The 56,819-nt window shown below is 66.0% G+C and carries 52 protein-coding genes, 3 tRNA genes and 1 pseudogene (1 of these 56 running past the window's edge); 28 read left to right on the plus strand and 28 right to left on the minus strand.

Features of this window, described 5'->3' with window-relative positions:
- Together E3O46_RS01430 and E3O46_RS01435 are read left to right on the plus strand one after the other, a co-directional pair.
- Window positions 1-206: pseudogene (locus E3O46_RS01430) on the plus strand (L-rhamnose isomerase); the annotation flags it as partial.
- Between the two features lie 115 nt (window positions 207-321).
- Window positions 322-1,782 (plus strand): rhamnulokinase, encoded by a 1,461-nt coding sequence (locus E3O46_RS01435; RefSeq protein ID WP_134560971.1) that lies wholly within the window; start codon window positions 322-324, stop codon window positions 1,780-1,782.
- Window positions 1,783-1,932: 150 nt separating this feature from the next.
- Here the strand turns inward: E3O46_RS01435 and fucO are convergent, their stop codons facing one another.
- Window positions 1,933-3,072, minus strand: coding sequence for a lactaldehyde reductase (gene fucO / locus E3O46_RS01440; protein WP_241975203.1), 1,140 nt, complete (start codon window positions 3,070-3,072; stop codon window positions 1,933-1,935).
- A 256-nt stretch (window positions 3,073-3,328) separates the two neighbouring features.
- On the opposite strand from fucO, the gene E3O46_RS01445 reads away from it, so the two are divergent.
- Window positions 3,329-4,138, plus strand: a complete 810-nt coding sequence (locus E3O46_RS01445; protein WP_134448622.1) for an HAD family hydrolase — start codon at window positions 3,329-3,331, stop codon at window positions 4,136-4,138.
- Window positions 4,135-6,654: a glycoside hydrolase family 65 protein gene (locus E3O46_RS01450; protein ID WP_134560972.1), complete on the plus strand. Its 2,520-nt coding sequence runs from the start codon at window positions 4,135-4,137 to the stop codon at window positions 6,652-6,654. Before E3O46_RS01445 ends, E3O46_RS01450 begins: the two co-directional genes overlap by 4 nt.
- 23 nt (window positions 6,655-6,677) lie before the next feature.
- Here E3O46_RS01450 and E3O46_RS01455 read toward each other — a convergent pair whose 3' ends face one another.
- The gene (locus E3O46_RS01455) at window positions 6,678-7,703 is read right to left on the minus strand and encodes an SDR family oxidoreductase (protein ID WP_134560973.1); all 1,026 of its coding nucleotides are present in this window, start codon (window positions 7,701-7,703) and stop codon (window positions 6,678-6,680) included.
- 60 nt (window positions 7,704-7,763) lie between these two features.
- Between E3O46_RS01455 and E3O46_RS01460 the strand changes: the two genes are divergently transcribed.
- Window positions 7,764-8,174 carry a nitroreductase/quinone reductase family protein gene (locus E3O46_RS01460; protein ID WP_134448616.1) on the plus strand — a complete coding sequence of 137 codons (411 nt, stop codon included), beginning with the start codon at window positions 7,764-7,766 and terminating at the stop codon, window positions 8,172-8,174.
- Window positions 8,175-8,181: 7 nt separating this feature from the next.
- Here the strand turns inward: E3O46_RS01460 and E3O46_RS01465 are convergent, their stop codons facing one another.
- From E3O46_RS01465 to E3O46_RS01485, 5 genes are all read right to left on the minus strand, one after another.
- Window positions 8,182-10,584 (minus strand): ATP-binding cassette domain-containing protein, encoded by a 2,403-nt coding sequence (locus E3O46_RS01465; protein WP_134560974.1) that lies wholly within the window; start codon window positions 10,582-10,584, stop codon window positions 8,182-8,184.
- A 72-nt stretch (window positions 10,585-10,656) separates the two neighbouring features.
- A complete protein-coding gene (locus E3O46_RS01470) occupies window positions 10,657-11,712 on the minus strand; it encodes a D-2-hydroxyacid dehydrogenase (protein WP_134560975.1) in 1,056 nt (351 codons plus the stop codon).
- A 17-nt stretch (window positions 11,713-11,729) separates the two neighbouring features.
- Window positions 11,730-12,707 carry a sugar kinase gene (locus E3O46_RS01475; RefSeq protein WP_134558170.1) on the minus strand — a complete coding sequence of 326 codons (978 nt, stop codon included), beginning with the start codon at window positions 12,705-12,707 and terminating at the stop codon, window positions 11,730-11,732.
- 10 nt (window positions 12,708-12,717) lie between these two features.
- Entirely contained in the window at window positions 12,718-13,494 is a 777-nt protein-coding gene (locus E3O46_RS01480; protein ID WP_134560976.1) for a sugar phosphate isomerase/epimerase family protein, read from the minus strand.
- Window positions 13,491-14,795 (minus strand): MFS transporter, encoded by a 1,305-nt coding sequence (locus E3O46_RS01485; protein WP_134448606.1) that lies wholly within the window; start codon window positions 14,793-14,795, stop codon window positions 13,491-13,493. The genes E3O46_RS01480 and E3O46_RS01485 overlap by 4 nt, the downstream gene beginning before the upstream one ends.
- 223 nt (window positions 14,796-15,018) lie before the next feature.
- Here E3O46_RS01485 and E3O46_RS01490 point away from each other — a divergent pair, with 223 nt between their 5' ends.
- On the plus strand, window positions 15,019-15,588 hold the full coding sequence (locus E3O46_RS01490) for a PadR family transcriptional regulator (RefSeq protein ID WP_134448604.1): 570 nt from the start codon (window positions 15,019-15,021) through the stop codon (window positions 15,586-15,588).
- Window positions 15,589-15,625: 37 nt separating this feature from the next.
- Window positions 15,626-17,341, plus strand: a complete 1,716-nt coding sequence (locus tag E3O46_RS01495; protein ID WP_134558172.1) for an ABC1 kinase family protein — start codon at window positions 15,626-15,628, stop codon at window positions 17,339-17,341.
- A 25-nt stretch (window positions 17,342-17,366) separates the two neighbouring features.
- On the opposite strand, the gene E3O46_RS01500 is transcribed toward E3O46_RS01495, so the two are convergent.
- Window positions 17,367-17,900 (minus strand): DUF6611 family protein, encoded by a 534-nt coding sequence (locus tag E3O46_RS01500; protein ID WP_134448600.1) that lies wholly within the window; start codon window positions 17,898-17,900, stop codon window positions 17,367-17,369.
- A 324-nt stretch (window positions 17,901-18,224) separates the two neighbouring features.
- Between E3O46_RS01500 and E3O46_RS01505 the strand changes: the two genes are divergently transcribed.
- From E3O46_RS01505 to E3O46_RS01515, 3 genes are all read left to right on the plus strand, one after another.
- Window positions 18,225-18,683 (plus strand): hypothetical protein, encoded by a 459-nt coding sequence (locus E3O46_RS01505; protein WP_134558173.1) that lies wholly within the window; start codon window positions 18,225-18,227, stop codon window positions 18,681-18,683.
- 193 nt (window positions 18,684-18,876) lie between these two features.
- Entirely contained in the window at window positions 18,877-19,095 is a 219-nt protein-coding gene (locus tag E3O46_RS01510) for a hypothetical protein (RefSeq protein WP_134448596.1), read from the plus strand.
- Window positions 19,092-20,417, plus strand: a complete 1,326-nt coding sequence (locus E3O46_RS01515; RefSeq protein WP_198413674.1) for a ferredoxin reductase family protein — start codon at window positions 19,092-19,094, stop codon at window positions 20,415-20,417. The genes E3O46_RS01510 and E3O46_RS01515 overlap by 4 nt, the downstream gene beginning before the upstream one ends.
- A 97-nt stretch (window positions 20,418-20,514) precedes the next feature.
- Here E3O46_RS01515 and E3O46_RS01520 read toward each other — a convergent pair.
- Window positions 20,515-20,598: transfer RNA gene (locus E3O46_RS01520), tRNA-Leu, on the minus strand.
- Window positions 20,599-20,879: 281 nt separating this feature from the next.
- On the opposite strand from E3O46_RS01520, the gene E3O46_RS01525 reads away from it, so the two are divergent.
- From E3O46_RS01525 to E3O46_RS01560, 8 genes are all read left to right on the plus strand, one after another.
- Window positions 20,880-21,638, plus strand: coding sequence for an FhaA domain-containing protein (locus tag E3O46_RS01525; RefSeq protein ID WP_134560835.1), 759 nt, complete (start codon window positions 20,880-20,882; stop codon window positions 21,636-21,638).
- Entirely contained in the window at window positions 21,635-22,252 is a 618-nt protein-coding gene (locus tag E3O46_RS01530) for an FHA domain-containing protein FhaB/FipA (RefSeq protein WP_134448592.1), read from the plus strand. Before E3O46_RS01525 ends, E3O46_RS01530 begins: the two co-directional genes overlap by 4 nt.
- Window positions 22,253-22,256: 4 nt before the next feature.
- Window positions 22,257-23,486, plus strand: coding sequence for a PP2C family protein-serine/threonine phosphatase (locus tag E3O46_RS01535; protein WP_134560978.1), 1,230 nt, complete (start codon window positions 22,257-22,259; stop codon window positions 23,484-23,486).
- Window positions 23,479-24,879: an FtsW/RodA/SpoVE family cell cycle protein gene (locus E3O46_RS01540; RefSeq protein ID WP_134448588.1), complete on the plus strand. Its 1,401-nt coding sequence runs from the start codon at window positions 23,479-23,481 to the stop codon at window positions 24,877-24,879. Before E3O46_RS01535 ends, E3O46_RS01540 begins: the two co-directional genes overlap by 8 nt.
- Entirely contained in the window at window positions 24,879-26,330 is a 1,452-nt protein-coding gene (locus tag E3O46_RS01545; RefSeq protein ID WP_134560834.1) for a peptidoglycan D,D-transpeptidase FtsI family protein, read from the plus strand. Before E3O46_RS01540 ends, E3O46_RS01545 begins: the two co-directional genes overlap by 1 nt.
- Window positions 26,327-28,054, plus strand: coding sequence for a serine/threonine protein kinase (locus tag E3O46_RS01550; protein WP_134448584.1), 1,728 nt, complete (start codon window positions 26,327-26,329; stop codon window positions 28,052-28,054). The genes E3O46_RS01545 and E3O46_RS01550 overlap by 4 nt, the downstream gene beginning before the upstream one ends.
- 81 nt (window positions 28,055-28,135) lie before the next feature.
- On the plus strand, window positions 28,136-29,860 hold the full coding sequence (gene pknB / locus E3O46_RS01555) for a Stk1 family PASTA domain-containing Ser/Thr kinase (protein ID WP_134448582.1): 1,725 nt from the start codon (window positions 28,136-28,138) through the stop codon (window positions 29,858-29,860).
- Window positions 29,861-30,199: 339 nt separating this feature from the next.
- Complete coding sequence (locus E3O46_RS01560) at window positions 30,200-31,861, plus strand: HNH endonuclease signature motif containing protein (RefSeq protein WP_134560979.1); 1,662 nt, start codon at window positions 30,200-30,202, stop codon at window positions 31,859-31,861.
- Window positions 31,862-31,964: 103 nt separating this feature from the next.
- Here E3O46_RS01560 and E3O46_RS01565 read toward each other — a convergent pair whose 3' ends face one another.
- From E3O46_RS01565 to E3O46_RS01570, 3 genes are read right to left on the minus strand one after another with little or no spacing between them, the layout of a single operon-like run.
- The gene (locus E3O46_RS01565; RefSeq protein WP_134448578.1) at window positions 31,965-32,603 is read right to left on the minus strand and encodes an anthranilate synthase component II; all 639 of its coding nucleotides are present in this window, start codon (window positions 32,601-32,603) and stop codon (window positions 31,965-31,967) included.
- On the minus strand, window positions 32,600-32,761 hold the full coding sequence (locus E3O46_RS18150) for a hypothetical protein (protein ID WP_166787341.1): 162 nt from the start codon (window positions 32,759-32,761) through the stop codon (window positions 32,600-32,602). The genes E3O46_RS01565 and E3O46_RS18150 overlap by 4 nt, the downstream gene beginning before the upstream one ends.
- 9 nt (window positions 32,762-32,770) lie before the next feature.
- Window positions 32,771-33,604 (minus strand): class E sortase, encoded by an 834-nt coding sequence (locus E3O46_RS01570; protein WP_241975187.1) that lies wholly within the window; start codon window positions 33,602-33,604, stop codon window positions 32,771-32,773.
- A gap of 80 nt (window positions 33,605-33,684) precedes the next feature.
- Here E3O46_RS01570 and E3O46_RS01575 point away from each other — a divergent pair, with 80 nt between their 5' ends.
- Entirely contained in the window at window positions 33,685-33,930 is a 246-nt protein-coding gene (locus E3O46_RS01575) for a cell division protein CrgA (protein ID WP_134448576.1), read from the plus strand.
- 79 nt (window positions 33,931-34,009) lie between these two features.
- Here E3O46_RS01575 and E3O46_RS01580 read toward each other — a convergent pair whose 3' ends face one another.
- Both E3O46_RS01580 and E3O46_RS01585 read right to left on the minus strand, forming a co-directional pair.
- Window positions 34,010-34,849, minus strand: coding sequence for a rhomboid family intramembrane serine protease (locus tag E3O46_RS01580; RefSeq protein ID WP_134448574.1), 840 nt, complete (start codon window positions 34,847-34,849; stop codon window positions 34,010-34,012).
- 11 nt (window positions 34,850-34,860) lie between these two features.
- A complete protein-coding gene (locus E3O46_RS01585; RefSeq protein WP_134448572.1) occupies window positions 34,861-35,400 on the minus strand; it encodes a peptidylprolyl isomerase in 540 nt (179 codons plus the stop codon).
- A 122-nt stretch (window positions 35,401-35,522) separates the two neighbouring features.
- On the opposite strand from E3O46_RS01585, the gene E3O46_RS01590 reads away from it, so the two are divergent.
- Window positions 35,523-36,050 (plus strand): hypothetical protein, encoded by a 528-nt coding sequence (locus E3O46_RS01590; RefSeq protein ID WP_134448570.1) that lies wholly within the window; start codon window positions 35,523-35,525, stop codon window positions 36,048-36,050.
- A gap of 88 nt (window positions 36,051-36,138) precedes the next feature.
- Here the strand turns inward: E3O46_RS01590 and E3O46_RS01595 are convergent.
- The 9 genes from E3O46_RS01595 to dnaA all read right to left on the minus strand — a co-directional run bounded on the left by E3O46_RS01595 (window position 36,139) and on the right by dnaA (window position 46,190).
- Window positions 36,139-36,211 (minus strand) — tRNA-Ala (locus tag E3O46_RS01595).
- Between the two features lie 73 nt (window positions 36,212-36,284).
- Window positions 36,285-36,358: transfer RNA gene (locus tag E3O46_RS01600), tRNA-Ile, on the minus strand.
- 141 nt (window positions 36,359-36,499) lie between these two features.
- Window positions 36,500-36,910 carry a DUF3566 domain-containing protein gene (locus tag E3O46_RS01605; RefSeq protein WP_134448568.1) on the minus strand — a complete coding sequence of 137 codons (411 nt, stop codon included), beginning with the start codon at window positions 36,908-36,910 and terminating at the stop codon, window positions 36,500-36,502.
- Window positions 36,903-39,395, minus strand: a complete 2,493-nt coding sequence (gene gyrA / locus E3O46_RS01610; RefSeq protein WP_241975201.1) for a DNA gyrase subunit A — start codon at window positions 39,393-39,395, stop codon at window positions 36,903-36,905. The genes E3O46_RS01605 and gyrA overlap by 8 nt, the downstream gene beginning before the upstream one ends.
- 82 nt (window positions 39,396-39,477) lie before the next feature.
- A complete protein-coding gene (gene gyrB / locus E3O46_RS01615) occupies window positions 39,478-41,454 on the minus strand; it encodes a DNA topoisomerase (ATP-hydrolyzing) subunit B (protein WP_134448566.1) in 1,977 nt (658 codons plus the stop codon).
- 122 nt (window positions 41,455-41,576) lie between these two features.
- Complete coding sequence (locus E3O46_RS01620) at window positions 41,577-42,065, minus strand: DciA family protein (RefSeq protein ID WP_134558118.1); 489 nt, start codon at window positions 42,063-42,065, stop codon at window positions 41,577-41,579.
- Window positions 42,058-43,239 (minus strand): DNA replication/repair protein RecF, encoded by a 1,182-nt coding sequence (gene recF, locus E3O46_RS01625; RefSeq protein ID WP_134448562.1) that lies wholly within the window; start codon window positions 43,237-43,239, stop codon window positions 42,058-42,060. The genes E3O46_RS01620 and recF overlap by 8 nt, the downstream gene beginning before the upstream one ends.
- Before the next feature lie 8 nt (window positions 43,240-43,247).
- Entirely contained in the window at window positions 43,248-44,396 is a 1,149-nt protein-coding gene (gene dnaN / locus E3O46_RS01630; protein ID WP_134560980.1) for a DNA polymerase III subunit beta, read from the minus strand.
- Between the two features lie 372 nt (window positions 44,397-44,768).
- Window positions 44,769-46,190, minus strand: coding sequence for a chromosomal replication initiator protein DnaA (gene dnaA / locus E3O46_RS01635; protein ID WP_134448558.1), 1,422 nt, complete (start codon window positions 46,188-46,190; stop codon window positions 44,769-44,771).
- Window positions 46,191-46,647: 457 nt separating this feature from the next.
- Here dnaA and rpmH point away from each other — a divergent pair, with 457 nt between their 5' ends.
- The 8 genes from rpmH to E3O46_RS01675 all read left to right on the plus strand — a co-directional run bounded on the left by rpmH (window position 46,648) and on the right by E3O46_RS01675 (window position 51,860).
- Window positions 46,648-46,785 (plus strand): 50S ribosomal protein L34, encoded by a 138-nt coding sequence (gene rpmH / locus E3O46_RS01640; RefSeq protein WP_010204566.1) that lies wholly within the window; start codon window positions 46,648-46,650, stop codon window positions 46,783-46,785.
- An 8-nt stretch (window positions 46,786-46,793) separates the two neighbouring features.
- Complete coding sequence (gene rnpA / locus E3O46_RS01645; RefSeq protein WP_134560981.1) at window positions 46,794-47,189, plus strand: ribonuclease P protein component; 396 nt, start codon at window positions 46,794-46,796, stop codon at window positions 47,187-47,189.
- A 22-nt stretch (window positions 47,190-47,211) separates the two neighbouring features.
- Complete coding sequence (yidD, locus tag E3O46_RS01650) at window positions 47,212-47,523, plus strand: membrane protein insertion efficiency factor YidD (RefSeq protein WP_134448656.1); 312 nt, start codon at window positions 47,212-47,214, stop codon at window positions 47,521-47,523.
- A gap of 8 nt (window positions 47,524-47,531) precedes the next feature.
- Window positions 47,532-48,509, plus strand: coding sequence for a membrane protein insertase YidC (gene yidC, locus E3O46_RS01655; RefSeq protein WP_134448555.1), 978 nt, complete (start codon window positions 47,532-47,534; stop codon window positions 48,507-48,509).
- Between the two features lie 75 nt (window positions 48,510-48,584).
- Window positions 48,585-49,103, plus strand: coding sequence for a Jag family protein (locus tag E3O46_RS01660; RefSeq protein ID WP_134558121.1), 519 nt, complete (start codon window positions 48,585-48,587; stop codon window positions 49,101-49,103).
- 6 nt (window positions 49,104-49,109) lie between these two features.
- Window positions 49,110-49,748, plus strand: a complete 639-nt coding sequence (rsmG, locus tag E3O46_RS01665; RefSeq protein WP_241975188.1) for a 16S rRNA (guanine(527)-N(7))-methyltransferase RsmG — start codon at window positions 49,110-49,112, stop codon at window positions 49,746-49,748.
- Window positions 49,749-49,833: 85 nt separating this feature from the next.
- Complete coding sequence (locus E3O46_RS01670; RefSeq protein ID WP_134560982.1) at window positions 49,834-50,772, plus strand: ParA family protein; 939 nt, start codon at window positions 49,834-49,836, stop codon at window positions 50,770-50,772.
- Window positions 50,772-51,860, plus strand: a complete 1,089-nt coding sequence (locus tag E3O46_RS01675) for a ParB/RepB/Spo0J family partition protein (protein WP_134448551.1) — start codon at window positions 50,772-50,774, stop codon at window positions 51,858-51,860. Before E3O46_RS01670 ends, E3O46_RS01675 begins: the two co-directional genes overlap by 1 nt.
- Window positions 51,861-52,413: 553 nt before the next feature.
- On the opposite strand, the gene E3O46_RS01680 is transcribed toward E3O46_RS01675, so the two are convergent.
- From E3O46_RS01680 to murJ, 5 genes are all read right to left on the minus strand, one after another.
- Entirely contained in the window at window positions 52,414-53,373 is a 960-nt protein-coding gene (locus E3O46_RS01680; RefSeq protein WP_134448549.1) for a D-alanine--D-alanine ligase family protein, read from the minus strand.
- Between the two features lie 41 nt (window positions 53,374-53,414).
- A complete protein-coding gene (locus tag E3O46_RS01685) occupies window positions 53,415-54,734 on the minus strand; it encodes an aminotransferase-like domain-containing protein (RefSeq protein ID WP_134560983.1) in 1,320 nt (439 codons plus the stop codon).
- A 137-nt stretch (window positions 54,735-54,871) separates the two neighbouring features.
- Window positions 54,872-55,195, minus strand: coding sequence for a thioredoxin (gene trxA / locus E3O46_RS01690; protein WP_134448545.1), 324 nt, complete (start codon window positions 55,193-55,195; stop codon window positions 54,872-54,874).
- A gap of 9 nt (window positions 55,196-55,204) precedes the next feature.
- Entirely contained in the window at window positions 55,205-56,179 is a 975-nt protein-coding gene (gene trxB / locus E3O46_RS01695) for a thioredoxin-disulfide reductase (RefSeq protein ID WP_134558124.1), read from the minus strand.
- Between the two features lie 166 nt (window positions 56,180-56,345).
- Window positions 56,346-56,819, minus strand: the final stretch of a protein-coding gene (murJ, locus tag E3O46_RS01700) for a murein biosynthesis integral membrane protein MurJ (RefSeq protein ID WP_134448541.1). Its footprint extends 1,146 nt past the window's final position; 474 of the gene's 1,620 nt are visible here — the last part of the coding sequence; its start codon lies beyond the right edge, outside the window; the stop codon is at window positions 56,346-56,348.

Below are 56,819 nucleotides of genomic sequence, written 5' to 3' on the forward strand. Positions count from 1 at the left end.
CAGCGGCGCAGGAGGCCGGCGACGTCCTCGGCGCCAACGGCATCATGATGGACGCCTTCTACTCCGACGTCCGCACCGACCTCGCCGCGTGGCGCGAGTCCCGCGGACTTCCGGCCGACCCCATGAAGGCGTTCGCGGCATCCGGTTACCAGGAGAAGATCTGCGCAGACCGCGTCGGTGGCACCCAGGCCGGCTGGGGCGCCTGACCCCACCCGCATTCGGCACCACCCGTTGCCGTTTCGGACGACTGTGGCCGGCACACCGGCCGCAGTCGTCCGAAACGGCAACTCCTTTAAGTTCTGACGAGCAGAGAGTACGAAGATGACCACCAGCACGGATGCCGCAGTCGTCGCGGCCGTCGACCTCGGCGCCACGAGCGGCCGGGTCATGCTCGGCCACGTCGGGCCGAACGAGCTGCGCCTCCGCCCGGTGGCCCGCTTCGCGAACGGGCCGATCCGCCTGAATGAGGACGGGCATCCCTCGCTGCACTGGAACATCGTCGAGCTCTACCGCAATGTGCTCGCCGGTCTCAGGACCGCCGCCGCGGAAGAGCCCGCCCTCGTGAGCATCGGCGTCGACTCCTGGGCCGTCGACTACGCGCTGCTGCGGCAGGGGCGGATGCTGCAACTCCCGTACCACTATCGCGATGCGCGCACCCAGCCCGCTGTCGATCTCGTCCACCGGATCGCCGCCCCCGCCGAACTCTATGCGGCCAACGGACTCCAGTTCCTGCCGTTCAACACGCTCTACCAGCTGACCGCAGACCTGACCGCCGGCTCGCTCGACCAGGCCGACCAGGTGCTGCTCGTGCCCGATCTTCTGAACTACTGGCTCACCGGCGTCGCCGTCGCCGAACGCACCAACGCATCAACGACCGGCCTCCTCGGCGTCGGCAGCCGAGAGTGGGACGAACCGCTCATCGACCGGCTCGGCTTCGACCGCCGGATCTTCCCGCGCCTCGTCGATGCCGGGACCCGGATCGGTTCCCTGCTCCCTGACGTCGCCGGCGAGATCGGCGCCCGCGCCCCGATCGACGTGACGGCCATCGGCTCGCACGACACGGCATCCGCCGTCGTCGCGGTGCCTGCCCTCAGCGACGACTTCGCCTACATCTCGTGCGGCACCTGGGGGCTCGTCGGCGTCGAGCTCGAGGCCCCGGTGCTCAGCGCGGCAGGCCGCGCGGCCAACTTCACGAACGAGGGCGGCGTCGACGGCCGCGTGCGCTACCTGCACAATGTGATGGGCCTCTGGCTGCTCAGCGAGTCGATCCGCACCTGGGAGCACGCCGGCGAGACGATCGTTCTCGCCGACCTGCTGCGTGCGGCCGGCGAGGTCACCGGGCCCGTCGCCGTGTTCGACGCCGACGACCAGCGCTTCCTCGCCCCCGGGGACATGCCGGGCCGCATCCGCGACTACTGCCTCGAGCACGACCTGCGCGTTCCGCGCTCGAACGCCGAACTCGTGCGCAGCATCCTCGAGAGCCTCGCGGATGCCTTCGCCCGCGGCGTCGAGACCGCCGCCGCGCTTTCCGGCACCGACGTACGGGTCGTGCACATCGTCGGCGGCGGCTCGCAGAACCGCCTGCTCTGCCAGCTCACGGCCGACCGGCTCGGCCTGCCCGTGCTCGCCGGCCCCGTCGAGGCGACCGCGATCGGCAATGTGCTCGTGCAGGCGCGGGCCCAGGGCCTCGTCACCGGTTCGCTCGAAGGGCTGCGCGCCCTCGTCGCCCGCAGCTTCGTACCCGAGCGGTATACGCCGGTCCGGACTCTCGTCAGCCGATAGCCGGCACGGGGAAACAGGGGAAACAGAAAGGAGCGGCCGGCGCACACGCGCCGGCCGCTCCTGTTCTCAATCGACCAACCCGAGGTCTACCTTTCCGGTCGAGAGCGCCCGGTATACGGGTCACTCTCGACCGGAAAGGTGACTCTGGGATCAGTAGATCGAGGTGTACAGCGCGAGGATCTGCTCGACGGTCACGTCGCGCGGGTTACCGCCGGTGCAGACGTCGTCGAAGGCGGCCTGGGCGAGTGCCGGGAGGTCCTCCTCCTTCGCACCGATCTCGCGCAGTGTCGTCGGGTTGCCGAGGTCGCGGGCGAATGCCGTGACGGCAGTGACGGCCGCGGTGCGGGCATCCTCGACCGACAGGTCTGCGGCACCGGCGACCGCGAAGGCCACCGCGATGTCGCGGAAGCGGTCGCCGGTCGCGTCGGCGTTGAACGCCATCACGGGGGCGAGCAGGATGCCGTTGGCCACGCCATGCGGGGCGTTGTAGAAGGCGCCGAGCGGGTGGGCCATCCCGTGCACGAGGCCGAGGCCGACGTTGGAGTAGCCCATTCCCGCGATGTACTGGGCGAGGGCCATCCGGTCCGCGGCAACCGGGTCGCCGTCGGCGGCGGCGGCGAGGGACTCGGCGATCATCGTGATCGCCTTGAGGTGGAAGAGGTCGGAGAGTTCCCAGGCGCCCTTGGTCGTGTAGCCCTCGATCGCGTGGGTGAGCGCGTCCAGTCCTGTGGCGACCTTGAGCGAACGTGGCGCGGATGACATCATCTCGGAATCGACGACGGCGACGATCGGAATCGCGTGCGGGTCGACGCAGACGAACTTGCGGGAGCGTTCGACGTCGGTGATCACGTAGTTGATCGTGGTCTCCGATGCGGTTCCCGCCGTCGTCGGAACGGCGATGATCGGAACGGAGGCCCGCTTCGTGGCCGCGACGCCCTCGAGCGAGCGCACGTCCGCGAACTCGGGGTTGTTCGTGATGATGCCGATGGCCTTGCAGGTGTCCTGCGGCGAGCCGCCGCCGATGCCGATCAATACGTCTGCGCCCGAGGCCGCGAAGGCCGCGACGCCGCGCTTGACCGCTTCGATCGGCGGGTTCGGGGTGACGTCCGAATAAACCTCATAAGGGATTCCGGCATCGTCGAGGAGTGACGTGACCTTGCCGGTGACGCCGGTCGTGACGAGCACCTTGTCCGAGACCACAAAGGCCTTGGTGAAGCCGCGGGAGGCTATTTCACCGGGGATGACGCTAATGGCCCCTGCGCCGAAGTGTGCCGTTTGGTTCCAGATCATGCGAGTGATCATTGTCTGACTTCTCTCTGTGTGCGTTCAACGTTGAATCGTTTCACTTAGAGAAAGTCTACTCGCCGGAGGCACAGGGCATAGGCTTGTTTTGTACTCAGGCGCAGGCCCACCCCGGACCCGGTGGACCCGCGTCGCTCGCGATCCTCGTCACCGCCGCCGAGATGTCGACACCCGGGCGAATACATCCCCCCACCATTCCCCGGCGCCTCCATTTTCAGGCATCTATCGAGAAGAGCTCCCGTCTATGACTTCTCCGACATTTCCCCTTTCGCCAGCCCAGGCCCGCGACCGCATCCTCGGTTTGCGTGGCGTGCTCTTCGACCTCGACGGCGTGCTGACTCCCACCGCCGACGTGCACATGGTCGCGTGGTCCCGGCTCTTCACCCCCTTCCTCGAAGACCAGGGGGTGAGTCCCTCCTATAGCGATGCCGACTACTTCAGGTATATCGACGGCAAGCCCCGCTACGACGGCGTGCGCAGCCTCCTCGCCTCGCGCGGGATCACGCTGCCAGACGGCGACCCCACGGATGCCCCGACGCAGGACACCGTGTGCGGCCTCGGCAACCGCAAGAACGCGGCCTTCAACGAGACCCTCGCGGAAGACGGCGTGACTCCGTACCAGGGTTCCCTCGACTTCCTCGACTACGTGGTCAACGCCGGGCTGCAGGTCGCCGTCGTCACGAGTTCCCGCAACGGCGAACTCACCCTCGGGGCAGCGGGCATCCGTGATCGCTTCGGTATCGTCGTCGACGGCAACCTCGCCGCCGAGCGTCGGCTCGCCGGGAAGCCCGCGCCGGACACCTATGAACTCGGCGCCGAGCTGCTCGGTCTCACTCCAGCAGAGTGCGTCGTGGTCGAAGACGCCGAGTCGGGAGTGCAGGCCGGCCGCGCCGGTGATTTCGGGCTGGTCCTCGGCGTCGACCGCGGCGTCGGACCGCAGACCCTTCTGGACGCCGGAGCCGATATTGTCGTCTCAGACCTCGATGAACTGGTGCCCCGCCCGTCCGAGCCCAGCACGTCACCCGAAACCGCAACGCAGGAGGCCACCGCATGAACCTGACCGAAGAGGTCATCCAGGACCCTCTCGACCGCAATCGCTTCCCGGTCGACGAATGGGCCCTCGTCGAGACGGCGTTCACCGGAGCCGACATCGGACGCACCGAGACCCTCTTCGCGGTCGGCAACGGCTACCTCGGCCTGCGCGGCAACGTCGACGAGGGCAGGGACGGCCACGTCCAGGGCACATACATCAACGGTTTCCACGAGACCTGGCCGATCCGGCACGCGGAAGAGGCCTTCGGTTTCGCCCGCGTCGGCCAGACGATCGTCAACGCTCCCGACGCCAAGATGATCCGCGTCTACGTCGACGACGAACCGCTCGTGCTGACCCTCGCCGAGTTGCTCAGCTACGAGCGCCGGCTCGACTTCACCACCGGCATCCTCTCTCGCTCACTCGTCTGGCGCACGCCATCGGGCAAGCGCGTCCTGATCCGGTCCCGCCGGATGGTGTCGTTCACCGACCGGCACCTCGCGATCATCGACTACGAGGTCACCATGCTCGACGCGGATGCGTCCGTCGTGATCTCGAGCCAGATCCTGAACCGCCAGGACGGCATCAGCGAGTACGACCGGCCCAAGGGCTCGATGACGACAGACTGGGACCCGCGCAAGGCGGAGTCCTTCACCGACCGGGTGCTGCAGCCACGCTTCAAGCGCGCTTCCGGCGGCCGGTACATCCTCGGCTTCCGCTGCACGAACTCGGCGATGACGATCGCCTGCGCCGCCGACCACCAGATCGAGACAGCCAACGAGTTCGTCGAGTCCTCCGCTATCGGCGACGACCTCGCCAAGCACGTGTACACGATCAAGGCCAAGCAGGGCAATTCGATCCACATCACGAAGACGCTCAGCTACCACACCTCCGCGGGCGTGCCCACTCACGAACTCGCCGACCGGTGCGACCGCACCCTGGACCGCGCGCGGGACGAGGGCATCGAATCGTTCATCGCCCGCCAGCAGGAATGGCTCACCGACTTCTGGGCGCGCACCGACGTGCAGCTTCCCGGGCAGCCCGTGCTGCAGCAGGCCGTGCGCTGGAACCTGTTCCAGCTCGCCCAGGCCTCGATGCGCGCCGACGGCCAGGGCGTCTCCGCAAAGGGCGTGTCCGGCTCCGGCTACGGCGGCCACTATTTCTGGGACACGGAGGTCTACGTCCTGCCGTTCCTGACCTATACCTCTCCGAACGCGGCCCGCAACGCGCTGCGCTTCCGGCACGGCATGCTCGACCAGGCCAGGGACCGCGCGACGGAGCTCAACCAGCTCGGCGCCCTGTTCCCGTGGCGCACGATCAACGGGCTCGAGTCCTCCGCGTATTACGCGGCGGGCACGGCCCAGTACCACATCGACGCCGACATCGCCTATGCGCTCAGCCAGTACGTCGCCGCAACCGGCGACGAGGACTTCCTCGCCCGCGAGGCCATCGACATCCTCGTCGAGACGAGCCGGATGTGGGCGGACCTCGGCTTCTGGCGCGGCAACGGGCACGGCAACGACGTGTTCCACATCCACGGTGTCACCGGGCCGGACGAGTACACGACCGTCGTCAACGACAACCTGTACACGAACATCATGGCGCGCTCGAACCTGCGGAACGCCGTGACCGCGGTCCGCCGGCTGCGGTACATCGACCGCGACGCCTACGACGCCATGGTCGCCCGGCTGAACCTCCAGGACACCGAGATCGCCGAGTGGGCCTTCGCCGCCGAGGCGATGCACATTCCCTTCGACAAGGGCCTGGCCATCCACCCGCAGGACGCGCAGTTCCTCGAGAAGGAACGCTGGGACCTGTCCCAGACGCCTTCGCAGAACCGGCCGTTGCTGCTGCACTACCACCCGCTCGTGATCTACCGCTTCCAGGTCCTCAAGCAAGCGGATGTGGTCCTCGCGCTGCTCCTGCAGGGGGACCAGTTCACTCCGGAGGAGAAGCTCGCCGACTTCGACTACTACGACCCGCTCACGACCGGCGACTCGACCCTGTCCGACGTGGTCCAGTCGATCATCGCGGCCGAAGTCGGGTACCACGAGCTCGCGCTCCGGTACTTCACCTCCGGCCTGTTTGTCGACCTCGCAGACCTGCACCACAACGCGGCGGACGGCGTCCACGTCGCATCCGCCGGTGGAGTCTGGAGCGCCCTCGTCTACGGATTCGGCGGCATGCGCGACCACAACGGCCGGGTCACCCTCGACCCGCGGCTGCCGGAAGGCTGGGAGGGGCTCACCTTCCGGATCACGCTCAAGGGCACCCGGCTCCGGATCGACCTCAGGCAGGACGAGGTCGAGGTGACCGTCGAGGCCGGCGTCGAGGCGAAGCTCGCCGTGCGCGGGGCGCCCGCTTTCACGGTGCGTCTCGGCCAGCCCGTCATCGTCCCGCTCGAGCACCAGGGCGCCCGCACTCCCGGGGCTCCGTCGCCGGCTGCGATCGAGGGCGGACGTCGCGACGACGGCACCGTGATCACCTCGTCGATCCCGACGATCGCGCACCTGACCGACTTCATGGACCAGGTCGACTGATCCCGCCTCTCGTGCGCCGCCGGTCAGAGAAGCCGGAGGCGCACGAGGCTCTCCGCGGTGGCGAGGATGGCCTCCTCGTTGGACAGAGGTTCCCAGCCGAGCATCCGCCTGGCCTTGTCATGGGAGGCGTTCCGCGTCGTGCCGAGTTGCGGGGCGACCTGCCGGAGCGGGGCGCTGAACGGGGCGAGGACCCGGACGAGCCAGGTCGGCATCACCCGGCGGGGCACCCGACTCGCGACATCGCCGAGGTTCGACCTCAGCAGGGCTGCGATCTCCGGAAAGGTCATCGGGGGTCCGGCGACGGCGAGGAACCGTTCGCCGGGCGCGAGCGGGCTCGTCATGGCGCGCACGTGCAGGTCGGCGACATCGCGCACGTCGACGATGTTGGTCTCGATCCGCGGCACCGCGGGCACAGCACCCTTCAGGAGCCCGCGGAGGAGTTCGACGGAACTGGAGAGGTCTGTCCCGAGCACGGGTCCGAAGATTCCGACCGGGTTGATCACCGTGAGCTCGAGGGTGCCTCCCTCGCGATCGACGAAGTCCCAGGCCGCACGTTCGGCGATGGTCTTCGACCTGACGTATGCGCTCACTGAGGCGGTCGGGTCCGTCCAGTCGTCCTCGGTGAACGGGCGGTCCGGATGCTGGGCGCCATACCCGACGGCGGCGAACGAAGAGGTCAGCACGACCCGCCGCACGCCGGCGTCCCGCGCGGCCCGGAGCACCCGCAGTGCGCCGTCGCGGGCGGGGACGATGAGCTCGTCCTCGTCCGCCGGCTCACGTGCGGGGAAGGGTGAGGCGACGTGCAGGACGAAGGCGCAGCCGTTCACCGCTTCCGCCCAACCGGCGTCGGAGAGCAGGTCGGCGACGGTGAACGAGAGGGCGCTGCCGGCATCCGCCCCGCCCGCGGCGACCATCGCGCGCACCTCGGGCTCCCGGGTGAGGGAGCGCACCGTCGTGCGCACCCGGTAGCCGTCGGCGAGGAGCCGCACGATGCAGTGCGCGCCGACGAAGCCAGACCCACCGGTCACCAGAACCAGCTCACCACTCATGAGATCCTCTTCCCGTTGTAAAATCCCTGCACCGGCAGCTCGTCGACGAGAGGCAGTCTAGTGAGCGACTTCAACGAACAGATCATCTCGGAGTTCCGGGAGAACAACGGTCATGTCACCACGGCCGGGTTCGGGTCCAACCTCGTGCTCCTGCACACGACCGGGGCGCGCACGGGTGCCGAGCGCGTCAGCCCGGTGATGTCCATCCGCGACGGGGACGCCTGGCTCGTGGTCGCCTCCGCCGGCGGCCGGCCCCAGCACCCGGCCTGGTACTTCAACCTGCTCTCGCACCCGGAGACCTCCATCGAGACCCCGGAAGGGACGGTCGCGGTCACCGCGACCGATTTGGACGGCGACGAGCACGCCAGAGCCTGGGCGAAGATCATCGCCCTCGCGCCCGGCTTCGCCGGCTACCAGGAGCGGGCCGTCGAACGCCGGATTCCGGTGCTCCGGCTGGTCCGAAACGCCTGAGCGTCGCCTACGCCTGCAGTCGCCGCTCGAGATAGGGGGCCGTCCTGCTCTCGGCGTGGGTGGCGACGACCTCCGGCGGACCGGCCACGAGGATACGGCCGCCAGCGTCCCCTCCGGACGGGCCGAGGTCGATCACCCAGTCGGCCGCCGCGATGACGTCGAGGTTGTGTTCGACAACGACGACGGTGTTGCCTGCGTCGACCAGCCGGTTCAGCTGGGCGAGCAGGAGCTGCACATCCGCCGGGTGCAGGCCCGTTGTCGGTTCGTCGAGCAGGTACAGGGTGTGGCCGCGGCGGGCACGCTGGAGCTCGGAGGCGAGCTTGATGCGCTGGGCTTCCCCACCGGAGAGCTCTGTGGCGGGCTGGCCGAGGCGGAGGTAGCCGAGGCCGACCTCGCGGAGGGTCTCGAGGCTGCGGGCGGCCGCAGGCACGTCGGCGAGGAACCCGGCGGCATCATCGACGCTGAGCCCGAGGACCTCTGCGATGGTCTTGCCGCGGTAGTCGACCTCGAGGGTCTCCGGGTTGTACCGGGAACCGTGGCACGCCGGGCACAGGGCGTAGCTGCCGGGGAGGAAGAGGAGTTCAACGGTGACGGAGCCCTCACCGAGGCAGGTCTCGCAGCGGCCGCCGGCGACGTTGAAGGAGAAGCGTCCCGCCCCGAAGCCGCGGCTGCGGGCTGCGGGGGTGGCCGCGAAGGCCGCGCGGACCGCGTCGAACAGGCCGGTATAGGTGGCGAGGTTCGAGCGGGGGGTGCGTCCGATCGGCTTCTGGTCGACGGCGACAAGGCGGTCAACCGGGTCATCGGCGACGATCTGGCTGATCAGAGATGATTTTCCCGATCCGGAAACGCCGGTGACCGCGGTGAGGAGCCCGAGCGGGAACTCGGCGTCGAGATCCTGAAGGTTGTGCACGTTGACCCCGCGCAGGCCGAGCCAGGCATGTGGTTCCCTCCGCGCCGGCGCCGGGACCGCGGCATCCGTCGTGTCGGAAGCGGGGAACAGGAACCGCCGTGTCACCGACTCCGGGACCCCGGCGAGCCCGCCGACCGGACCGCTGTAGAGCACCTCGCCGCCGCCGGTTCCTGCGTGCGGACCGACGTCGATGACCCAGTCGGCGGCGCGCACGACGTCCATGTTGTGTTCGACGACGAAGACGGAGTTGCCGGAGGACTTGAGCTGCTCGAGCACGACGAGGAGGGGTTCGGCGTCGGCGGGGTGCAGACCCGCGGAGGGCTCGTCGAGCACGTAGACGACGCCGAAGAGTCCAGACCTCAACTGGGTCGCGATCCGGAGGCGCTGCATCTCACCGGGCGAGAGCGTCGGGGTGGAGCGCGAGAGGCTGAGGTAGCCGAGGCCGAGATCGACCAGCACCTCGATGCGCGCGAGCAGGTCGCGGCTGATCGTGGCTTCGACCCCGGCGGATGCCTCGCCGCGCCCGGCGGAACCGGCCTGCGTGAGCGGGCGGAGGGTATCTGCGAGGGTGGTGAGCGGCAGCCCGGCCAGCTGGGAGATGGAGAGCCCGGCCACCGTCACGGCGAGGGCGGCCGGGGTGAGTCCGCTCCCGTCGCAGAGCGAGCAGGGTCCGGACTCCACGAACCGGAGCGCGCGCTCCCGCTGACTCTGGCTCTGCGAGTCGGCGAGGGTGTGCAGGACGTAGCTGCGCGCACTCCAGAACCGGCCCTGGTACGGCTTGGCGACCCGGTCGCGCTGCGGCGTTATCTCCACGACGGGCTGCTCCTCGGTGAAAAGGATCCAGTCCCTGCTCTCAGCGGGGAGGTCGTTCCACGGCACGTCGACGTCGTAGCCGAGGGCGATCAGGATGTCGCGGAGGTTCTTGCCCTGCCAGGCGCCCGGCCACGCCGCGACGGCGCCCTCGCGGATGCTGAGGGTCCCGTCGGGCACGAGGCTCGCGCGCGTCGGGAGGTGCGCGATTCCGAGCCCGTGGCAGCGCGGGCACGCCCCGGCCACGGTATTCGGGGAGAAGGAGTCCGATTCGAGCCTGGGCGCATCCGCCGGGTACGTGCCCGCACGGGAATACATCATGCGCAGTGAATTCGACAGGGTCGTCAGGGTGCCGACCGTGGACCGCGAACTCGGCGTGCCGCGCCGCTGCTGCAGGGCGACCGCGGGAGGGAGGCCCGTGATCTCGTCCACCTGCGGGGTGTGGCCCTGCTGGATCAGTCGGCGGGCGTACGGGGCCACCGATTCGAGGAACCGGCGCTGGGCCTCTGCGAAGATCGTGCCGAAGGCGAGCGACGACTTGCCGGAACCGGAGACGCCGGTGAACGCGACGATCGCGTCGCGGGGCACGTCGACGTCGACATCCCTCAGGTTGTTCTCCCTGGCTCCCCGCACCCGCACGAAACCGGGGGTGGGAGAGACGGAGGGGAGAGACGAGGTCGGAGTATGCATCCGTCCGACCCTAGTCGCCGCACCTGACTGCGCGCCGATTCGGACAGCAGGCCAGGCCTGGGAACGATCGACTCAGTAGAACTCGACCGTGTTGACGATGTTGCGGAGGGGGAGGCCGTCGAGGAACCGGGTCGCGTTGTCGGCGAAGAGCTCGGCGATCCGGCGTTCCTCCTCAGCGTCGAGGGCGGCGGTGTGGGGGCTGATCACGACGTTCGGGAAGTCCCAGAGCGCGCTCGCGGTGTCGAGCGGTTCCTTCGCGAACACGTCGAGGGCGGCGAAGCCGATCCGGCCAGACTCGAGGGCACGGATGAGGGCGTCCTCGTCCACGACGGTGCCACGCCCGATGCTGACGAAGGTCGTTCCCGGCCGGACCGCGCCGAAGACGTTCTCACCGACAAGTTTCAGGGTCGCAGCCGTTCCCGGCAGGGCGACGACGATCGCGTCCGCGCTCGCGGCTCCGGCCGCGAGGTCCTCCGTTCGGATCAGCTCGTCGACGAAGGGAACGGGCAGTTCGTCCCTGCTCGTCCCGATCACACGCATCCCGAGCCCCTTCGCGAGCCGGGCGACCTCGCGCCCCACTCCGCCCAGCCCGATGACGAGCACCGTCTGGTCGCGCACCTGGCCGAGGGCCCTGCGCTCCGGCCACGCGTGCGCGCGCTGGTCGCTTTGGAGCACGGGCAGCTGCTTCGCTCCGGACATGATGCCGAAGATCGCGAATTCGGCGAGCGGGCCGCCGTGCACCCCGGCCGAGGTCGTGAAGACCACCCGGTCGAGATCGGCCTGACCCAGGCCTGCGGACTTGACCTGCGAGCCGCCGCCCGCCGCCATCACCTGCACCCAGCGGAGTCCCGGATTCGCCTCAACGGTTCGGCGAAGGGCGACCGGGTTCACGTCGGGAATGCCGAAGAGCACGTCGGCCGAGTCGAGCATCCGCTCGAAGTCGGCCTGCTGACCGGTCGTGCGCCGAAAGGCGGGGTCGCCGCGGTAGTCGGCAGGACGGCGCATCGGCGGCAGCAGGGCCTGGTCACGCACGAGCTCGATGCGGGGTTCCGCCCGCTCGATCAGCAGGCAGAGCTCCTCGCTCAGTGGTGTTGCGACGACGACGCGGAGCGATACGGTGGTGGTCATGCTGTCAGTCTCCCTGATCAAATGGATGCCGGCGCATGCGCCTCGAGGAATGTAGCGAGTCCGGCCCGGTCGGGCAGCCCCTCCTGGTCACCGCGCGACGTCGTGGCCAGCGCGCCGACCGCGCCGGCACGGTGCACCCAGTCGGCGAGTGAGAGCCCGTCGAGGGCCGCACTGAGGAGTCCAGCGGAGAAGCCGTCGCCCGCGCCGACCGTGTCGACGGCAGACACCGAGAACGGCGGGCAGCTCGCGTGCGTCCCGTCCGCGGCGAAGAGTTCGGCGCCGCGGGAACCGGCCTTGACCGCGACGACCGTCACGCCGCGATCGAGGTACCAGCGGGCGATTCCCGCCGGGGTGGTCTCCCCGGTGAGGATGTGCCCTTCGCTCGTGCCGGGCAGCACCCAGTCCGCCTGCACGGCGATCTCATTGATCGCGCGCACCATTTCCGCGGTGTCGGCCCAGAGGCTGGGGCGCAGGTTCGGATCGAAACTCACCGTCGCGCCGGTTTCACGTGCAACATCGACGGCCTGGGCGGCGAGGTTCCGCGGTCCGTCGCCGAGCGCGAGCGGGATCCCGGTCAGGTGCACATGCCCGGCACGGCGCACGTAAGCGGCCGTCGCCTCGGTGGGCGCGAGCGTACGTGCCGCTGAGTGCGACCGGAAGTAGACCACGAGCGGGTCTTCGTCCTCGCCCGGCCGGTTCTTCAGCTGGAACCCGGTCGGTTCGCTCGCGTGCAGGTCGACCTGGCCGACATCGATGCCGTTCGCCTCGAGCTGCTGCAGGACGAATTCACCGAACGGGTCCGTGCCGAGACGCGTGATGAACCCGACGCTATGGCCGAGCCGCCGCAGACCGACGGCGACATTGAATTCCGCGCCCGCCAGCCTGCGGGTGAAGCGGTCGACCCGAGCGAGCGGACCGGACTCCTCCGCGACGAACATCGCCATGATCTCGCCGAAAGTGACGACGTCGAAGTCCCTCTGGACAGTGCTGGGCATGTGGTTCCGTTCAGTCGCTGGTCGGTTCGGCGAGGACCCGGCGGATCTTCGCCAGTTCGCTCGCCGCAGTGGCCCGATCGGGGATCGGGTATTCGAGCACGACGGGCACGTGGGTCCCGATCTCGCGGAGCACGGAACGCCAGTCGACGTCGCCCTCGTCGAGCAGCACGGAGTGCAGCCCACCGAGGCGGTCGATGTCCTTCAGGTGGAGGACCGTCGCGTATCGTCCGAGTTCCCGGGCGGCGGCGACCGGGTCAACGCCCGCCCAGAGCCAGTTCCCGGCATCGAACGTGTACCCGATCGGAACGTTCTGGGCCCGCAGGTCGCGGAGGAGCGCAGCCACGACATCCAGTCGCCCGTTCCGCGCGGTCTGGTCGTTCTCGATCGTGACCCGGGCGGATGCCGCCAGCAGGGCCTCGACAAGGCGCCCGAGCCCTGTCAGCTCGTCACCGGGCTCGCCGATGTTCAGCTTGACGCTGAGAGCTCCGAGCATCGCCGCTTCGTCAAGGTAACCGGTCAGGAGAGGAGAGGCCTCACCGTCCACGAAGAGCGACTCGGGAACGGAGTAGTAGACCTCGAGTCCGGCCTCGGTCGCCAGGCCGGCGATCGTCAGGAGTTCTTCGTGCCGGGCCGCAGGCTCGGGCGAGAGGTACTCTCGGCGGATCTCGATTCCGGTGGCCCCGAGCGCGAGTACCTCGGCGACGAGGTCGGCCTGGACCGTGGTGGACGCGTCGAGGGCCTTTTTGTAGACCATGGTGTTGACGAACACCGGCCGGGAGCCGCTCACTGGAGTGCCGGTGCGCTGGGCGATGCCGCGGGGATTGTGCCCTGCAGCTTGAAGTCCGGCGTCGAGACGGCCTTCACCACGATCGTGAACACGACCGCGATGATCAGTGACAGGGCCATGAAGATATAGGACGCATCGTTCGACCCGGTGACGTTATTGAGGAAGCCGACGAAGTAGGCCCCTGCGAAGGATCCGAGTGCGCCGAAGCTGTTGACGAGGGCCATCGCGCCGCCCGCGACGTTCTTCGGCAGGATCTCGGGGACGATCGCGAAGAACGGCCCGTACGGGGCGTACATCGCGCCGCCGGCGATCACGAGCAGGATGAACGACAGCCAGAAGTTGGACGTCCCGACGAGGTAGGAGGCGTAGAACGCGACCGCCGCCACCAGGAGGAACGGCCAGATGAAGAGCTTCCGCTTCAGGAGCCGGTCGGAGAAGAACGAGGCGACCACCATCAAAACGGTCGCGAGCAGGTACGGAATGGCGGTGAGCCAGCCGATGATCACGATGTCGAAGGACGACGCGGTCTTGATGATCGAGGGGAGCCACATGACGAAGCCGTAGACGCCGATGCTCCAGAAGAAGTACTGGATGCAGAGCTGGATGACGGCCTTCTGCTTGAATGCTTCGCGGTAGTTCGGCACGGCGTGCAGTCCGACCTGTTCCCGGGCGAATTCGTCGTTGATGTCCTTCTTCTGGCCTGCGGACAGCCACTTCGCGTCGTTCGGGGAGTTGTCGATCATACGCAGCCAGACGAAGGCCCAGATGATGGAGGGGAGACCCTCGATGATGAACATCCAGCGCCAGCCAACGCTGCTGACGAGGTAGGCCGAGACGACGGACATCCAGAGCACGGTGACCGGGTTGCCGAGGATCAGGAAGGTGTTGGCCTTGGAGCGTTCGCCGCTGGTGAACCAGTTACTGAGCAGGATGAGCATCGCGGGCATGATGGCCGCCTCGACGATACCGATCGCGAACCGGATGACGAATAGCACCCAGATGTTCGTGACGATGCCGATGCAGCTGGCCAGGATGCCCCACAGGATCAGCGCGTAGAAGATCAGCTTCTTCGCGCTCCGCCGTTGCGCGTAACTCGCGCTCGGCACCTGGAAGAAGAAGTAGCCGAGGAAGAACAGGGCTGCAAGGAAGGCCGAGGCGCTGGCCGTGATGTTGAGGTCTTTCGCCATCCCCGCGGCGGCGCCCAGACTGTAATTCGAGCGGTCGAGGTACGCCAGGCTGTAGGTGATGAAGATGACCGGCATGAGCCGTGACCATCGGGATGACGCGAGTTTCTCGCTCATGAACTGAATCTCTTCCTTGAGAACTACCGCAGGGCACACCAACACATGTTCCATTGGGCGGAACACCGTTTGCCCTGACGGAATGAGCCTACGCTCAGGACTGCTCCGGCTGAGAACCCGCGCGACACACGGGCGCGCCGCCGTGAAATCCAGCTCGAGATCAGAGTTGAACGTTATATCGTTAGGTATCGTCGAGCTCTGGTACGGCGCTGAGGAGGTCATCATGAGTGGTTCATTTATGGGAGACGGATTCCCGGGTCGCAAGGGCGGACCGGGCGAAGGTTGGGCCGGAAACGCCATCTGGGAAGCGATGGAGCAGTTGCGCGGGCAGTTCGAACAGAAGGTCGGCACGAGGGTCGGGCGCGGCGACGTCCGTGCCGCGGTGCTCGCGCTCCTCCTGGAGCAGCCGATGCACGGCTACCAGATCATCCACGAGATCGAGGAGCGCAGCAACGGGGCGTGGAAGCCGAGCCCCGGCTCGGTGTATCCGGCGCTCCAGCTGCTCGCCGACGAGGGTTTCATCACGGCCGAGGAGGCCAACGGTCGCAAGACCTATGCGCTCACGGACGAGGGCCGCGCGGTAGCGGATGCCGCAGCCGAGACCTCCGCCCCCTGGGAGGCCCCGAGTGCCCGCGACAGCGGCCGGGCGACCGCACTGCCCAAGGCGGGAATCGGCCTGGCCCAGGCCGCCGCGCAGGTCGGGCGCTCCGGCAGCCCGGAGCAGGTGGACAAGGCCGTCGCCGTGCTCGACGAGGCGCGTCGCCAGTTGTACTCCATCCTCGCCCAGGATTGAACGAGTGCCCGAAGCACGCCGGCGTCAAGGAGATCCGATGACCGACGACGGGAACATGCGCGCCCGCTACCGCCGGATCCTGCGGTTCGCCGCGCGGTACCTGGTGCAGACCTGGTGGTACGAACTGTTCCTGCCCCGGATCGGACTCGCCCGGCTCTCGGCGCGCAACCGGTCGGCGCGGCTCCAGCGCATCGCGCAGCGCTTCCACGTGCTCGCGGTCGACCTGGGCGGCCTCATGATCAAGGTCGGCCAGTTCATGTCGTCCCGGCTCGACGTGCTGCCGCCCGAGATCACCAAGGAGCTCGAGGGCCTGCAGGACGAGGTCCCGGCCGTGCCGTTCCCGGCCATCCGGGCCCTCGCCGAGTCCGAATTGGGGGTGACACTCGAGCGCGCGTTCTCGTTCGTCGACCCGACCCCTCTCGCCGCGGCATCCCTCGGTCAGGTCCACCGCGCGCGGCTCTCGGAAATGGATGCTGCCGAGACCGGCCTGCTGGACGTCGTCGTGAAGATCCAGCGGCCGGGCATCGGTGCGATCGTCGACGTCGACCTCCGGGCCCTTCGCCGCGTCGCCGGCTGGCTCAGCCACATTCGCCTCGTTTCGGATCGGGTCGACATGCCCGTCCTCGTCGAGGAGTTCGCGGTGACGAGCCTCGAGGAGATCGACTACCTGCACGAGGCCGCGAGCGCGGAACGGTTCGCGGGGAACTTCGCCGACGACGCCCGCGTCAGCGTTCCCGAGCTCGTGTGGGAGCGAACGACGCGGCGGGTGCTGACCCTGCAGGACGTCACGGCCATCAAGATCAATGACGTCGATGGGCTCAGGGCGGCAGGCATCGATCCGTCTGAAGTCGCCACCGAGTTCGCGGCGGTCATGTTCGACCAGCTCTTCGTCAACGGCTATTTCCACGCCGACCCGCACCCGGGCAATATCTTCGTCACCCCCCTCGCCACCGCGGATGCGGCCACAACAGCGGATGCTCCAGGCCGGGCCTGGAAGTTCACGTTCATCGACTTCGGAATGATGGGCGAGGTACCCGACGCGCTGCGTCGCGGTCTCCGGAACCTGCTCATCGCCGCCGCGTCCCGCAACGGCAAGGGCATGGTGGACGGCATTCGCGAGGTGGGCGTGCTCCTGCCCTCCGCGGACACCGCGGAACTCGAGAGGGCGCTGACGGCGCTGTTCGCGCGTTTCGGCGGGATGGGCTTCGCCGAGCTGCAGGAGGTCGATCCGCGCGAGTTCCGCGCCTTCGCGAACGAATTCGGTGATGTGGTGCGCACCCTGCCGGTCCAGCTGCCGGAGAACTTCCTGCTTATCGTGCGCGCGATGTCGCTGACCAGCGGGATGTGCAGTTCGCTCGACCCGGCCTTCAACATCTGGAACGCCGTCGAGCCGTACTCCGCGCAGCTGATCCGGGCCGAAGGCGGAAACCTGGTGCAGGATCTCGCGAAGCGCACGGTGGCGGCCGCGGGACTCATCGCCCGGCTGCCCCAGCGGCTCGATACCCTGATCACGCGGGTCGAAGACGGCAACCTCACGGTGCAGACCCCACGGCTCGAGCGCCGCCTGGGCAGTCTCGAGCGAACGGGACGGCGGATCATCTCTGCGGTCCTCTTCACCGCCCTGCTGATCGGCGGCATCCTGCTCCGTGCCGACGACGTCGTCTTCGGAACGGTGCTCATGGCCGTGTCCGTGCTTCCGCTGCTCCACGCCACCCTCGCCGGCGCCGTCGCCCGCCGAGGACCCCTGCCCTAGGGAGCTGTCGAAGTCCCGGCCGACGTCACCGCCCGGCACCGAGGTGACGCCGGGCGTCGGAGTACGCGGACGACCACACCAGTTCGTGATCGGCAGGCGACGACGCTCCGCAGGCGAGTGACTCCTCGGCGATCAACAGCGTCGAAGCTAGCCCCGCCAGATAGCGGGATTCTGCGGAGAGTCGCGTGTCGGGGGCGAGGCTGGAGCTCACGACGGTCAGCTCGAGGACGCCTCGACGAATCGATCCGGCAGCATGGGCGACGACAAGGGTGCTCGCGACGTAAAACCCGATGCAGGACGTGATCACCAGGAGTCTCGGTGCGCCCGCCTCAACAAGCGTTACGAACTCTCCGAACACGGCCACCAGGCCGAGCACCGTCCAGCCGCGCCACACGCGAACCCGTCGGCGCTGCCGTGCGGAGATCCCCGCCGGATACAACACGAGCCGCTGGCTCGTGCTGCCGTAGCGACCGGCCGAAACCGTGTAGCTTCCCCAGCGGCAGCGTCCGTCGAGGAGTGGCGAGAGCCACCGACTGAGCGTGAGTTCCGAGAGGTCCATTCGAGCGCTGTTCACCAATCCAGCGTCATCCCGGGCGCAGGGGGGCCGCGCCATCCTTACGGAATCCATGCGCCGAAACGGAGTTTCCCTACGGATTCACTACGCTCGCGCTACTCCCGTCCAGGCAAGCAGCCGGATGTTGGGCGTGCCGTCATCCGCCACCACAGCCGTCTCGGCTCAATGGGTTCACCTTCGCCACGAATGCGGACGGGAGCGAGTCCTCCGCTCGGTGATGTAAGTTGCTGGTCGGACCGACAATATCGGCCGATGCCATGCTAGGTTTCCCACGAAGACTACAGCGTGGGTTCAAGCGGGGGGCTAGCCATGATTCGTCTCAGAGCGACCAGCAGAGCCTGGATCGCGGCAGCATTGGTCTGTGCATCGTGCCTCGGCCTGACGAGTTGTGTCGCCAACGACTCCACCACGGAGATCCGGCTGTTCCTTGCGCAGAAACCCGGTCCCGAAGACGCACTTCCCTCGGCGCTCAAGGCTGCAAGTGACGGCCTCGATGCCGCTTCCAGTCGGTTCGTCGGCACCACCAGAGATGTGAGCTATTTCGTCTCCAAGTACACGGATCCGCAACGAGGCACCCCGGGCTTCTGCCTGATGGTGGCAAAACTGCCGGACGGTCCTTCGAATTCGTTCTGCGGTTCCGCAGACGGAATGTGGACGTCTGGAAGCGGCACCGGCGGAGCACGGGTCATCGAGAGCAACGACGAAGTTCCCGAGGGGTGGACCCGTCTGAGTGACTTCCTCATCGTCAATCCGGACGCTAAACCTTAGGAATCAGCCGAGCTGAGCAATCCTCATGAAACTGTGGATCTCGTGTGGATCTACCCGATGGCTGCCTGAATTTCGGGATGTGAACCACAATTGAAGGCAGTTTTCGCACAGGACGCATCGCAGCACCGTCGTCACCTCCGGTCGCCCGATGAGGAAAGTTCCGCTCGTCTGCTCTCACCCTGGAGGAAGGACCATGACCTCAGTTCCGGCCCACCGGCGCACTCGCGGACCGGCTGCACCCCACCACCGAGTGAACGCCTCCCGCGTCTCCCGCAGCGCGTGGACCGCGCTGAACTGGCTTACGTCCCTTGCCGTCGTGGTCGTGATGACCGCATCGGCGGCGGCCATGGTCACTGCTGCCCCGGCGGTCTCCCCGGCTGCGCCGGCGATCGTGCCGGACAGCCGGCCGTGACCGGTCATCGACAATCGCCCCGGCCGCCCGTTGCGGCCGCGCTCATCAAGACACTGATCGTGATCGGCGCCGTCCTGTCTGCGGCACTCGCCTTCGTCGACGTCCGGTTTCCTGTCCAGTTCGACTCGGCCATCCTCGCTCACACCACCGGATTCCTGGCCGGATATGTCGTCACGGTGATGGTGGTCCTGATGTCGCGCGCACCGTTGCTCGAACGCTCGATCGGTGCCGACCGGCTCGCCCGCTGGCACGGCGTCGGCGGTCGCGCCTTCATCGTCCTCCTGGTGATTCATGTGGTCGCGGCCGTGCATTCCTGGATGCTCAGCCACTGGGAAGATGCCTTCACGGCATCCCTCGCCGTCCTGGGCATGCCCGGGCTGGTGGCCGCGACCGCCGGGACGGTCCTGTTCGGCGTGATCGCGGTCATGTCGGTGCGGGCAGCCCGGCGCTCGGTCTCCTACGAGACGTGGCACGGCATCCACCTGCTCAGCTATATCGCCCTGGCGCTCTCGTTCACGCACGAACTGGCCGGGCCCGACCTTGCCGGCAGGCCCGGGCTCCAGATCGCCTGGACCCTGTTCTTCGTATGCGCACTGGGCCTGGTGCTCCGCTACCGCGTTCTCAAGCCGCTGGAGCACGCCTGGCGCCACCGCCTCCGGATCGAACGCCTGGTGCCCGAGGCGGACGGCGTCGTGAGCGTCATTCTGCGCGGGCGGCACATCGACGAACTGCGCGTCGAAGCGGGTCAGTTCTTCCGCTGGCGATTTCTGGCGCCGGGGGTCTGGCGCTCCGCGCATCCCTTCTCGCTGTCTGCGCCTCCCGGCGATGACCTGCTCCGAATCACCGTAAAGGCGCTCGGGAACGGCAGTCACACGCTTCACTCCCTCCGGCCGGGCACGCGCGTGCTCGCCGAGGGGCCGTACGGGGCCATGACGCACCGGAAACGCACTCGTGAATCCGTTCTGCTCATCGCCGGCGGCGTTGGGATCACTCCCATGCGCGCACTCTTCGAAGAGCTCGAGGTCGGCGACGGCTCGCTGACCCTCCTCTACCGGGCCTCCCGGGACGATGACGTGATCTTCCGCGACGAACTCGAGGAAATCGCCCGGTTGCGCGGTGCCTCGATCGTGTGGATGATCGGGCCGTCCACAGATCCCCGGAACAGCATGACCGGTGCGAACCTGACTCGGCTCGTCCCCGACGTCGCTGCCCGCGACGTCTACGTGTGCGCATCGCGCGGTCTGTCCAGGGCTGTCCGGTCGGCGCTGAAGGACGCCGGACATCCGCCTGCCCGCCTGCACGAGGAAGTCTTCGCGTTCTGACGGCGCAGCCAGAGTCGCCTGCGTCCGCTCGAAAACGACGAAAGGCCCCCGGTTACCCGGGGGCCTTTCTTGTCCGACTGGATCATTCGACCCACTGTGCGCGAGGGGGGACTTGAACCCCCACGTCCTTTCGAACACTGGCACCTGAAGCCAGCGCGTCTGCCAATTCCGCCACTCGCGCGAACTTAGAGAGGCTAGCACTAATCGGGGTGCGAATGCCATTCGTCCAGCCGCCGGGCGAGGCGGGAAGGGGCGCGCAGCATCCGCCCCGTTTGCCGTCTCGTGACCCTCTCGGACGCGAGTCATGCGAGACTGCCTCCTGGCCGGACAGAAACGGACCCACCTCCGTGCCCATAGCCGCCTCCCGTAGGATGACAATTCCGGTTCCATGTGCCCGGCGGGCGAGTTAACACGCGAGGCAAGTAACATGCTGATAGCCGAAAGGATCGGATCGGGAGACCTGTGGGCATTCTGGATAACTTTGAAAAGGGCCTTGAGCGCGCCGTAAACGGCGCATTCGCCAAGACCTTCAAGTCGGGACTGCAGCCGGTGGAGATCACCTCCGCGCTGCGTCGCGAACTGGACACCAAGGCAGCTGTGGTGTCCCGCGACCGCATCCTCGCGCCCAATCGCTTCACCGTCCGCATGAGCCACACCGACTTCCAGCGCATGACCAACCTCGGACCCGCACTCATCGACGAGCTCACCGACCTGGTCCAGCAGCACGGCAACGAGCAGCGCTACCAGTTCGCCGGCGGCATCTCGATCAGCCTCTCCGACGACCGCGGCCTCAGCGAGGGCATGGTCCAGATCGACTCGTCCACCGTCAAGGGCAGCGTCACCTGGACGCCCGTCGTCGACGTCGGCGGAAAGCGGTACCCGCTCCGCAAGTCGACCACGGTCATCGGTCGTGGCACGGATGCCGACATCACCATCGACGACACCGGCACCTCCCGCCGCCACGTCGAGATCACCTGGGACGGCGCCCGTGCGCAGGTGCGCGACCTCGGCTCCACGAATGGATCCCAGCTCAACGGTGTCGCCGTCAAGCAGGCGATCCTCGAACCGGATTCGGTCATCACCATCGGCCGTACCCGCATCGTCTTCCGGGTGCTCGCCCAGGCCCACGCGGATGCTCCCGCTGCCGACCAGCGCTCCGATCTGCCGGCCGCACCGCACGAGCGCCACGATATGGGCGGATTCTGGGGGCCCTCCGCATGAATGTCAGCGAGCTGACCCTGCTCGTCCTGCGGCTCGGGTTCCTTCTCGTGCTCTGGCTCTTCATCTTCGGCATCGTCTATGCCCTCCGCAGCGACCTTTTCGGCCAGAGGGTCCGCAAGCAGCCCAAGGACGGCGCCCCCGCGGTGGCGTCCGCAGGACTCGCCGCAGCATTCCCGTCGGCCGTACCGGTCGCGGCACCGGTGATGCAGGCCGCTCCCGCCTTCGTCCAGCCGCCGGCGGCATCCGCTGCGGCACCGACGGAACAGTTCTCGGCGCAGGCCGCGAAGGACGACCTCGGCCCCGGCGACAAGGCCACCGCCCAGAACGCGACCAGGCTCGTGATCACCTCCGGCCCGAAGGCCGGCACCGAATTCCCGTTGACCGTGGATTCGGTCACGATCGGTCGCTCCGCCGATTCAAGCCTCGTCATTCGCGACGACTACACGTCGACCCACCATGCCCGGCTGATGCTGTGGAATGACAAGTGGATGATCCAGGATCTCGATTCGACAAACGGCACCTTCCTCGCGGGCGTACGCCTCGCGGTTCCGACACCTGTCCCCTTGAACACCACCGTCAAGATCGGCGCGACCAGCTTCGAGCTTCGGCGGTAGGTCCATGGCGACAGTCAGTCACAGCGCGGCCGCGTCCCACGTTGGAAAGATCCGGTCAAACAACCAGGACTCCGGCTACTCCGGCCAGCACCTGTTCCTCGTCGCAGACGGCATGGGCGGGCACGCGGGAGGCGACGTCGCCTCCGCGATCGCGACCAAGCGCATCATCGAGGCCGACCGGGACTACCAGAGCCCGCAGGACGCCGAATTCGCACTCCAGGCCGCCCTCATCGCGGCGAACTCCCTCCTCGCCGAGACGGTCTACGAGCACACCGAGCTGACCGGAATGGGCACGACCGTCAGCGTCCTGATCGTGCTCAACGACGAGGTCGCGATCGCCCACATCGGCGACTCACGCATCTACCTCCTGCGCCAGGGCGAGCTCTCCCAGATCACGATCGACCACACCTTCGTGCAGCGCCTCGTTGACAGCGGCCGCATCACCGAGCAGGAGGCGATGGTGCACCCGCGCCGCTCGGTCCTGATGCGCGTGCTCGGGGACGTCGAGGCCGCCCCCGAGATCGACACCTCGATCCTCGCGACCTTCGCCGGCGACCGCTGGCTGATCTGCTCTGACGGACTGAGCGGCGTCGTCTCCAACACCAGCATCGCGGCCGCACTCTCGAGCGAGCTCGACCCGCAGGGCGTCGCCGACCGACTCGTCAAGGAGAGCCTCGACGGCGGAGCCCCTGACAACGTCACGATCGTCGTCGTCGACATCGGCGCGCCGGACCAACGCATCGACACCCCCATCGTCGTCGGGTCGGCATCCGCACCGCTGGCCTTCGGCGAGGAACCCGGACGCAGCCGTGCCCTGCGGATGTCGAGCCTGCGCCTGCACCCCGTTCGCGAGACCCACTTCGAACCCGATTCCCAGGACTACCTCACCGAACTCATCGAGGAGGACGCCCGCCGCGCCCGCCGCCGCAAGGCCACCTGGCTCGCCGGCGTCATCCTGCTCATCGTCGCCCTCGTCGGCGGCGGAATCCTCGGCTACCAGTGGACCCAGACGCGGTACTACGTCGGCGTCGAGGGCAGCACGGTCGCGATCTTCCGCGGCGTGCAACAGGACCTCGGGCCCATCTCCCTCCACTCCGTCTACGAGGAGACCCCGCTCCAGGTCACCGACCTGCGCGTCTACGACCGGCAGCAGGTCGAGCAGACCATCAGCGCAGCGTCGCTCGATGAGGCCCGCCTCGTGGTCGAGCGCCTGACGAAGGCGAAGAATGAGTAACGCACGGGCAACGGATGCCCCCACGCGCGCTCCGAAGTCCAAGCCCGGCAGCACGCGGCGACTGCACCTGCCGCAGAAGATGCGGAACGTCGAACTGTTCCTGCTCATCGTCGCGTGCGGGATCAACGCCTCGGCCGTCGTGCTCGTCCAGCTCGGGGCGCTCGGGCACATCGATACGACCCTCGTCGTGCTGGGCGCAGGGTTGTCCGGCCTCGTGCTCTGCCTGCACATCGTCCTGCGCTTCGTGGCGCGGGACGCCGACCCGTTCATCCTGCCGATCGCCACGCTCCTGAACGGCATCGGAATTGCGATGATCTACCGCATCGACATCGCCAATGGAGACGCCGGCTGGGACAGTGCCGCGGTGCGCCAGACCGTGTGGAGCGGCCTGGCGATCGCCTGCGCCATCACGGTGATGCTCGTCATCCGCAACCACCGGGTGCTCTTCCGCTACACCTACGTGTCCGGGTTCGTCGCGGTCGTCCTGCTCCTCCTCCCGCTCGTCCCCGGCCTCGGCCGCGAGGTCAGCGGTGCCAGGGTCTGGATCGGAATCGGCTCCTTCGCAACCTTCCAGCCCGGTGAGATCGCAAAGATCGCCCTCGCGATCTTCTTCGCCGGCTATCTGGTCCGCAACCGGGACAGCCTGTCGATGGTCGGCCGCCGGGTGCTCTGGATGAAGTTCCCGCGGCTGCGCGACCTCGGTCCGATCCTGGTTCTCTGGGCCCTCTCGATGTCGGTCATCATCTTCCAGCGCGATCTCGGAACAGCGCTGCTCTACTTCGGGCTGTTCCTCGTCATGCTCTACATCGCGACCGGCCGGCTCAGCTGGGTCCTGCTCGGCATGACCCTCTTCATCGGCGGCGCGATCATCGCCAGCCAGACCCTCGATTACGTGCACGGCCGGTTCCAGAACTGGCTCGATGCGCTCAACCCCGACGTCTACAACGCAGACGGCGGGAGCTACCAGCTCGTCCAGGGCTTGTTCGGGCTCGCCAAGGGCGGCCTTCTCGGCACCGGCCTCGGCCAGGGACGCCCCGAAATCACCCCGGTTCCGCAGAGCGACTACATCATCGCGAGCCTCGGCGAAGAACTCGGCCTCGCCGGGCTGTTCGCGATCCTGGCCCTGTACCTGCTCTTCGTGGCCCGCGGCATCCGCATCGGCTTCGCCGGGCACGACGACTTCGGCAAGCTCCTCGGCGTCGGGCTCTCCTTCGTCGTCGCCCTCCAGTGCTTCATCGTGATCGGCGGTGTCACCAGGGTCATTCCGCTCACGGGGCTCACGACACCCTTCCTCGCGGCCGGCGGGTCATCGCTCGTCGCCAACTGGATCATCGTCGCGCTCCTGCTGCGCCTGTCCGACACCATCCGCAACCAACCCAGGCTGGTGGTCTGATGAATCGCGAACTCAAGCGCGTCAGCATTGTCGTCATGCTGATGTTCGTCGCCCTGTTGAGCTCGACGACGATCATCCAGGTCTTCCAGGCCGAAAGCCTGTCCGCAGACTCACGCAATACCCGCACGCTCTACGACAGCTACATGGTCGAACGCGGCGCCATCCTGGTTGCAGGCACCCCGATCGCACAGTCTGTCCCGACCGATGACAACTACAAGTACCTGCGCACGTACAGCAAGGCCGCGCTCTACGCCCCTGTCACGGGGTTCCTGCCCGTCAATGGCGCGGCGACCGGGCTCGAGCACGCGCTCAACGGCGAGCTCAGCGGCACCTCGGACTCCCAGTTCTTCGACCAGATGAACTCCCTCGTCACCGGCCAGGTCTCCAAGGGCGCATCGGTCGAGGTCACGATCGACCCGGTCGCCCAGCAGGCCGCCTGGGATGCCCTCGGGAACCTCACCGGTGCCGTCATCGTCACCGAGCCGAAGACCGGCCGGATCCTGGCCATGGTGTCCAAGCCGAGCTACGACCCGAACCTGCTCGCCGTGCACGACAGCGAGGCCGTCACCGGCACGTACCAGAGCCTCGTGAACGACCCGGGCAACCCCCTCATCAACCGGTCCATCGATGCCCTCAACCCTCCCGGCTCCGTCTTCAAGCTCGTCGTCGCATCCGCTGCCATCGAATCGGGCAAGTTCACCCCCGACAGCGCCTTCCCGAACCTGGCGACCTTCACGCTGCCGGGCAGCTCGTCGATCGTGATCAATTCCGGTGGCGGCACCTGCGGCAGCGGCGACACGGTCACGATCGCCACCGCGCTGCGCCTGTCCTGCAACATCCCCATGGCAGAGCTCGGGCTGCAGCTCGGGTCGACGGCCATCCGGGAGATGGCCGAGAAGTACGGGTTCAACACGAGCTACTCGGTTCCCCTCGACGTCGCGACGAGCGTGTACCCCACGGTCCTCGACGACGCGCAGACCGCACTTTCGGCATTCGGGCAGTACGAAGTGCGCGCAACGCCCCTGCAGATGGCGATGGTGTCTGCGACGATCGCAAACGGCGGAGTCCAGATGGCGCCGAACCTGGTGGAGGAAATCATCGCCCCCAATCTCAGCCCTCTCGAAAGCTTTACGCCGAAGACGGTGAAACAGGTGATCAGCGCCGCAACCGCGGCCACGATGACCCAGATGATGGTCAACGACGTCGCGGATGGCGCGGCGAGCAATGCAAGAATAGACGGGGTCAACGTGGCGGGAAAAACGGGTACGGCCGAGAACGGAACTGACGAGCCATACACACTCTGGTTCACCGGTTTTGCTCCCGCAGAAGATCCAAAATACGCGATCACCGTCCTCGTCGAGGATGGCGGAGGTCTTGGCCAGAAGGGGTACGGCAATTTGCTCGCCGCACCCGTTGCAAAGCAGGTACTAGAGGCGGTGCTGAACAAATGAGACCCACAGCAGGGCTCACCTTCGGGGGACGCTACGAACTGAAGTCCCGGATCGCCATCGGCGGAATGGGCGAGGTCTGGCAGTCCGTCGACCTCGTAATCGGTCGTACCGTCGCCATCAAGATCTTGAAAGACGAGTACCTCGGTGACCCAGGCTTCCTCGAGCGCTTCCGCGCCGAGGCCCGTCACGCCGCTCTCGTCAACCACGAAGGCATCGCCAATGTCTTCGACTACGGCGAAGAAGACGGAAGCGCGTTCCTCGTCATGGAACTCGTACCCGGCGAAGCCCTGTCGACGATCCTCGAGCGCGAGCACGTCCTGCCGACCGACAAGGTCCTCGACATCGTCGCGCAGACGGCATCCGCCCTGCACGCCGCGCACGCCGCGGGACTGGTGCACCGGGACATCAAGCCCGGGAACCTGCTGATCACCCCCGACGGCCGCGTCAAGATCACCGACTTCGGCATCGCCCGCATCGCGGACCAGGTTCCACTGACCGCCACCGGCCAGGTCATGGGCACCGTGCAGTACCTCTCGCCCGAACAGGCCAGCGGTCGCTCAGCGTCGCCGACGACCGACATCTACTCGCTCGGCATCGTTGCATATGAGTGCCTCGCCGGACGCCGCCCGTTCACGGGCGAGTCCCAGGTGGCCATCGCGATGGCGCAGATCAACGAGATCGCCCCCGACCTGCCCGACACCGTCTCCGAGCCGGTCCGCAACCTCGTCATCTCCTGCCTCGCGAAGAACCCGGCGGACCGCCCGGCATCCGCAGCCCACCTCGCCAGGGCCGCGACCGCCCTGCGCCGCGGTGATGTGGCCCTCGCGGCCGCTTCCGTTCCTGCCGTCATGAACGGGGTCACCCCCACCATGGCGACCATGCTCATGCCCGGTGCCGGCGCGAACGCGCAGGCGACCACGCTGCTTCCCTCCGGGCTGCCGCCCGTCACGCGCGCGTCAGCGGCAGCGGCCGAGGAGGCCGCGAAGAAGAAGCGCAGCCCCTGGACCTGGCCTCTCATCGCCCTGATCGCACTGCTGGCCCTTGTTCTCATCGGTGGCATTGTCGCGTTCGTTTCCCAGCAGAACAGCGGAAGCACCCCCGTCACGACGTCGAGCACGTCGAGCACCCCGTCGCCCACTCCCTCGAAGACGCCGAGCGCCACTCCGACGCCCACGCCGACGCCGACCCCGACCCCGACCCCCACCACGGCGGAAGTAACCGAGTCCGATTTCATCGGTAAGACCAGCGGGGAAGCCCGCACCATGCTCCAGTCTCTGGGCTTCGTCGCCGACGTCGTCACGGGCAAGGCCTCGGTCGACCCGGCAACGCAGGTTGCAGACACGGTCTACTCGGTCAACCCCACCGGCCCGGTCAAGAAGGGCGAGAAGATCACGGTCACGGTCTACGCTCCGGCCGTCGTGCCCGACGCCCCGAGCGCCGCTCCGACGACGACCACGACCACCGTCGCCAGCGGCAAGACGGTGACCTACACCTGGGTCGCGCAGTCGTGCCCCAGTGGCCAGACCCTGGCCGGGTACAAGCTCGAGGTGACGGGCGGCACCGTGCAATCCGCGAACCCGACGGGCGCCGATGTCACCACGGCGACCGTCGTCGCCGGCCCGGTCGGATCGATGACCGTCAAGTACCTGTACTACTGCGGACAGGTCGCCTCAGCCTGGTCGCCGTCCTCCACCGCGGTGCCGATCACCGCTGCGACACCGTAAGACTGACGCAGGGACGTCAGCTAAAATAGCCAAGATCCGCGCAACCAGGGTTGCCTCAGCCGGGGCGATGCCTGGAGCCGAATGGTCGACAAGAGTGGGAGTGAGTCTGTGAGTGATGAAGGCCGCCTGCTCGCAGGTCGCTATCGAGTGGGGGCACTCATTGGTCGCGGCGGCATGTCCGACGTGCATATCGGCACCGACGCGCGGCTCGGCCGCACGGTTGCGATCAAACTCCTGAAGTCGTCCCTCGCGGCCGATCCCGCCTTCCGCACCCGCTTCCGCCAGGAGGCCCAGGCCGCGGCGAGGATGGCGCACCCCACGATTGTGCGTGTCTTCGACGCCGGCGAGGAGACCGTCGGAGAGCCCGGCGGCCTCGAATCGCAGATTCCGTTCATCGTGATGGAATTCGTCGACGGACGCCTGCTCAAGGACATCATCCGCGAAGGCCCTGTCCAGGCCACCGAGGCCGTGCGCATCATCGACGGCGTCCTGACGGCGCTCGAATACTCGCACCGCGCGGGTGTCGTTCATCGCGACATCAAGCCCGGCAACATCATGATCACCAAGACCGGCCAGGTGAAGGTGATGGACTTCGGCATCGCCAGGGCCATCTCGGATTCCTCGACGACGGTCGCCCAGACCACGGCGATCCTCGGCACGGCATCCTATTTCTCCCCGGAGCAGGCCAAGGGAGAATCCGTCGACGCACGCACGGACCTGTACTCCACCGGCGTCGTTCTCTTCGAGATGCTCACCGGCCGCGCGCCCTTCCGCGGCGATACACCCGTCGCCGTCGCCTACCAGCACGTCAGCGAGACACCGGTCGCCCCGAGCTCGATCAACCCCAAGGTTTCCCCGGCACTCGACGTCGTCGTGATGCGCGCCCTTGAAAAGGACCGTTTCGCCCGGTACCAGAGCGCCGTCGAGTTCCGAACGGATGTCGAGATCGCCGGCTCCGGCGTGATCCCGCTGCACCGCCCCGTCGATGAAGCCACCGCGAGCCTTTTCGGCGCACCGCCCACGGCGACCTCCGGATCGGAGCTTGCGCTCAAGCAACTCGCCGAGGACGCCACGATGGTGCGCACCCAGCGACGGCCCCCGGTCATCTGGATCTGGGCCGGCATCCTCAGCGTGATCGTGATCGTGCTTTCCGTGATGATCTGGGCCTTCAGCCTCACCCCCAGCAGCGACCTCCCGGATAACTCCCGGAAGGTGCCCTCGTTGGTCGGCCAGAGCTACGAGACCGCTCAGAACACCCTCATCGAGTCCGACCTCGCTGCCACGATGGCCCAGGAGGCAAGCGCAACGGTCCCCAAGGACAAGGTCACCCGCACAGACCCGCCCGCTGGAACGATCGCCCAGCCGACCGATGTGATCAAGGTCTACGTATCAACGGGTCCGCAGCCCGTGACGGTGCCCGATGTCACGAACCTGCCGATCGCCGACGCCCAGGCCGCGATCAGCGCTCTCGGGCTCCTGCCAGGGTCGATCACCAAGGAGAACTCTGCGACGATCGCGCCCAACCTTGTGCTGCGCACCGACCCGGCGCTGCAGGGGAGCGCCCAGACCGGCGACACCGTCGATATCTTCATCTCCAGCGGCCTCGTCACCCTGCCGAACCTCGTCGGCCAGTCTCTTCAGGCGGCCAGCGAGCTCCTGCTGGCCCCGTCCGTACAGCTTGTGCCGATCCCGACGCCAGACGCCACGTGCGCCATGAAACCGGGATCTCCGGTCACCAAGCAATCCCAGGCGCCCGGAGACGTGGAGCAGAAGTCCCAGGTGGCGCTCACCTACTGCGCAGGCTAACGCCGCGTTTTCTGCCCCACCCTCCCTCACGCTCGGGATGCAAAGCGCTCACGAGCGCATGTGCCCGACAGGCCAGCGCGCTGGCCACCGTGCCGCCTGCCGTGCCCGAGCGCAGAGGATCCCAGAGCAGGGTGAGTGTGTCGAATTCAGGAGATCCGTGCAACCGGGCTGGATTGACCGCACTGGTCCGCTGGCCGGTGTCGCTCACCCGGGCGGATCTCCTGAATTCGGTACCACGAGCACGCACCCGTCGTCTTCAGATGTGAAGATAGAGCTTATATACGCATAATTATGTGATCAAACCTCGTCTTCGTGTTCGATTCGGGGTAGAATCGGGGTATGGCAGGAGCTTCAGATCCCCAGTCACACACCCCGCAGACCCACGATTCAGTGGCCGCGGGCGATCAGCCCACCGTTGGTGTCGAGTCGGCCTATCCGGTCGCGGTTGCCGAGGGGTTCGAGGGCGCTGAGGGGTTGGCCGGCTCGGTGCCGTCGGTGCATGCGGATGCTGTCGCCCGGCTCGTGGAGGCGCAGGCGGTTCTCGCAGAGGCCCTGGCCGCGATCCCGGTCGGGCTGCTCAGCGACACAGAAGCGGTCACGGCGCTGAGCGCCGTGGAGGCGATCGGGCGCACGGTTGACGCGGCCCGGGTGAGCACGGCGACGGATGTGGACCGGCGGGCCCGGGTCCTCGGCCGCGAAGGTCTGGCCTGGCGGATGGGCTGCACGGGCCCGTGGGATGTCCTCACCCGGGTGACGCGGGTGTCGGCCCGGGAAGTGAAGCGGCGCGTCAAGCTCGGCGACGCGGTGTTGCCGCGGCCGTGCGGCGGGAGCAGCTGGTTGCCGCCCTTGTTCCCCACCGTCGGGGCAGCCCTGGCGGCGGGGGAGATCGGGGTGGAGACCGCGGAGTTGATCGTGGCGGGGTTGCAGGTGATCAGTCACCGGGTGGCGCCGGATGACCTGTTGACGGCGGAGCGGGCCCTGGTCGCCTCTGCGGCCGGGCTGATCACCCCGGAGACCGAGGATTTGGCCGGGGCCGGTGTCCCGGTGACGACGGACCTGATCCGGGGCATGGTCGCTCAGTGGCAGGCGGCCCTGGACCCCGACGGGGTCCTCCCAACCGAGGACCTGTTCGAGGCGAAATCGAACATCGGCTTCGGACAACTCAAGAACGGGTTGTATCCGGTGAAGGGTGGGGTGACGCCGGAACTGTTCGGGGTGATGAACACCCTCTTCGACGCCTTCCTCAGCTTCCACGCCCGCCCGGCGTTCCCCACCGCGGAGGAGCAGGCCCTCATGGATTCGGGGCAGATGATTCCTGGCGCCGAGACCGCGGACGGCGAGACGGACACGGGCTCGGAGCTGGACGTGATCGAAGCGGAGCTCCGGGAGCGGCGCGCCGACACCCGCACGAGTGGGGAGAAACGCGCCGACATCCTCCGGGCGTTGTTCGAACACGCCGCCCGCGACACGGACACCCCGTCGATGGGCGGGTCAGCGCCGACGGTAATGGTGCACGTGAACGCCGCGGACCTCGCCTCCGGGGTCGGGGTCGGGTGGATCGACGGGGTCGAAGCCCCGGTGTCGCTCAAAACGGTGCACCAGCGCATCTGTGACGGCGGCTTCCAAGGCGTCCTGTTCGGCGAGCACAACGAGGTGCTCAAGCTGGGTCCGGAGCGGCGGTACTTCAACCGGGCGCAACGCCGGGCGATCACCGCCCGGGACGGCGGCTGCATCATCCCCGGCTGCAAAGCCCCGGCGCACTGGGCCGAAGTACACCACGTGAAGCCCTGGGCCACAGGCGGCCCGACCAATGTGGACAACGGTGTCCTACTGTGCTGGTTCCACCACCACAGCATCGACACCTCCGGGTGGGAGATCCGGATGGTGAAAGGGTCACCGCAAGTGCGGGCCCCGGGGTTGATCGACCCGCAACGGCTCTGGCGGCCACCGAACCGGCACCGCGCCCACCAGATCCTCACCGGACCACCCAACCGCGACTGATCAGGCGCGACCGCCCAGCGTCGAACCGTTGAAGCTTTGAACCGAACACCACAACGGAGCGACCGCGGCCCCTCGTGTCGGAGCACAGCCGCTCGGACTACCCCTAGGAGAGCTTGAGGATGGGGTGGAGTCCCCGCGCGGTCTCCTGGGCCTCTGGCAGGCCGGTGAGGGCCAGCCAGTTGGCAAGCATGAGGTAGCCGCCCTCGGTCAGGACCGATTCCGGGTGGAACTGCACGCCGAGAATCGGAGCGGATGCGTGCCGCAGCCCCATGATCACCCCGCCGGCCGTCCGCGAGGTCACCACAAGGTCGCTCGGAACAGTGGAATCGACGACGGCGAGCGAGTGGTACCGGGTCGCCGTGAAGGGCTGCGGAACGCCCGCGTAGAAAGCGCTGTCGTCGTGCGTGACCTGGCTCGTCTTGCCGTGCATGAGCTCCTCGGCGTTCGTCACCGTGGCCCCGAAGGCCTCCGCGATCGCCTGGTGCCCCAGGCACACGCCGAAGAGCGGCGAGCCGGCCTCGAACGCGGCCAGCACGACTGCGATGGAAACGCCCGCGTCCGCAGGCTTCCCCGGCCCCGGCGAGAGCAGCACACCGTCGAATTCGGCGATGCGCGCTGCGGCGTCCTCTGGTGGAAAGGCGTCGTTTCGCACGACCTCGGTCTCAGCTCCGAGCTCCATCAGGTAGCCGTTGAGCGTGTAGACGAAGCTGTCGTAGTTGTCGATCACGAGTATGCGGGTCATGGGGTGCCGACCGTCGATTCCTGGCTGTTGACGATGGTGTCCACCCACGGGAAAACCCACGTGGCGAGGACGAAGAGGACAAGGGCGATGAGCACCAGCACCTGGAGGATGCGGAGCCAGAGCGGGCCGGGGAGGACCCGCCACAGTGCTGCGTACATATGAGCCTCCTAGCCCGCGGCCTGGGCTGCGATGATGGCGGCGAGTTCCGCGGGCGGGCCGGCCGAGATCGGCTGCCAGGAATCGAAGACGCCGTAGGCGATGATGCGTTCCGCCGTCGAATAGAGCGGATTGCAACTCGTGAGGGTGATGATGCGATCGGTCGCGGTGGCCCCCGGCGCATGCGGGACTGCGGCGAGCACGCCCACGTCGGTCGGTTGCACGTATTCCAGGTCACGGAACCGGTACGTGTAGTAGCCGTCGGCCGTCTGCACGAAAATGGGATCGCCGAGCTGAAACTCGTTGATCAGGTGCATGCCGCCGCCATTGGCGCTGCGGTGAGCGGCCACGACGAAGTTCCCGACCTCGCCGGGCATCTGAGTGCCGGGGTAATGCCCGATGCCGAGGCGTGGACTGTTGAGCACGTTGTGGCCGACGCCCTCAGCGATGGTGCGCGAGTACGCGGCGCCATAGCGGGGCACATACAGCACGGCGAACGGCTGCGCCTCCCCCGGGGCGACGCTGACGACGGGAGTCCCGAAGCCCGGCGTCTGGACGGGAACGGCCGTCGGCGTGTTCGTGGCGGTCGGCGCTGGCGTCGCGCTGGCCGCCTGTGCGTCGCCGATCCACTGCTGGCTGATCTGGTTGGCCGCACTCGCCTGTTCCCCCGCAACGACGAGGTCGTTCCACCACAGTTGCCAGGCGATGAAGAGGAAAACGAGAACGCCACCCGTGATGAGCACTTCACCGATGACACCGATCACACTCACCGGCCTGCGGCGCCGGGAAGCGCGCCGCTCGCGGCGACTCTCCGTTGGCGCAGCGGGCGGGGTGGCGTCGGACATGGTTCCGATTCTAATCGGCAGTGGTGGCCGGCAGGCCCTGGAGAGGTCGCCTGATGGGCAATGGCGCTAGAATCGCAGGCATGGCACGAACGAATCCCCGCACCAAGCCCGCCCGCACCGAGGTCGTTCGCTCTGGCGAGGACGCCCCGAACGCCGTCTGGTTCAAACCAGTCATGTTCGGCTTCATGCTCATCGGACTGGCATGGATCATCGTCTTCTACGTGAGCCAGGGCACCCTGCCGATCGCCGGCCTCGGCTCCTGGAACATCCTCGTTGGATTCGGGATCGCCTTCGTCGGCTTCCTGATGACGACCCGCTGGCGTTAACCTCTCGGTTACCCCCCTTTTGGGGGTCAATTACACTGGTGTAATTATCCCCAGTTGTGGACAGACCTGTGGATAACTTTCAGCCCAGGAACTTGACGAAACTCAGGGCGACGAGCACGATCGCGAAGGCCGCGACAAGCCAGTTCTGCAGCGACTGGTGCTTGCTGCGCCGAGTCTGCACGTAGATCAGGCCGAGGATCGCACCGCCGATCAGGCCGCCGACATGCGCCTGCCAGGCAACATTGAGGTTCGGCAGGAAGCCGATCACGAGGTTGATTCCGACCAGGATCAGCAATTGTGTCGAGTTGCCTCCGAGGCGCCTCTGGATTACCAGGAACGCGCCCATCAGGCCGAAGATCGCACCGGATGCCCCGACGACCGGTGTGAGCGGACCAGCGAGGAACAACACCCCGAGCGAACCGGCGAGGCCGCTCAGCAGGTACAGGGCGAGGAATCGACCGCGGCCGAGCATCCCCTCGAGGATCTGGCCGAATATCCACAGTGTGTACATATTGAGAAGCACGTGGAAGATGAAGCCGGTCGAGTGGACGAAGACACTGGTGAGCATCCGCCAGGGCTCGAAACTGCCGGGGTACGAGTAGATGCCCGCATAGAGCAATGCGCTCGTCACGTCGAATCCCGGGACGAGCTGCAGCAGGAACACCGCGAAGGTGACCCCGATGATGCCGTACGTGACGACCGGCCCACGGCTCGAGGAGATGCGTGTCAGCAGGGCCGGGCGGGTGCGCGGGGCGTTCTGCCGCTGCTCCTTCATGCACTCGGGGCAGATCACGCCGACGGCGGCCTGTGTCTGGCACTCCGGGCAGATGGTGCGGCCGCAGCGCTGACAGAGGATGAAGCTTTGCCTGCCCGGATGCCGATAGCAGAAATTGGCTGCGGATCCGGGCAGGTCAGTCATTCGAAGTGGGCCTAGACCTGCTCGACGGTGACGGACTCGATGACGACCTCGGTGAGGGGACGGTCACGGCCATCGGTCGGCACGGTGGCAAGCTTCGCGACGATGGCACGGGAGGCCTCGTCCTCGACGGCGCCGAAGATGGTGTGCTTGCCCTGTAGCCACGTGGTCGGGACGACAGTGATGAAGAACTGCGACCCGTTGGTGCCGCGGCCGCCCTGGATGCCGGCGTTGGCCATCGCGAAGACGTACGGCTGGGTGAAGTCGAGGTCGGGGCTGATCTCGTCGTCGAACTGGAAGCCGGGGCCACCGGTGCCCTGGCCGAGCGGGTCGCCGGCCTGGATCATGAAGTCCTTGATGATGCGGTGGAAGACGGTCCCGTCATAGAGGGGAGTCTTCGAGACCTTGCCAGTGCCGGGGTGCTTCCATTCGATCTCGCCGGTGGCGAGGCCCACGAAGTTCTTCACCGTCTTCGGCGCGTGGTTGCCGAAGAGGTTGACCTTGATCGGTCCGAGCGATGTATTGAGCGTTGCGACGGCGGTGTGCTTTGACATGGGGTCAATTCTTGCACAGGCGCGAAGACGGATCCTGACCGTCCACGCCATCCGAAGCCCTCTTGCGGTATTGCGTGGCAAGATGGATGGTGTTCGCCACATGACATCGATGGAGGGTCCAGATGAGCCTGTCACGCAAGCGCCGCAAGGAACTTACGAAGCTGCGCAAGAGCGCAGACGAGTTGTGGAACCACCAGCAGGAGGTTCTCGATCGGGCAAACGTGCTCGCACGTGATGCCGCACACCAGGCGGGGGTGCTCACCCGCGAGGAAGTCGTTCCCCGTGTCCGCGACAGCTACGACCAGTTGGTACGCCCGAAGATCCAGGCAACGCAGGATCTCGCAGAGGATGTGCGCAGCCAGGTCGTCACGAAGGTGCTTCCCGGCATCGGCACTGCTATCGGCACCGTCATGAGCGTCGGAGACGTCGCCAGGGATGCCCGCGTTCGTGCGGCCCTGAGCCGCCTGCACTTCCAGCAGCCCGTTGTGATCGAGAAGAAGGGCCCGGGGGCCGGCGCATACATCGCGCTCGGTGTCGCCCTGGCCGCCGCCGCAGGAGTCGCATACGCCGTCTGGCAGACGTTCCGCGCCGATGACGAGCTCTGGGTCGCCGACGACGAGCCCAAGAACGCATCGTCCGTCGAGTCGTAACAGACAGACAGAGACACAAAGAAGGCCCGCATCCACTGGATGCGGGCCTTCTGTCATTCTCGTGCAGGATTCATTCTCGTGCAGATTGTGGAGCCACGGGGAATCGAACCCCGGACCTCCTGCTTGCAAAGCAGGCGCTCTACCAATTGAGCTATGGCCCCGTACATTCACGGGGGTGATGGCCGGAACGGCCGGTACTTCTTATAACTGCGACTGCATAAAACTGTAACTGCGTGGGGATACCGGGATTTGAACCTGGGACCTCTTCATTATCAGTGAAGCGCTCTAACCAACTGAGCTATATCCCCCTTATTGGGCAGATTTGAGACTACCGGAAACCTCCGGTTTCTCCCAATCGAGCAGCCGATTCGTTTCGGGTGCTGCCCGATTGGGAGGCGGTGACGCGGGTGGAGCGGGTGACGCGGGTGGAGCGGGTGGAGAAGGTCGAGCTAGTTGTTCGTGAAGCCGACGAGCAGTCCGCCGGTGATCTTCACGCTCAGGTTGTACAGCACGGCGTAGACGGCACCCAGGGCCGTGATGACGACCGTGTTCAGCACCGCCACGACGACAGCGAAGCCCATGACATTACCGATGGACAGGATGCTGGCCAGATCGGAGGAAGACCCCGCGATATCGGCGTACAGCGCGTCGATCTTGCCGAAGATCCCGGTGCCGTTGAGCACCGTGAAGATCAGGAAGGTCGCGACGATGGTCACGATGCCGAGGCACAGGGCGATCAGGAACGACAGCTTCACCGCCGACCAGAAGTCGATGTACACCAGCTTGAGCCGCACCTGCTTGGTTGTCACAGTGGGCCTCCGGCCGGACTTCTTGGCAAGTTTCTCAGCAACACTACTCATCTAACGGTTCTTCCTCTCCCGAATCGCTCTCCGGCTCGTCCGCAGTTTCCTCGACGATCAGGTTACGTTCGGAGTTCTTCGCAATGGCGATGATCCGGTCTTCTTCCGCAAACTTAGCGAAGACGACGCCCATCGTGTCCCGTCCCTTGGCAGGGACTTCTGCGACGTCAGAGCGTACCACCTTGCCACTGGCAAGGACCACGAGTACTTCGTCCTCGTCATCCACGATAAGGGACCCGACGAGGTCCCCGCGATCATCGTTGAGTTTCGCGACCTTGATACCGAGTCCGCCACGGTTCTGCAGGCGGTACTGATCGGCCGCGGTGCGCTTGGCGTATCCGCCCTCCGTCACGACGAACACGTAGCCGTCGTCGGAGACAACGGATGCGTCGAGCAGCCGGTCATCCCCGCGGAAGTGCATCCCGATCACGCCGGAAGTGCTGCGGCCCATCGGCCGGAGGGCTTCGTCGCTCGCGGTGAACCGGATCGACATTCCCTTCCTGGACACGAGCAGCAGGTCCGAGTCTTCCTCCACGAGCAGCGCGGAGACGAGTTCGTCGCCCTCGCGCAGCTTGATCGCGATGATTCCGCCGGTACGGTTCGTGTCGTACTCGCTCAGGGCCGTCTTCTTGATCAGGCCGTCGCGAGTGGCGAGCGTGAGGTACTGGGCCGCCCCGTAGTCGCGGATGTCGAGGATCTGCGCGATCTCCTCGCCCGGCTGCAGTGCGAGCAGGTTGGCAACGTGCTGGCCCTTGGCGTCGCGACCGGATTCCTGGGCCTCGTACGCCTTGGCGCGATAGACCCGGCCGGTGTTCGTGAAGAACAGCAGCCAGTGGTGGGTGGTCGTGACGAAGAAGTGCTCCACGACGTCGTCCGCGCGCAGCTGGGCACCCTTGACGCCCTTGCCGCCGCGGTGCTGGTTGCGGTAGTTGTCGCTGCGGGTGCGCTTGATGTAGCCGCCGCGCGTGACGGTGACCACCATCTCCTCTTCGGGGATGAGGTCCTCGACCGACATGTCGCCGTCGAAGCCGAACATGATCTCGGTCCGCCGATCGTCGCCGAATTTCGTGGTGATCTCGGTGAGTTCGTCGCTGATGATCGTGCGCTGGCGCTCCGGGCTCGCGAGGATCGACTGGAACTCGACGATCTGCAGCTCGAGTTCGGCGGCCTGGTCGATGATCTTCTGACGCTCCAGGGCCGCGAGGCGGCGCAGCTGCATGGTCAGGATGGCGTCGGCCTGGAGCTTGTCCACGTCCAGGAGGTCCATCAGGCCGGTGCGGGCGTCGTCGACGGTCGGAGACCGGCGGATGAGCGCGATCACCTCGTCGAGGGCGTCGAGGGCCTTGAGGTACCCGCGCAGGATGTGCGCATCCGCTTCGGCCTTGTTGAGCCGGAACTGGGTGCGCCGCACGATGACGTCGACCTGGTGGTCGACCCAGGCGGAGACGAAACCATCGAGGGGAAGCGTGCGCGGCACCCCGTCGACGATCGCGAGCATGTTCGCGCCGAAGTTCTCCTGCAGCGGGGTGTGCTTGTAGAGGTTGTTCAGGACGACCTTCGCGACCGCGTCGCGCTTGAGCACGATCACGAGGCGCTGGCCGGTGCGGCCGGAGGTCTCATCGCGGATGTCGGCGATGCCACCGATCTTGCCGTCCTTGACGAGGTCGGCGATCTTGATCGCGAGGTTGTCCGGGTTGACCTGGTACGGCAGCTCGGTGATCACGAGGCAGGTGCGACCCTGGAGCTCTTCGATGCTGACGACGGCCCGCATCGTGATGGACCCGCGACCGGTGCGATAGGCATCCTGGATGCCCTTGATCCCGAGGATCTGGGCGCCGGTGGGGAAGTCTGGTCCCTTGATCCGCTGGATGAGGGCTTCCAGAAGCTCCTCGCGGGTCGCGTCCGGGTTCTGCAGGTACCAGAGGGCGCCGGCGGATACCTCGCGCAGGTTGTGCGGCGGGATGTTGGTGGCCATGCCGACGGCGATGCCGACCGAACCGTTGACGAGAAGGTTCGGGAAGCGCGAGGGGAGCACGGTGGGTTCGAGCGTGCGGCCGTCGTAGTTGTCCTGGAAGTCGACGGTGTCCTCGTCGATGTCGCGCACCATTTCGAGGGCGAGCGGGGCCATCTTCGTCTCGGTGTACCGCGGGGCGGCAGCGCCGTCGTTTCCGGGGGAGCCGAAGTTTCCCTGCCCAAGGGCGAGCGGGTACCGCAGGCTCCAGGGCTGCACCAGCCGGACGAGGGCGTCGTAGATGGAGGAGTCACCGTGGGGGTGGAACTGACCCATCACGTCGCCGACGACGCGCGCGCACTTGCTGAACGCCTTGTCCGGGCGGTAGCCGCCGTCGAACATGGCGTAGATCACGCGGCGGTGCACGGGCTTCATGCCGTCACGCACGTCGGGAAGCGCACGCCCGACGATGACGCTCATGGCGTAGTCGAGGTAGGAGCGCTGCATCTCGAGCTGCAGGTCGACCTGGTCGATCTTGCCGTGCTGCTCGAGATGAGCCGCCTTCGCGGCGGCCTCCGCTGCGGTCTCTTCGTTGGTCGTGTTGTTGGTGGTGTCGTCAGATGTCAAGGAAACGCACGTCCTTCGCGTTCTTCTGGATGAAGTTGCGGCGGGACTCGACGTCCTCGCCCATCAGTGTGGAGAAAATCTCGTCGGCAGCCGCTGCGTCGTCGAGCGTGACCTGGAGCAGCGTGCGGGTCTCAGGCGCCATCGTGGTTTCCCACAGCTCCTTGTAGTCCATCTCGCCGAGGCCCTTGTAGCGCTGGATGCCGTTGTCCTTGGGGATCCGCTTGCCCGCAGCAGCGCCGTCGGCGAGCAGCGCGTCGCGCTCCTTGTCGGAGTAGACGTATTCGTGCGGGGCATTCGTCCATTTGAGCCGGTACAGCGGCGGCTGCGCGAGGTACACGTAGCCGAGGTCGATGAGCGGCCTCATGTACCGGAACAACAGGGTCAGCAGGAGGGTCGTGATGTGCTGGCCGTCGACATCCGCATCGGCCATCAGGACGATCTTGTGATAGCGCACCTTGTCCGGGTTGAATTCCTCGCCCATGCCGGCGCCGAACGCCGTGATCATGGCCTGGACTTCTGCGTTGCCGAGGGCACGGTCGAGCCGGGCCTTCTCCACGTTCAGGATCTTCCCGCGGAGGGGCAGGATCGCCTGGTATTCCGGGTTCCGGCCCTGGACGGCGGAGCCGCCGGCCGAGTCACCCTCGACGATGAAGATCTCGGAGAGCGACGGGTCCTTGCTCTGGCAGTCCTTGAGCTTGCCCGGCATGCCGCCGCCCTCGAGGAGGCCCTTGCGTCGGGCGGTTTCGCGCGCCTTGCGGGCCGCCATCCGGGCGTTCGAGGCCTGGAGGGCCTTGCGGATGATCTCCTTGGCCGAGATCGGGTTGCGGTTGAACCAGTCGGAGAGCTGGTCGTTGGCGACCTTCTGCACGAAGGACTTCGCCTCTGTGTTGCCGAGCTTCGTCTTGGTCTGGCCCTCGAACTGCGGTTCGGCGAGTTTGATCGACACGACGGCGGTCAGGCCTTCACGCACATCGTCGCCGGTGAGGTTGTCGTCCTTTTCCTTGAGGATGCCCTTTTCCCTCGCGTACTTGTTGACGAGGGTCGTGAGCGCTGCGCGGAAACCCTCTTCGTGGGTGCCGCCCTCATGGGTATTGATCGTGTTCGCGTAGGTGTGGACGCTCTCCGTATACGCGGTGGTCCACTGCATGGCCACTTCGAGCGCCATCTTGCGTTCGTGGTCTTCGAACTCGAAGGAGATGATCTCTTCGTTGACGAGTTCGGCCTTCTTGGCACGGTTGAGATACTCGACATAGTCGACGAGTCCCTTCTCGTACATGAAGGTCTTGTGTATCGGTGCGCCCTCTGCGTCGAGGTGCTCCGGTCGTTCGTCGGTGAGCGTGATGGTGAGCCCCTTATTAAGGAACGCCATCTGCTGGAAACGGGCCCGCAGGGTTTCGAAGTCGAAGTCCGTGGTCTCGAAGGTCTCGGCGCTCGGCCAGAACGTGATCGTCGTTCCGGTCTCGTCCGAGGCTTCGTCCTGGCTCAGCGGGGCGAAGGGGACACCGTCGTGGAAACTCTGCCGCCACACGTGGCCCTGGCGACGAACCGCGACGTCGAGCCGGGAGGACAGCGCGTTGACCACGGAGCTGCCGACGCCGTGGAGGCCGCCGGAGACTGAATAACCGCCGCCGCCGAACTTTCCACCGGCGTGGAGCACGGTCAGGACGACCTCGACCGTCGAACGGCCCTCCGCCTTGTGAATGTCGACGGGGATTCCTCGCCCGTTGTCGGCGACGCGCACGGCTCCGTCGGCGAGGATCTCGATGCCGATCGTGTCGCAGTGTCCCGCGAGGGCCTCGTCCACCGAATTGTCCACAATCTCGTAGACCAGGTGGTGCAGACCTCGGGGGCCGGTCGACCCGATATACATACCGGGGCGCTTCCGAACGGCTTCAAGTCCTTCGAGGACCTGGATATCGTCGGCGCCGTATCCATGCTCCGGCTCGATCAATGGTTCGACTGACATCTGTTATGGAGCTCCTGACCGTCGCGCGGGCGACCCTTGAGTCTACCAAACAGGGCATGGTCTCCCGGCCATAAACGGGGATCTGACGCGTTTTGCCTAGTCGGTTGACCTGTTTTGGCTCCCTAGCCGTAGGTATCGCGTGGACCGCGCCCTGGAATTGATCTGGGACCCTTTTTCCAGGAGGGAGCGTTGGGTCCCTGAAAACGGATTGACAGGATGCCCGCGTCCGGATACCGGACGGAGATGTGCGTCATGATTTCGACACGCATCATGCGCAGCTGGGTCGCCCACGCCGTCGACTCGCAGTGCACGGTCAGGACGCCCTCGTCGATGCCGGCGGGAGTGGAGTGTTTCGAGGTTTCCTCACCGGCGAGTTCGATCCAGGATGCGAGCAGTTCCGACTGCGCGAGGGGTGAGTTCCAGCCCAGTTGCAGGGTCAGGGAGTCGATTGTGTCCCCGAGGCCACGCGGATCGCGGCCGATGCCGAACGGGACACTCGAGCCGGTGTCGTCCCGCACCCGGCGCCTCGCCCTGACACGCTTCGCGTTCGGGTCGCCGAACACGTCCTTGAAGCGCAGGTAGACCCGTGCTGCCTCGCTCTGCTCAGCCATCGATGACCTCCCCGGCGTGGATGTGAATCGTGTGCGCGGCCAGTTGCTTGGGGACATCCTCGAACACGGCTGCCGTGATGAGCACCTGGTCGAATCCCAGGACCGCGGCTGCGAGGCGGCTGCGGCGCGATTGGTCGAGTTCGGCGAAGACGTCGTCGAGGATGAGGACAGGATCCCCACTCGAGGAGTCCCTGCGCAGGAGTTCGGCGGCTGCGAGCTTGAGCGCGAGGGCGAACGACCAGGATTCGCCATGGCTCGCATACCCACGCGCCGGCAGGGCATTGAGCATGAACACCACATCGTCGCGATGCGGTCCGACGAGGGTCATCCCGCGGTCGAGTTCCTTCCTGCGCACACCGGCCAGGGATGCACGGAACAGGTCGGCGGTCGCCCCTGCCTCCTTCGCTCCGGCATCATTCGTGCCGACCGATGCTCCGGAGGGAGTGTCCTCCTCGCTGCCGAGGGTGTCATCCAGTCCGAGGATACTGAGTGCGCCGAGCAGGGCCGGCCCGTGATCGGCGCCGACGACGGCCTCATATGCAGTGCGGAGGGGTGTGCCGAGCTCTTCGACGAGCTTCGCCCGCTCGTCGATGATCTCCGAACCGAATTCCACGAGACGGTCGTCCCACACTTCGAGGGTTCCGAGCTGGGTTGTGCGCAATCCGGACGCCCTCGCCGATTTCAACAGGGAATTGCGCTGCCGGAGCACCCTGTCGTAGTCGGCGAGCACACCGGTGAGACGCGGAGACCGGAGGACGAGCAGCTGGTCGAGAAAACGGCGTCGTCCAGACGGGTCGCCGCGGACGAGCGCGAGGTCTTCCGGAGCGAACAGGACGCTCGAGAAATACCGCGGCAGTTCCCTCGTCTTGATCACCGAACGGTTGATCTGCGCCCGGTTCAGTCCCGAGCGGTTGATCTGCACTTCGGCGAGGAGGTCCCGGCCGTTGTACTCGAGTTTGGCCCGGATGATCGCGGATTCCTCGCCGGACCTGATCATCGCGGCCGTCGTCGACACCCGGTGCGAACCCAGTGTGCTCAGGAAGCCGAGGGCCTCGACCAGGTTGGTCTTCCCCTGGCCGTTGCTCCCGACGATGAGGTTCGGTCCCGGCTGGAACGGAACCTCGACCTGCGCATAGTTGCGGAAGTCGGTCAGGGACAGGTGAGTTACCCGCACCGGAGTTCTTAGCGCAACAGCAGGTTCGGCTGGAGCAGGTACTTGTAGCTGTCAGCTCCCGGCTGGTCGCGCGAACTCTGGCTCGTGATCAGGACAGGGCCCGGCTTGTTCGGGTTTTCCGTCTTCGTGAAGGAGATCCGCACGAATTCCGAGTGCACGGCCGTGAGGCCGTCCAGCAGGAATTGCGGCTTGAGGGAAACAACGGTTTCGACGCCGGACAGGATCGCATCGACGGATTCCTTGGCCTGTGCCTGTTCGGAACCGACCGCTTCGAGCGTGAGTCCCTCGGTCGTGAAGGAGAAACGCAGCGCAGCCTCGCGTTCGAGCACGAGAGCGACACGGCGGGTGGCCTCGATCAGTTCCGCGGTATTCATCACGGCGTAGTTGTCGACCTGGTCGGGGAACAGCCGGCGAACCGGCGGGTAGTTGCCCTTGATCAACAGGCTTGTGACGGTCTTCTTGTCGGCGGTGAATGCGATCACTTCGCGATCGTCGGTGTTGGTGATCGCGACGGAGATCGTGCCGCTGTGTCCGAAGGTCTTGCCGACTTCCTGCAGGGTACGTGCGGGTACGAGCGCGGTGATGGTGTCTGTCGCGACCATCGTTCCGGGGTCCCAGTCGATTTCTCGCACGGCGACACGGTAGCGGTCTGTCGCGACGAGGCTCAGGCTGTTTTCGGAAATCTGCAGCTGGACACCCGTGATGACCGGCGTGACGTCGTCACGCGATGCGGCGACGGCGACCTGGGCGACGGCAGCGGCGAAATCTTCGGCGGGAACCAGGCCGGCCTGGCCGCTGACGACCGGGATGCTTGGATATTCCTCGACAGGCATGGACAGGAGCGTGAAGCTCGCGGTTCCACAGCTGACCGTGATGCGGGAGTCCTTGGTCACGAATGTGACGGGGGCGTTCGGCATCCGGCTGGCGATCTCGGCGAGGAGGCGACCGGACACGAGAACCCGTCCGGTCTCTTCGACCTCGGCGGCGATTTCGGTTTGCGCGGACACCTCATAGTCGAATGACGAGAGGATCAAGCCGGTCGCTGTTGCTTCGATCAGCACACCGCTCAAAATGGGCAGCGTGGTGCGCTGGGGAAGGAGTTTGACAGCAAAAGAAACGGCTTCGCTGAAAACGTCCCGGTTGGCCTGAAATCTCACGAAGTCACTCCTGTCGGTCGGAGACCTGTTTGGCCTCAATGGTAGTCGTTCTCACAACGGCCCCGGCGTCGCTCGGTTTCCTCCGGTGTCGGAGGAAAGGTTGTCGGCCAGAGAGAAGTTTAAGTTTTTGTTAATCTTCTTAACCGTTGTGGAAACTGTGGATAACTCTGTGGATGCGGCTCATTCACTGGGAACTACAAACATGTAACTTGTGGGCAGCCTGTGAGCGTTAATCGTCCCCCGGTTCAGGGCGAGCCTTACCACCAGCGGAGTTTGCACAAGCTGGACGGTAGTTTCCACAAATTCAGACAAGTTGTTCGACGAGTTTCCACAGGGTTATCCACAACTGTGAAAACTGAGGGATTCTGCGGCTTATTTGTAGCGGTGGTCCTGTTTGATGCGGTTGGTGAGCTCCGTGACCTGGTTGTAGATCGAGCGGCGTTCCTTCATGAGTTCGCTGATCTTCTTGTTCGCGTACATCACCGTCGTATGGTCCCGGTTGCCGAACAGCTGGCCGATCTTCGGGAGGGAGAGATTGGTGAGCTCGCGGCAGAGGTACATCGCGATCTGGCGAGCCGTGGCAACGGCTTGGGAGCGTGAGGAGCCATAGAGGTCCTCGACGGTGAGCTTGAAGTAGTCCGCCGTGTTGGTGATGATGTCGACCGGCGCGATGACGTTGTCTTCGTCGAGGGTGATCAGGTCCTTGAGCACCGTCTGGACGAGGTCCATGTCGACGGGCGTTCGGTTGAGGCTCGCGAAGGCCGTGACCCTGATCAGGGTTCCCTCGAGCTCGCGGATGTTGGATGAGACCTTGGACGCCATGAATTCGAGGATGTCGTGGGGAACCTGGAGCTTCTCGCTCTGGGCCTTCTTGCGCAGGATGGCGATGCGGGTCTCGAGGTCGGGGGCCTGGACATCCGTGATGAGGCCCCACTCGAAACGGGACCTCATGCGGTCTTCGAAACCGGTCAGGGCCTTCGGCGGCAGGTCGCTCGTGATGACGACCTGCTTGTTGTGGTCGTGCAGAGTGTTGAAGGTGTGGAAGAACGCCTCTTGGGTCTCCGCCTTGCCCTGCAGGAACTGGATGTCGTCGATCATCAGGATGTCGATATTGCGATACCGGGACTGGAATGCCGAGCCGCGGTTGTTGGCGATCGAGTTGATGAAGTCGTTGGTGAACTCTTCTGAACTGACATAACGCACTCGGATGCCGGGATAGAGGCTCATGGCGTAGTGGCCGATGGCGTGGAGCAGGTGGGTCTTGCCCAATCCGGAGGAGCCGTAGACGAAGAGGGGGTTGTACGCCTTGGCCGGTGCCTCGGCAACGGCGACCGCGGCGGCGTGCGCGAACCGGTTCGACTGCCCGATCACGAAGTTGTCGAAGCTGTACTTGGAATTGAGCCGGGTGTCGTGCGGGCTCTCGACGGGCGGCGCGCTCTCGAAAACCGATTGGGGCGTCGCGGGTGTCTCGACGTCCCTGGGCAGTGCGGACTCCTGGACCGGACGGAGCGACTCCTGCTCGAGTTCGGGATTGACGACGACGTAGAAGGTCGAGACCGCGCTCGCCTCGGACAGTTGACCCATCGCGGCGAGCAGCGGCACCCGCATCCGCTGGTTCAGCATGCTCGCGGTGAACTCGTTCGGTACTTCGAGATAGAACGTGCCGGCCGCGATGCCCTTGGGTTCGACCAGGTTCAGGAAGCCGTAGAGCATCGGGGTGATGGTGTCATCCGATTCGAGGCTGGTGAGCACTGCCCGCCAGGTGTCCGCGATCGGTTGTTCTTCGGCTGCCATTGTTCCCTCTGTCGATACTGTCTGGTGAAACGCTGTGTGTTGAAACTGCGTGTCGGTACTGTCGATGATTTCTTGAATGCACCCGGAACTGCCGGAAGAGTCGACACCAGTGTGGGCCGAATCGACGGCCTCAGCAAAAGCATCCACAAGGTTATCCACCGCCTGTGCGCAATTCGGGCTGTGTTTTACAGGCATTGCGGGCTGCCTGTGGATAACTTGTCCTCACGGTAGTCAATGTCTGCCGCGGCGGCCAACTCTGTTGTGGATTCGGTACGTGTCGTTGACCGGAAACCGAGAAAACATCTGCAGAATCTGCCGTTTACCGCCGTCGGGTTTGACCAGCACCGATTGAGGCCGTAGTTTTAATCAGTTGACCCCAGCCCGCGGGCTACCTCACTCTTTCCCGGCCGTTCTACATTTTTTGGCCTGCGGAGATTCAATACGTGGAGACCACACAATGAGCAAGAGAACTTTCCAGCCGAACAACCGTCGTCGCGCCAAGGTGCACGGCTTCCGTCTTCGCATGCGTACCCGTGCCGGCCGCGCGATCCTCGGTGCCCGCCGTCGCAAGGGTCGCACCGAGCTTTCCGCCTAAGCACTCACGTGCTCGCGGGGACCAATCGCATCACGAGCGGCAACGACTACAAGATGGTCGTTCGCCGTGGCGTGCGTGTTGTTGGTCCGCACTTCGTGACGTACCTGCGTGACAATTCAAAGGGCTTACCCCCTCGGTTTGGTTTCATCGTCGCCAAAAACGTGGGGAACGCCGTCCGGCGCAACCGAATGCGACGTCGCCTGAAGGCGGCGTGCTTCGGTCTGCTCCCTACGGTGAACCCGGGCACGGATGTCGTCATTCGCGCACTTCCTGCGGCGCACGAAGTGGAGTGGCCGGTTTTGCAGGCCGAAGTCAGCCAGGCCCTCCTGAGTTTCCAGCGCCGAATTGCCGCGGGCACGACCGGATCCGGCCATCGCCGGCCGGAACGACTGCCCTCCCGATGAGTAGCCCGCGATGGTCGACCTCGTGAAGACGGTGTTGGCGTGGGTCCTTCTGCTCCCACGCAATCTGGGGGTTGTGCTCCTGCGCGTCTACCGCGCGGTGATCTCACCGCTGTATGGCGACGTTTGCAGGTACTATCCCTCTTGTTCGGCGTACGCACTCGGCGCCGTTCAGGAACATGGCCTTGTAATCGGGTCCGGTCTGGCTGCACGCCGGCTGGCCCGGTGTCATCCGTGGGCCGAAGGCGGAGTCGATGACGTTCCGCTGAAGCGCAAGCGTCGCTACGCCGTGACGTCGTTTGGATTTGTAGTCCCAGTGAGCCACGGAAAGGGCTGACCCAAAGTATGGACCTCCTAGGTACGATTCTCTGGCCTTTGAAATGGGCTGTCGAGCTCCTGCTCGTCGCCTTCCACTGGTTGTTCACGACCGTTGGCCTCGGCTACAACGATGGCATCACCTGGGTGCTCGCGATCGTGGGACTCGTGCTCGTCGTGCGCGCCGCGCTCATCCCCATCTTTGTACGGCAGATTCGCAGCCAGCGCAAGATGCTCGAGGTCGCTCCCCAGCTCAAGAAGATCCAGGACAAGTACAAGGGCAAGAAGGACCAGTTCTCCCGCGAGGCAATGTCCCGCGAGACCATGGAACTGTACAAGCGCACGGGCACGAACCCGCTGAGCTCGTGCCTTCCCCTCCTGCTGCAGATGCCGATCTTCTTCGCGCTCTTCTCCGTCCTCAACGACGCGCAGCACGCCAAGGCCGGCGTCGGTCCGCTCAACTCCCAGCTTGCGGAGAGCTTCGGGAGTGCGACCTTGTTCGGGGTCGCACCGCTGCACGAATCGTTCTCCACGCAGTGGGCGCTGCTCGTGGCCGGCAGCCCGTACAACCTCGCCGTGATGCTCATCGCGGCCACCATGGTCGTCCTGATGACTGCTTCGCAGTTCATCACGCAGCTGCAGATCGTCTCCAAGAACATGTCGCCGGAAACCAAGGCGAGCCCGATGTTCAAGCAGCAGCGCATGATGTTGTATTTACTCCCGCTCGTCTTCGCCTTCTCCGGTATCGCCTTCCCGCTCGGCGTCATGTTCTACTGGCTGACCTCGAACATCTGGACCATGGCCCAGCAGTTCCTGGTCATCCGCAACATGCCGACACCGGGCAGTGAAGCGGCCAAGGCCCGCGAGGAGCGTCTCGCGCGCAAGGGAAAGCTCATCGCGAAGGATGGCGACATCATCGTGGTCGAAGAGCCGAAGAAGCAGCAGCCGCAGCGTCAGCAGCCCGTCGGCAAGTCCCGCGCCAAGAAGCAGACCGGCCCGAAGAAATAGACTGGTCCGAAGCGACTGAACAGGCCGAAGGGCCTGAACAGAACGACTGAGCAGAACACAGAAGAGACGGACATCGTGACTGAGAACACCGACGTGATCGCCGCGGATTCCCCCGCGGAAGACGACTCCCCCACCCTCGATCAGCTCGAGAAGGAGGGCGACGTCGCCGCGGACTACATCGAGGAATTCCTCGACATCTGCGACCTCGACGGGGACATCGACATCGATGCCCGCAACGGCCGCGCCTACGTGTCGGTCAATTCGACGGATGCCGGAAGCCTGCGCCTGCTCTCCCGCCCGGACACCGTGAACGCCCTGCAGGAACTGACCCGCCTCGCGGTACAGAACAAAACCGGGTCGTTCTCCCGGTTGATCCTCGACATCGGCGGCTCCCGTGAGGCCCGCCAGGCGGAGCTCGGCGTCCTCGTGACCCGGGCGATCGAGCGCATCGCCGCAGGCGCGACGGAAGCCTCCCTGCCGCCGATGTCGTCCTATGAGCGCAAGCTCGTGCACGACCTCGTCTCCGAGCACGGTTACGTGTCGGAGTCGACGGGCGAAGGCCGCGACCGTCACACGGTCATCACCGCGGCGTAGTTTCACGTGGAACCCGTGAACGACACGCTCGAGATCGAACCGGTCGTCACGGCCGGGCTCTTCGGGGACCGCATCGACGTCGCACGGGCCTTCGCGGCCAACCTCGCGACGCAGGGCGAGGAGCGCGGCCTGATCGGCCCGCTCGAGTTGCCCCGGCTCTGGAGCCGGCACATCCTGAACTGTGCGATCATGGCCCCGCTGCTCCGGCCCGGACTGGTCGGCGACGTCGGGTCCGGCGCCGGACTGCCCGGACTCGTGCTCGCGATCATTCGGCCCGACGTCGACTTCGTGCTGATCGAACCGATGGAGCGCCGGGTGGCTTGGCTGACCGAGCAGGTTGCGGAGCTCGGTTTGACCAACACGACCGTGACGCGCGCCCGTGCTGAGGACCTGCACCTTCCGCATCCGCTCGACCAGGTCACCGCGCGCGCAGTAAGCGCTTTCCGAACACTGATTCCCCTGACGGCGCCGCTCCTCAGGGCAGGGGGCGAGCTCGTGCTCATGAAGGGCGCTGGTGCGCAGGGCGAAATTTCGGCGGCTGCGAAGGAGATTCGTCGCTTCCACCTCAGCAATGTCGAGGTGATCACCCTCGGTGAGGGCGTGCTGCAGGACGTGACGCGAGTCATAAGGGCTACAGTTGATTAGTCCCCGATTGGCGTTTCGCACACGCGAACACGGATCGTGCATCACCCTCGGATGGCTCTTCAACCGTCGAACGTAAAGGTTTCACGTGAAACAACCCGGCCAGGAACAGCACGACACCACGGCCGCACGCGGTTTTGACAGCAGCACTCCCCTCGCCAGGGAAATCACCGAGCTCACGCGCAGGCGTCAGGTGATCGCAGCGGAGAAGCTGCCCAAGCCCGAGCGCACCCGGATCATCACGGTGTCCAACCAGAAGGGCGGCGTTGGCAAGACCACGACCGCCGTGAACCTGGCAGCGGCCCTGGCCCGGCAGGGTGCCCGGGTACTTGTGATCGACCTCGATCCGCAGGGAAATGCCTCGACAGCGCTCGGCGTCGAACACCGCGCGGACACCCCGAGCGTCTATGACGTGATCATCAACGACGTAGAACTCGCCTCCGTTGTGCAGAGCAGCCCCGAATTCGGTTCGCTCTTCTGCGTACCGGCGACGATCCACCTCGCGGGAGCCGAGATCGAGCTCGTCTCCCTCGTCGCCCGCGAACAGCGGCTGAGTCGTGCCCTCACCGTGCACCTCTCCGCAATGACGGATCCCTACGACTATGTGTTCATCGACTGTCCCCCATCCCTCGGGCTCCTCACGATCAACGCCTTCGTCGCCGCGAAAGAGGTCCTCATCCCGATTCAGTGCGAGTACTACGCGCTCGAAGGCCTGAGCCAGCTGCTCAAGAACATCGAACTGATCGAGAAGCACCTGAACCCCGAACTCACGGTATCGACCATTCTGCTGACGATGTACGACAGCCGCACCAACCTGGCCAACCAGGTGGCGCAGGACGTGCGCGATCACTTCCCCGACCAGGTGTTGAGTACCCTCATTCCGCGCTCTGTGCGGGTTTCTGAGGCGCCGAGCTACGGTCAGAGCGTGATCAGTTACGACCTGAACTCGGCAGGATCGCTCTCCTACCTTGAAGCAGCAGCGGAAATCGCCAGACGCGGTGCCCCCCAGACAGGAGAACGACAGTAATGGCGAAGAGAACAGGCCTCGGCCGCGGTATCGGCGCCCTGATTCCGATTCAGGACGACCCGACCCTCGCCCGTCCCGTGGACGTGTTCTTCCCGTACTCCCCGGCGGCGAAGGCGAGCGCGGCAGCCGCACTCGCGGCGGCGGGTGACAAGGCCGGGATCGACGCTGTCGGACTCACCGCGGTGCCGGACTCGGGTGCTCCCGCAGAGGACGGCCTGGTCGAGGGCGGTTCTGCTGTCGTCGAGCCGGCGGATGCGGATGCGCCCGTCCTCGTACCGGTTCCCGGTGCCCGGCTCGCGCACCTCAATCCGTTCGATATCGTCCCGAATGCCGTGCAGCCCCGCAGCGTGTTCGACGAATCCGATCTTGCGGAACTCGTGCACAGCATTCGCGAGGTCGGTGTGCTGCAGCCGATCGTGGTGCGCCCCCTCCCCGATCAGCCCGGAAAATACGAACTCGTCATGGGCGAGCGTCGGTTGCGGGCGACCAAGGAAGCGGGCCTCGATTCCATCCCCGCCGTTGTCCGGGAGACCGCGGACATCGACATGCTCCGCGACGCACTGCTCGAGAACCTGCATCGTGCCCAGCTCAATCCGCTCGAAGAGGCGTCGGCGTACCAGCAGCTGCTCGCGGACTTTGGAATCACCCAGGACGAGCTCGCACAGCGAATTGGCCGGTCAAGGCCACAAATCACCAACACGATCCGTCTCCTGAAGCTTCCGGAAGCCGTCCAGGTACGGGTTGCCGCGGGTGTCCTGTCCGCCGGTCACGCCCGTGCGATCCTCTCCGTGGGCGATCCGGAAGGGATGCTTCGTCTCGCCGACAAGATCGTCAACGAGGACCTCTCTGTGCGGGCGGCGGAAGCCGCGGCGACGGCAGTGCCGAAGGCGCAGGCGCCTCGACCATCGGCAGGCAAACGCCAGGGTCACCTCGACGAGATCGCTTCACACCTTGGCGATCGCCTGGACACCCGGGTGAAGATCAACCTGGGCGCGCGTAAGGGACAGATCAATATCGATTTTGCCACGATCGGCGACCTGAACCGGATTCTTGCGGTTCTGGGAGAGCCCGGCTTCGGGTCGAATTAGATCCCTCGGTCGAACAGGCCTGCTCCCCTACGGTGTTTCACGTGAAACATCACGCACGCACACGCGTCAGGTGAGCCGATTCACTCGCGGAGTGCTTGGTACGAAATGACGCAATTGGCGCGCTTCATCACCGGGGCGCCTGGTCGACGCGACGTTCTGCGCATGTTTCACGTGAAACGGTGTCACGAGACGCGAACCCCAGGTATGTTTCACGTGAAACATAGCGTTAGACTCAAGCCATTCTCTATATAACCGGTGTCTCAAGGGGCCACCGCCGTGCAGGGTGAATCACCAGCGTGCCTGTGGGGTGTGCAGAATGTAGCGCATGTTTCGCGTGAAACGTGCTCTTGCGCGGATTTTCTGCCTCCCGTCATTTCTGGCGCGAGTGTTTCACGTGAAACGTTGTCAGGAAAGACGAGTGGGAACGCCGGTTCTGCGTGATTTCAGGTCTTCAGAAGGCATCCTAAGCCGATTCCGGCGCTCCGGGAATGTCCGATTCGCGCCCCAAAGGGGCTGATTTTCGGGAGAAATGGACGATCTTGTCGGATCGAAGTCAGTCGACGGTCGCGACCGCGGCTCGCGCGAGTGACTCGTAGACGTCGCCGAGCGTCGCACCCGACGCTTCGATGGACTGGGGGACCAGGGAGGTTTCCGTGAGCCCGGGGAGCACGTTGGCTTCGAGGAACCAGACAACGCCGTCTTCGTCGACGATCAGGTCGATCCGGGAGATGTGGCGGAGTCCGAGCAGTGTGTGAATATCGACAGCCGTCTGGGTGACGAGAGTGGCGATGTCCGCGGTGATGCGCGCTGGTGCGTAGAAGAGGGTCTCGCCGGCGTTGTAGCGGGCCTCGAAGCTGTAGACACCATTGACGGGCACGATCTCGACGGCGGGGAGGGCGACCGGACCGAGTCCGGAGTCGATGACCGTGACGGCGAGTTCGGTGCCGCGTACCTTTTCTTCGACGAGGGCCACCGAGTTGTAGGTGTAGGCCTCGACCATGGCCCGCGGAAGCTCGGCCGCGGTCTCGACGATGGTGACACCCTGCGCGGATCCACCCTGGGATGGCTTCACGACAAGGGGAGTGGGAAGTGCCGTCAGGAGATGCTCGAGAACGCTCGCCGCTCCGAGGTCCCGGAAGGTCTCTTTGGAGAGGGCAATCCAGTTCGGTGTCGCGAACCCGGCGCGTCGGACGAGTTCCTTGGCCGTGGGCTTCGTCCAGGCGAGGCTCGCCGGACCTCCGCGGGAGCCGACGTGGGGGATACCCGTCGTCTCCAGGAGCGAGAGGAGCGCGCCGTCTTCCCCGGTGGCTCCGTGCACGACCGGGAAGATGACATCGGGGGCCCGGGTGGTGAGGTCGAGCAGGAGCCCCGCCTGCGGGTCGAGGAGGGTGACCTTGTGGCCGAGGCCGGTGAGCGCGTCCGCGACCCGACGCCCCGAACGGAGCGAGATATCGCGCTCATGCGAGATTCCGCCGGCGAGAACGATGATCGCGAGGGGAGAAATATCGGTCATGATCAGGGATTCCTTGCTAATCGCTTGGGGTGGTTCGTGGGCTAGGAGATGTCGTTCGGCAGCGGGTTGAAGCGACCGGGTGTGCGGAGCGGATCGAGCGAGCCGGTTCCGGCGAACGTTTCGAGAAGGTCGAGCTCATCGCGGACGACGGTCGCGAGTCGACGGACGCCGACCCGGATCTCGGCAGGGGTGGGATAGCAGAACGACAGGCGGATGTTCTGCTGGCCGTCGCCGTCGGCGAAGAAAGCGGTTCCCGGCGTGTACGCGACGAGCTCCTTGACGGCGCGCGGGAGCATCGCCTTGGAATTGAGCAGCTGCGGCAGGGTGACCCAGACATAGAATCCCCCATTGGGATTCGTCCAGGTGAGTTCGGGCAGGTACTCGTCCAGTGCATTCAGCAGGGCGTCCTTGCGCTCGTGGTACACGCCTCGGAAGGTGTTGATCTGGCCCTTCCAATCGGCAGTGGCCAGGTACTCCGAGATCACGAGTTGGCTGAACGAGCTCGGCGACAGAACGGCGGCCTCGTTCGCGAGCACCAGCTTTTCCCTGATCGCGTGGGGTGCGAGGGCCCAACCCACCCGGAAACCCGGAGCGAGGGTTTTGGAGAAGGTGCCGAGGTAGACGACGCCGTCCTGTTCGAGGGAGCGCATCGCATCCGGTGCCGGCTTGTCGAAGTAGAGCAGGCCGTACGGGTTGTCTTCGAGGACGAGGATGTTGTTGGCGCGGCAGATCTCGAGAATTTCGATACGCCGTTCCCAGCTCAGCGTGACCCCGGCCGGGTTGTGGAAGTTCGGGATCGTGTACAGGAACTTGATGGTCTTGCCTGCAACACGGAGCTGCTGGATGTGCTCACGCAGGGCTTCAGGGATGAGACCGTGTTCGTCCATGGGAACATGGTCGACCTCGGCCTGGTACGACTTGAAGATGACCATGGCAGTCACGTAACTCGGTCCCTCGGAGATCACAACGTCACCGGGATCGAGAAAGAGTTTGCTGACGAGTTCGAGGGCGTGCTGCGAGCCGGTGGTCACGACGACATCGTCGGCATGGGCGCGGATGCCTTCGAGGGCCATGACCTCGAGGATCTGTTCGCGGAGAGCGGGTACTCCCTGGCCGGAGCCGTATTGCAGGGCGACGGGACCCTGCTCACGCATGACCCGCTCCATGGCGTTGACCACGAGGTCCGGGGGCAGCGCTGCCACGAACGGCATTCCCCCGGCCAGTGAGACGACCTCGGGGCGGGAGGCGACGGCGAAGAGGGCCCGCACCTCGGAGGCCCGCAGCCCGGCGGCTCGCTCGGCGTAGTGGTGGTACCACGGGTCGAGGTTGTTACCGGCCTGGGAAGAGCCCTGTGCAGTCACGTCACATCCGTTCTGGTGAGGGTTCAATCGTAGGCCCACCCGGATACGACGAAGCCCGCCCGACGGTGCCGGGCGGGCTTCGTTCATCTCTACGTCCGGTGTTTCACGTGAAACCGACCGAAGCGGGGAGAGGGCCTCTAGGCCAGGTATGCGGCCAGGTCGGAAACGAGGACGACCTTCGGCTTGGCGCCGATGACGGTCTTGACGACCTCGCCCTTCTGGAACACCTTCATGGCCGGGATCGACGTGATCTGGTATTTCGCGGCGAGGGCGGGGAAGTCGTCGACGTTGAGCTTGACGATGTCGAGCTTGTCGGCGTGCTCTGCGGCGATCTGGTCCAGGATGGGGCTGACGGCGCGGCAGGGGCCACACCATTCCGCCCAGAAGTCCACGAGGACGGTCTTCTCGTTGTTGATGACTTCCTGGTCGAAAGTCGCGTCGGTAACGGCGCGTGCGGACATGTGTGCTCCTTAGTTGGTGGCTGTTGCGAATGTGGAGTCGCCGGCGCTGGCCAGCAGTTCCGCGGGGAGGGAAGCGAGGTAGTGCTCCGCGTCGAGCGCAGCCACGGTGCCGGAGGCGGCCGCGGTCACGGCCTGGCGGTAGTGCGGGTCGATGACGTCGCCGGCGGCGAAGACGCCCGCCTGGCTGGTCAGGGAGGATCGTCCAGCGACGGCGATCGTGCCGTCCGTCGTGAGATCGAGCTGCTTGTGGACGAGGTGGGTGCGCGGGTCATTGCCGATGGCGACGAAGACCCCTCCGACGGGAAGGATGCTTTCGGCGCCGGAAACCGTGTCGCGCAGAACCAGGCCGTCGACGGCATCCGTGCCCGTGATGCCGGAGACCGTCGAGTTCCAGACGAACTCGATCTTCGGGTTGGCGAAGGCGCGATCCTGCATGATCTTGGAGGCGCGCAGGGTGTCCTTGCGGTGCACAACGTAGACCTTGCTCGCGAACCGGGTGAGGAAGGTGGCTTCCTCCATGGCGGAGTCGCCGCCGCCGATCACGGCAATCTCCTTCTCTTTGAAGAAGAAGCCGTCGCAGGTCGCACACCAGGAGACGCCGCGCCCCGAGAGGCGCTCTTCGTCTTCGAGACCGAGCTTGCGGTATGCGGAACCGGTCGCGAAGATCACGGTCAGGGCCTCGTGGGTCTCGCCGGAACCGAGCGTGACGGTCTTGACCGCGCCGGTGAGGTCGAGTTCGGTGACGTCGTCGTAGACGACCTCGGTGCCGAAGCGTTCGGCCTGCTCCTGCATCTTCTGCATGAGGTCGGGGCCCTGGACACCCTCGGGGAAGCCGGGGAAGTTCTCGACCTCGGTCGTGTTCATCAGCTCGCCGCCGGCCTCGACCGAGCTCGCGATGAGGAGCGGTTTGAGGTTGGCGCGCGCGGCGTAAATGGCGGCCGTGAATCCGGCAGGGCCGGAGCCGATGATGATGATCTGACGCACGCGTAGACTCCTTCGCAGTGGGGGCAGGGCAGGTGTGGCTGCCTCGCTGCCGGGTACAACACATCCTAATCGGATGCTATTCCGCGCCTCCCAGCCGGGGGCCTGCGTTCACGGCCGGTTGCCAGTGTGCCCGGCCCGGGGACCACCTTGCTGGTGGCGTGCCGGACTAGTTCGTGCCGCGCGGGCGGAACCGGTTGATCAGCGGCACCAGGAAGACCCTGAGTTCATCGCTGCGCATGAGCAGCAGCATTCCGAAGTAGGCGAGGGACATCACGCCGCCGATGATGAGCATCGACAGGATGGCCTCGAGCCGTCCGGAGACGGCGAAGCCGCCCTCGTGAGTGCCGCCGAGGAGCAGGAGGATTCCGAGGCCGATGATGAGGGGAAGAATCGCGGCGACCAGGTACCGGACGAGGCTCCGCAGGATACGACGGCCGTCGAGACCGCCCAGACGACGCCGCAACAAGTGGCCGGCCAGGATCGTTTGCAGGATTCCGGAGACCGTCACGACGAGTGCGATGCCGACGGCGATCCAGGCCGGGGGCAGCAGCGAGCACGCGAGCACTCCGGTCACGACGAGGATGACCTGGAACAGGGTGAAGAAGAACGGGGTGCGGGTGTCGCCGAGCGCATAGAACGT

This window comes from Cryobacterium glucosi (assembly GCF_004402235.1).
GTDB classification, from domain to species: Bacteria; Actinomycetota; Actinomycetes; order Actinomycetales; family Microbacteriaceae; genus Cryobacterium; species Cryobacterium glucosi.

Excerpts from the sequence above, each read along its gene's own strand:
- E3O46_RS01490 (WP_134448604.1), top strand. The coding sequence starts at position 15,019 with ATGAGTGGTTCATTTATGGGAGACGGATTCCCGGGTCGCAAGGGCGGA.
- yidC (WP_134448555.1), top strand. The coding sequence starts at position 47,532 with ATGGACCTCCTAGGTACGATTCTCTGGCCTTTGAAATGGGCTGTCGAG.
- E3O46_RS01585 (WP_134448572.1), bottom strand. The coding sequence starts at position 35,400 with ATGTCAAAGCACACCGCCGTCGCAACGCTCAATACATCGCTCGGACCG.
- E3O46_RS18150 (WP_166787341.1), bottom strand. The coding sequence starts at position 32,761 with ATGTACGCAGCACTGTGGCGGGTCCTCCCCGGCCCGCTCTGGCTCCGC.
- dnaA (WP_134448558.1), bottom strand. The coding sequence starts at position 46,190 with ATGGCAGCCGAAGAACAACCGATCGCGGACACCTGGCGGGCAGTGCTC.
- rpmH (WP_010204566.1), top strand. The coding sequence starts at position 46,648 with ATGAGCAAGAGAACTTTCCAGCCGAACAACCGTCGTCGCGCCAAGGTG.
- E3O46_RS01680 (WP_134448549.1), bottom strand. The coding sequence starts at position 53,373 with ATGACCGATATTTCTCCCCTCGCGATCATCGTTCTCGCCGGCGGAATC.
- E3O46_RS01605 (WP_134448568.1), bottom strand. The coding sequence starts at position 36,910 with ATGAGTAGTGTTGCTGAGAAACTTGCCAAGAAGTCCGGCCGGAGGCCC.
- fucO (WP_241975203.1), bottom strand. The coding sequence starts at position 3,072 with ATGATCTGGAACCAAACGGCACACTTCGGCGCAGGGGCCATTAGCGTC.
- E3O46_RS01620 (WP_134558118.1), bottom strand. The coding sequence starts at position 42,065 with ATGGCTGAGCAGAGCGAGGCAGCACGGGTCTACCTGCGCTTCAAGGAC.
- gyrB (WP_134448566.1), bottom strand. The coding sequence starts at position 41,454 with ATGTCAGTCGAACCATTGATCGAGCCGGAGCATGGATACGGCGCCGAC.
- E3O46_RS01505 (WP_134558173.1), top strand. The coding sequence starts at position 18,225 with ATGATTCGTCTCAGAGCGACCAGCAGAGCCTGGATCGCGGCAGCATTG.
- E3O46_RS01575 (WP_134448576.1), top strand. The coding sequence starts at position 33,685 with ATGGCACGAACGAATCCCCGCACCAAGCCCGCCCGCACCGAGGTCGTT.
- E3O46_RS01675 (WP_134448551.1), top strand. The coding sequence starts at position 50,772 with ATGGCGAAGAGAACAGGCCTCGGCCGCGGTATCGGCGCCCTGATTCCG.
- E3O46_RS01535 (WP_134560978.1), top strand. The coding sequence starts at position 22,257 with ATGGCGACAGTCAGTCACAGCGCGGCCGCGTCCCACGTTGGAAAGATC.
- E3O46_RS01495 (WP_134558172.1), top strand. The coding sequence starts at position 15,626 with ATGACCGACGACGGGAACATGCGCGCCCGCTACCGCCGGATCCTGCGG.
- E3O46_RS01545 (WP_134560834.1), top strand. The coding sequence starts at position 24,879 with ATGAATCGCGAACTCAAGCGCGTCAGCATTGTCGTCATGCTGATGTTC.
- E3O46_RS01570 (WP_241975187.1), bottom strand. The coding sequence starts at position 33,604 with ATGTCCGACGCCACCCCGCCCGCTGCGCCAACGGAGAGTCGCCGCGAG.
- E3O46_RS01485 (WP_134448606.1), bottom strand. The coding sequence starts at position 14,795 with ATGAGCGAGAAACTCGCGTCATCCCGATGGTCACGGCTCATGCCGGTC.
- E3O46_RS01560 (WP_134560979.1), top strand. The coding sequence starts at position 30,200 with ATGGCAGGAGCTTCAGATCCCCAGTCACACACCCCGCAGACCCACGAT.
- E3O46_RS01590 (WP_134448570.1), top strand. The coding sequence starts at position 35,523 with ATGAGCCTGTCACGCAAGCGCCGCAAGGAACTTACGAAGCTGCGCAAG.
- E3O46_RS01565 (WP_134448578.1), bottom strand. The coding sequence starts at position 32,603 with ATGACCCGCATACTCGTGATCGACAACTACGACAGCTTCGTCTACACG.
- E3O46_RS01455 (WP_134560973.1), bottom strand. The coding sequence starts at position 7,703 with ATGAGTGGTGAGCTGGTTCTGGTGACCGGTGGGTCTGGCTTCGTCGGC.
- E3O46_RS01530 (WP_134448592.1), top strand. The coding sequence starts at position 21,635 with ATGAATGTCAGCGAGCTGACCCTGCTCGTCCTGCGGCTCGGGTTCCTT.
- E3O46_RS01500 (WP_134448600.1), bottom strand. The coding sequence starts at position 17,900 with ATGGACCTCTCGGAACTCACGCTCAGTCGGTGGCTCTCGCCACTCCTC.
- E3O46_RS01470 (WP_134560975.1), bottom strand. The coding sequence starts at position 11,712 with ATGACCACCACCGTATCGCTCCGCGTCGTCGTCGCAACACCACTGAGC.
- E3O46_RS01580 (WP_134448574.1), bottom strand. The coding sequence starts at position 34,849 with ATGACTGACCTGCCCGGATCCGCAGCCAATTTCTGCTATCGGCATCCG.
- E3O46_RS01540 (WP_134448588.1), top strand. The coding sequence starts at position 23,479 with ATGAGTAACGCACGGGCAACGGATGCCCCCACGCGCGCTCCGAAGTCC.
- E3O46_RS01445 (WP_134448622.1), top strand. The coding sequence starts at position 3,329 with ATGACTTCTCCGACATTTCCCCTTTCGCCAGCCCAGGCCCGCGACCGC.
- E3O46_RS01510 (WP_134448596.1), top strand. The coding sequence starts at position 18,877 with ATGACCTCAGTTCCGGCCCACCGGCGCACTCGCGGACCGGCTGCACCC.
- trxA (WP_134448545.1), bottom strand. The coding sequence starts at position 55,195 with ATGTCCGCACGCGCCGTTACCGACGCGACTTTCGACCAGGAAGTCATC.
- E3O46_RS01435 (WP_134560971.1), top strand. The coding sequence starts at position 322 with ATGACCACCAGCACGGATGCCGCAGTCGTCGCGGCCGTCGACCTCGGC.
- E3O46_RS01550 (WP_134448584.1), top strand. The coding sequence starts at position 26,327 with ATGAGACCCACAGCAGGGCTCACCTTCGGGGGACGCTACGAACTGAAG.
- E3O46_RS01465 (WP_134560974.1), bottom strand. The coding sequence starts at position 10,584 with ATGCATACTCCGACCTCGTCTCTCCCCTCCGTCTCTCCCACCCCCGGT.
- E3O46_RS01450 (WP_134560972.1), top strand. The coding sequence starts at position 4,135 with ATGAACCTGACCGAAGAGGTCATCCAGGACCCTCTCGACCGCAATCGC.
- E3O46_RS01475 (WP_134558170.1), bottom strand. The coding sequence starts at position 12,707 with ATGCCCAGCACTGTCCAGAGGGACTTCGACGTCGTCACTTTCGGCGAG.
- pknB (WP_134448582.1), top strand. The coding sequence starts at position 28,136 with ATGGTCGACAAGAGTGGGAGTGAGTCTGTGAGTGATGAAGGCCGCCTG.